The sequence below is a fragment of the Streptomyces sp. NPDC040410 genome, from assembly GCF_055595715.1.
Genome location: NZ_JBVIVK010000004.1, coordinates 1 through 57671 on the forward strand (window position 1 = coordinate 1; position 57671 = coordinate 57671).

The 57671-nt window shown below is 71.6% G+C and carries 44 protein-coding genes and 4 pseudogenes (1 of these 48 running past the window's edge); 21 read left to right on the forward strand and 27 right to left on the reverse strand.

The window, feature by feature from the left end; translation table 11 throughout:
• The first annotated feature begins 389 nt into the window (after positions 1-389).
• Together ACZ562_RS09665 and ptsP are read left to right on the forward strand one after the other, a co-directional pair.
• A complete protein-coding gene (locus tag ACZ562_RS09665) occupies positions 390-839 on the forward strand; it encodes a PTS sugar transporter subunit IIA (protein WP_471175705.1) in 450 nt (149 codons plus the stop codon).
• Positions 840-918: 79 nt separating this feature from the next.
• Complete coding sequence (gene ptsP, locus ACZ562_RS09670) at positions 919-2589, forward strand: phosphoenolpyruvate--protein phosphotransferase (protein ID WP_471175707.1); 1671 nt, start codon at positions 919-921, stop codon at positions 2587-2589.
• A gap of 73 nt (positions 2590-2662) precedes the next feature.
• Here the strand turns inward: ptsP and ACZ562_RS09675 are convergent, their stop codons facing one another.
• Positions 2663-3553, reverse strand: a complete 891-nt coding sequence (locus tag ACZ562_RS09675) for a hypothetical protein (RefSeq protein WP_471175709.1) — start codon at positions 3551-3553, stop codon at positions 2663-2665.
• Positions 3554-3728: 175 nt separating this feature from the next.
• Entirely contained in the window at positions 3729-5696 is a 1968-nt protein-coding gene (locus ACZ562_RS09680; protein WP_471175711.1) for an acetoacetate--CoA ligase, read from the reverse strand.
• 212 nt (positions 5697-5908) lie between these two features.
• On the opposite strand from ACZ562_RS09680, the gene ACZ562_RS09685 reads away from it, so the two are divergent.
• Positions 5909-8275 (forward strand): glycoside hydrolase family 31 protein, encoded by a 2367-nt coding sequence (locus tag ACZ562_RS09685; protein WP_471175713.1) that lies wholly within the window; start codon positions 5909-5911, stop codon positions 8273-8275.
• 2 nt (positions 8276-8277) lie between these two features.
• Here ACZ562_RS09685 and ACZ562_RS09690 read toward each other — a convergent pair whose 3' ends face one another.
• Both ACZ562_RS09690 and ACZ562_RS09695 read right to left on the reverse strand, forming a co-directional pair.
• Entirely contained in the window at positions 8278-8820 is a 543-nt protein-coding gene (locus ACZ562_RS09690; RefSeq protein ID WP_471175715.1) for an NUDIX domain-containing protein, read from the reverse strand.
• A gap of 47 nt (positions 8821-8867) precedes the next feature.
• Positions 8868-9429 (reverse strand): annotated as a pseudogene (locus tag ACZ562_RS09695) (M15 family metallopeptidase domain-containing protein).
• Between the two features lie 14 nt (positions 9430-9443).
• Here ACZ562_RS09695 and ACZ562_RS09700 point away from each other — a divergent pair.
• The 5 genes and pseudogenes from ACZ562_RS09700 (at position 9444) to glpK (ending at position 15443) form a co-directional block, all read left to right on the forward strand.
• Entirely contained in the window at positions 9444-9869 is a 426-nt protein-coding gene (locus ACZ562_RS09700) for a Zn-ribbon domain-containing OB-fold protein (protein ID WP_471176855.1), read from the forward strand.
• Positions 9866-11053 (forward strand): annotated as a pseudogene (locus tag ACZ562_RS09705) (lipid-transfer protein). The gene ACZ562_RS09700 and the pseudogene ACZ562_RS09705 overlap by 4 nt, the downstream one beginning before the upstream one ends.
• Positions 11054-11200: 147 nt before the next feature.
• Positions 11201-12847: an EAL domain-containing protein gene (locus tag ACZ562_RS09710; protein ID WP_471176857.1), complete on the forward strand. Its 1647-nt coding sequence runs from the start codon at positions 11201-11203 to the stop codon at positions 12845-12847.
• 324 nt (positions 12848-13171) lie between these two features.
• Entirely contained in the window at positions 13172-13912 is a 741-nt protein-coding gene (locus ACZ562_RS09715) for an MIP/aquaporin family protein (protein WP_471175717.1), read from the forward strand.
• 22 nt (positions 13913-13934) lie between these two features.
• Positions 13935-15443: a glycerol kinase GlpK gene (glpK, locus tag ACZ562_RS09720; RefSeq protein WP_471175719.1), complete on the forward strand. Its 1509-nt coding sequence runs from the start codon at positions 13935-13937 to the stop codon at positions 15441-15443.
• A gap of 73 nt (positions 15444-15516) precedes the next feature.
• On the opposite strand, the gene ACZ562_RS09725 is transcribed toward glpK, so the two are convergent.
• Genes ACZ562_RS09725 through ACZ562_RS09745 form a run of 5 tightly spaced genes read right to left on the reverse strand, consistent with a single transcriptional unit; the run spans position 15517 to position 23484 of the window.
• The gene (locus tag ACZ562_RS09725; RefSeq protein ID WP_471175721.1) at positions 15517-16122 is read right to left on the reverse strand and encodes a GTP-binding protein; all 606 of its coding nucleotides are present in this window, start codon (positions 16120-16122) and stop codon (positions 15517-15519) included.
• Complete coding sequence (locus ACZ562_RS09730) at positions 16103-19753, reverse strand: hydantoinase B/oxoprolinase family protein (protein WP_471175723.1); 3651 nt, start codon at positions 19751-19753, stop codon at positions 16103-16105. Before ACZ562_RS09730 ends, ACZ562_RS09725 begins: the two co-directional genes overlap by 20 nt.
• 24 nt (positions 19754-19777) lie before the next feature.
• On the reverse strand, positions 19778-20173 hold the full coding sequence (locus tag ACZ562_RS09735; RefSeq protein ID WP_471175725.1) for a DUF742 domain-containing protein: 396 nt from the start codon (positions 20171-20173) through the stop codon (positions 19778-19780).
• Between the two features lie 9 nt (positions 20174-20182).
• Positions 20183-20617, reverse strand: a complete 435-nt coding sequence (locus tag ACZ562_RS09740; protein WP_471175727.1) for a roadblock/LC7 domain-containing protein — start codon at positions 20615-20617, stop codon at positions 20183-20185.
• Entirely contained in the window at positions 20614-23484 is a 2871-nt protein-coding gene (locus ACZ562_RS09745; protein ID WP_471175729.1) for a sensor histidine kinase, read from the reverse strand. The genes ACZ562_RS09740 and ACZ562_RS09745 overlap by 4 nt, the downstream gene beginning before the upstream one ends.
• 420 nt (positions 23485-23904) lie before the next feature.
• Here ACZ562_RS09745 and ACZ562_RS09750 point away from each other — a divergent pair, with 420 nt between their 5' ends.
• Entirely contained in the window at positions 23905-24459 is a 555-nt protein-coding gene (locus ACZ562_RS09750; protein ID WP_471175731.1) for a hypothetical protein, read from the forward strand.
• A 28-nt stretch (positions 24460-24487) separates the two neighbouring features.
• Here the strand turns inward: ACZ562_RS09750 and ACZ562_RS09755 are convergent, their stop codons facing one another.
• From ACZ562_RS09755 to ACZ562_RS09765, 3 genes are all read right to left on the reverse strand, one after another.
• A complete protein-coding gene (locus tag ACZ562_RS09755) occupies positions 24488-29152 on the reverse strand; it encodes a hypothetical protein (RefSeq protein WP_471175733.1) in 4665 nt (1554 codons plus the stop codon).
• Positions 29153-29212: 60 nt separating this feature from the next.
• A complete protein-coding gene (locus ACZ562_RS09760) occupies positions 29213-30094 on the reverse strand; it encodes a hypothetical protein (RefSeq protein ID WP_471175735.1) in 882 nt (293 codons plus the stop codon).
• A gap of 133 nt (positions 30095-30227) precedes the next feature.
• Complete coding sequence (locus ACZ562_RS09765; protein ID WP_471175737.1) at positions 30228-31754, reverse strand: hypothetical protein; 1527 nt, start codon at positions 31752-31754, stop codon at positions 30228-30230.
• 265 nt (positions 31755-32019) lie between these two features.
• On the opposite strand from ACZ562_RS09765, the pseudogene ACZ562_RS09770 reads away from it, so the two are divergent.
• From ACZ562_RS09770 to ACZ562_RS09780, 3 genes and pseudogenes are all read left to right on the forward strand, one after another.
• A pseudogene (locus ACZ562_RS09770) lies at positions 32020-32373 on the forward strand (D-glutamate cyclase family protein); the annotation flags it as partial.
• A gap of 20 nt (positions 32374-32393) precedes the next feature.
• The gene (locus ACZ562_RS09775; protein ID WP_471175739.1) at positions 32394-33152 is read left to right on the forward strand and encodes a LamB/YcsF family protein; all 759 of its coding nucleotides are present in this window, start codon (positions 32394-32396) and stop codon (positions 33150-33152) included.
• A 106-nt stretch (positions 33153-33258) separates the two neighbouring features.
• Positions 33259-33462, forward strand: a pseudogene (locus tag ACZ562_RS09780) (allophanate hydrolase subunit 2 family protein); the annotation flags it as partial.
• Between the two features lie 44 nt (positions 33463-33506).
• Here ACZ562_RS09780 and ACZ562_RS09785 read toward each other — a convergent pair.
• The 5 genes from ACZ562_RS09785 to ACZ562_RS09805 all read right to left on the reverse strand — a co-directional run bounded on the left by ACZ562_RS09785 (position 33507) and on the right by ACZ562_RS09805 (position 38890).
• Positions 33507-34361, reverse strand: a complete 855-nt coding sequence (locus ACZ562_RS09785; protein ID WP_471175741.1) for an SGNH/GDSL hydrolase family protein — start codon at positions 34359-34361, stop codon at positions 33507-33509.
• On the reverse strand, positions 34358-35515 hold the full coding sequence (locus tag ACZ562_RS09790) for a glycosyltransferase (protein WP_471175743.1): 1158 nt from the start codon (positions 35513-35515) through the stop codon (positions 34358-34360). Before ACZ562_RS09790 ends, ACZ562_RS09785 begins: the two co-directional genes overlap by 4 nt.
• Positions 35512-36639 (reverse strand): glycosyltransferase family 4 protein, encoded by a 1128-nt coding sequence (locus tag ACZ562_RS09795; protein ID WP_471175745.1) that lies wholly within the window; start codon positions 36637-36639, stop codon positions 35512-35514. Before ACZ562_RS09795 ends, ACZ562_RS09790 begins: the two co-directional genes overlap by 4 nt.
• Positions 36640-36778: 139 nt before the next feature.
• The gene (locus ACZ562_RS09800; RefSeq protein ID WP_471175747.1) at positions 36779-38197 is read right to left on the reverse strand and encodes a HEAT repeat domain-containing protein; all 1419 of its coding nucleotides are present in this window, start codon (positions 38195-38197) and stop codon (positions 36779-36781) included.
• A gap of 300 nt (positions 38198-38497) precedes the next feature.
• Positions 38498-38890, reverse strand: a complete 393-nt coding sequence (locus ACZ562_RS09805; protein WP_471175749.1) for an ankyrin repeat domain-containing protein — start codon at positions 38888-38890, stop codon at positions 38498-38500.
• 261 nt (positions 38891-39151) lie between these two features.
• On the opposite strand from ACZ562_RS09805, the gene ACZ562_RS09810 reads away from it, so the two are divergent.
• A complete protein-coding gene (locus tag ACZ562_RS09810; protein ID WP_150943828.1) occupies positions 39152-39346 on the forward strand; it encodes a hypothetical protein in 195 nt (64 codons plus the stop codon).
• Positions 39347-39383: 37 nt separating this feature from the next.
• Entirely contained in the window at positions 39384-40958 is a 1575-nt protein-coding gene (locus ACZ562_RS09815) for a hypothetical protein (RefSeq protein WP_471175752.1), read from the forward strand.
• A gap of 116 nt (positions 40959-41074) precedes the next feature.
• On the opposite strand, the gene ACZ562_RS09820 is transcribed toward ACZ562_RS09815, so the two are convergent.
• Positions 41075-42574: an SCO1417 family PLP biosynthesis transcription factor gene (locus ACZ562_RS09820; protein ID WP_471175754.1), complete on the reverse strand. Its 1500-nt coding sequence runs from the start codon at positions 42572-42574 to the stop codon at positions 41075-41077.
• Between the two features lie 30 nt (positions 42575-42604).
• Between ACZ562_RS09820 and yczE the strand changes: the two genes are divergently transcribed.
• From yczE to ACZ562_RS09840, 4 genes are all read left to right on the forward strand, one after another.
• Complete coding sequence (yczE, locus tag ACZ562_RS09825; RefSeq protein WP_471175756.1) at positions 42605-43354, forward strand: membrane protein YczE; 750 nt, start codon at positions 42605-42607, stop codon at positions 43352-43354.
• Complete coding sequence (locus ACZ562_RS09830) at positions 43351-44118, forward strand: glycerophosphodiester phosphodiesterase (RefSeq protein ID WP_471175758.1); 768 nt, start codon at positions 43351-43353, stop codon at positions 44116-44118. Before yczE ends, ACZ562_RS09830 begins: the two co-directional genes overlap by 4 nt.
• A 53-nt stretch (positions 44119-44171) precedes the next feature.
• On the forward strand, positions 44172-45527 hold the full coding sequence (locus ACZ562_RS09835; protein ID WP_471175760.1) for an MFS transporter: 1356 nt from the start codon (positions 44172-44174) through the stop codon (positions 45525-45527).
• A gap of 255 nt (positions 45528-45782) precedes the next feature.
• Positions 45783-46157 carry an RNA polymerase-binding protein RbpA gene (locus ACZ562_RS09840; protein WP_009187548.1) on the forward strand — a complete coding sequence of 125 codons (375 nt, stop codon included), beginning with the start codon at positions 45783-45785 and terminating at the stop codon, positions 46155-46157.
• Positions 46158-46245: 88 nt separating this feature from the next.
• Here the strand turns inward: ACZ562_RS09840 and fxsA are convergent, their stop codons facing one another.
• From fxsA to ACZ562_RS09860, 4 genes are all read right to left on the reverse strand, one after another.
• On the reverse strand, positions 46246-46806 hold the full coding sequence (gene fxsA, locus ACZ562_RS09845; RefSeq protein WP_471175763.1) for an FxsA family membrane protein: 561 nt from the start codon (positions 46804-46806) through the stop codon (positions 46246-46248).
• Positions 46807-46899: 93 nt separating this feature from the next.
• Positions 46900-47703, reverse strand: coding sequence for a polyprenol monophosphomannose synthase (locus tag ACZ562_RS09850; RefSeq protein ID WP_471175765.1), 804 nt, complete (start codon positions 47701-47703; stop codon positions 46900-46902).
• Positions 47704-48240: 537 nt separating this feature from the next.
• Positions 48241-49845, reverse strand: coding sequence for an amidohydrolase (locus tag ACZ562_RS09855; protein WP_471175767.1), 1605 nt, complete (start codon positions 49843-49845; stop codon positions 48241-48243).
• A 47-nt stretch (positions 49846-49892) separates the two neighbouring features.
• A complete protein-coding gene (locus ACZ562_RS09860) occupies positions 49893-50333 on the reverse strand; it encodes an Lrp/AsnC family transcriptional regulator (protein WP_150943808.1) in 441 nt (146 codons plus the stop codon).
• A 268-nt stretch (positions 50334-50601) separates the two neighbouring features.
• Between ACZ562_RS09860 and ACZ562_RS09865 the strand changes: the two genes are divergently transcribed.
• Positions 50602-51036 (forward strand): hypothetical protein, encoded by a 435-nt coding sequence (locus ACZ562_RS09865; RefSeq protein WP_471175769.1) that lies wholly within the window; start codon positions 50602-50604, stop codon positions 51034-51036.
• Between the two features lie 478 nt (positions 51037-51514).
• On the forward strand, positions 51515-51763 hold the full coding sequence (locus tag ACZ562_RS09870) for a hypothetical protein (protein ID WP_471175771.1): 249 nt from the start codon (positions 51515-51517) through the stop codon (positions 51761-51763).
• On the opposite strand, the gene ACZ562_RS09875 is transcribed toward ACZ562_RS09870, so the two are convergent.
• Positions 51726-52898 carry an acyl-CoA dehydrogenase family protein gene (locus tag ACZ562_RS09875; RefSeq protein ID WP_471175773.1) on the reverse strand — a complete coding sequence of 391 codons (1173 nt, stop codon included), beginning with the start codon at positions 52896-52898 and terminating at the stop codon, positions 51726-51728. The two genes, ACZ562_RS09870 and ACZ562_RS09875, sit on opposite strands and share 38 nt — an antisense overlap.
• 333 nt (positions 52899-53231) lie before the next feature.
• Between ACZ562_RS09875 and ACZ562_RS09880 the strand changes: the two genes are divergently transcribed.
• The gene (locus ACZ562_RS09880; RefSeq protein WP_471175775.1) at positions 53232-54473 is read left to right on the forward strand and encodes a glycoside hydrolase family 18 protein; all 1242 of its coding nucleotides are present in this window, start codon (positions 53232-53234) and stop codon (positions 54471-54473) included.
• 53 nt (positions 54474-54526) lie between these two features.
• Here ACZ562_RS09880 and ACZ562_RS09885 read toward each other — a convergent pair whose 3' ends face one another.
• From ACZ562_RS09885 to ACZ562_RS09900, 4 genes are all read right to left on the reverse strand, one after another.
• Positions 54527-55216, reverse strand: a complete 690-nt coding sequence (locus ACZ562_RS09885) for a TetR/AcrR family transcriptional regulator (protein WP_471175777.1) — start codon at positions 55214-55216, stop codon at positions 54527-54529.
• Between the two features lie 62 nt (positions 55217-55278).
• Entirely contained in the window at positions 55279-55419 is a 141-nt protein-coding gene (locus tag ACZ562_RS09890) for an SCO1431 family membrane protein (RefSeq protein ID WP_471175779.1), read from the reverse strand.
• A 134-nt stretch (positions 55420-55553) separates the two neighbouring features.
• Complete coding sequence (locus tag ACZ562_RS09895) at positions 55554-56963, reverse strand: peptidase C39 family protein (RefSeq protein ID WP_471175781.1); 1410 nt, start codon at positions 56961-56963, stop codon at positions 55554-55556.
• A gap of 216 nt (positions 56964-57179) precedes the next feature.
• Positions 57180-57671, reverse strand: the 3' end of a protein-coding gene (locus tag ACZ562_RS09900; protein WP_471175783.1) for an amino acid permease. 1050 nt of this gene lie beyond the right edge of the window; only the last 492 of its 1542 coding nucleotides appear in the window; the start codon falls outside the window, past its right edge — the gene reads right to left on this strand; the stop codon is at positions 57180-57182.

A 57671-nucleotide genomic window follows, 5' to 3' on the forward strand; every position in this document is an offset into this window, starting at 1 on the left:
TCCGGCAGACGGGGTATCAACATATCTGGCGTTGATTTTTGGCACGCTGTTGAGTTCTCAAGGAACGGACGCTTCCTTTGTACTCACCCGAGAGAATCTCTCAGGCTTTCCTCCGGGCGCTTCCCTTCGGTGTTCCAGACTCTATCAGTGTTTTTCCGGCTCTCTGACCATCGTTCTGCAGGCATGCAGAAAGTGACCCCGAGATAGGATCTGACAAGTTTGGGTACTGCTGAGCAAGGACGCTCGGTCGCGCCTCTCGGCCTCAAGCAGGAGTACGACTGTACATGGGGCTGCGAAGCGCGCGCAAATCCATTATGCTAGTGGTCTAGACCACCAAGTGGATCTTTCAGTGACAGCCCATACGAATCTCCACCCCTGGGAGGCTTCCCATGACCACCGTGACGTCCCCGCTTGCCGGACGCGCCATCGGACTGGCCGCCGTGCCGGATCCGGTCTTCTCCGGGGCCATGGTCGGCCCGGGTACGGCGATCGACCCCGTGCGTGAGCCTTCCGAGGCCGTCGCGCCCGTGGACGGAGTGATCGTCTCTCTTCACCCGCACGCTTTCGTCGTCGTCGACGAGAAGGGTCACGGCGTGCTCACTCACCTGGGCATCGACACCGTGCAGCTCAACGGCGAGGGTTTCGAGGTCCTCGTGAACAAGGGCGACACCGTGACGCGCGGCCAGGGCGTCGTGCGCTGGAACCCGGCCGCCGTCGAGGCCGCGGGCAAGTCCGCGGTGTGCCCGGTCGTGGCGCTCGAGGCCACGGCCGATGTGCTCTCCGATCTCCGTGACGACGGCGATGTGAAGGCCGGTGACAGTCTCTTCCTCTGGAAGTGACGCCGGCGCCGTCGTATGGCGGCACGTAGGGACAACCACCGCGGCGGCGGGACCCGCCGCACTATCGGAGACGGGTGCAATGGAGACAACGCTGCGAGGCGTCGGCGTAAGCCACGGTGTGGCGATCGGCGAGGTTCGGCACATGGGAACGGCGGTGCTCGAACCGCCTGCCAAGCAGATTCCGGCCGAGGAAGCGGAGCGTGAACAGGGGCGCGCTCGCAAGGCCGTGGAAGCTGTGGCGGCCGACCTGATTGCGCGCGGCAATCTGGCGGGGGGCGAAGCCCAGGCGGTGCTCGAGGCGCAGGCCATGATGGCCCAGGACCCCGAGCTGATGGCGGACGTGGAACGCCGGGTCGCCGTGGGCAGCACGGCCGAGCGGGCCGTGTACGACGCCTTCGCCGCGTATCGCGCCCTGCTGGCCGCAGCCGGTGAGTACCTCGCCGGCCGTGTGGCCGATCTCGACGACGTGCGGAATCGTATCGTCGCCCGGTTGCTCGGGGTGCCGATGCCGGGTGTCCCGGACAGCGACGAACCATATGTCCTTATCGCGCGTGACCTTGCGCCCGCCGACACGGCGCTGCTGGACCCGACTCTGGTCCTCGGTTTCGTGACCGAGGAGGGCGGTCCGACCAGCCACAGCGCGATTCTGGCGCGGGCGCTCGGCGTGCCGGCCGTGGTGGCGCTGCCCGGAGCCGGTGAGCTCGCAGAGGGCACGGTGATCGCTGTGGACGGGAGCACGGGCGAGATCTTCGTGAACCCCAGCGAGGAGAAGAAGGCGCAGCTGGAGTCCGCGGCCGCCGAGCGCAAGTCCGCGCTGGCCGCGTCGACCGGGCCGGGTGCCACCTCGGACGGGCACAAGGTGCCGCTGCTGGCCAACGTCGGCGGTCCGGCGGACGTGCCGGCCGCGGTCGAGGCCGGCGCTGAAGGTGTCGGTCTGTTCCGTACCGAGTTCCTCTTTCTCGACGACAGCAGGAACGCACCCTCGGAGGAGAAGCAGGTCGAGGCCTACCGGCAGGTGCTCGAGGCGTTCCCGGAGGGCCGTGTCGTCGTCCGCGTGCTGGACGCGGGTGCGGACAAGCCGCTGGACTTCCTGACTCCGGCCGACGAACCGAACCCGGCCCTGGGCGTGCGCGGGCTGCGGACGCTGCTCGACCACCCTGAGGTGCTGCGCACCCAGCTGACGGCGCTGGCCAAGGCGTCGGAGGGGCTGCCGGTCCATCTCGAGGTCATGGCCCCGATGGTTGCGGACCGGGCCGATGCCAAAGCGTTCGCCGACGCGTGCCGTGAGGCCGGGCTGCATGCGAAGTTCGGGGCGATGGTCGAGATTCCGTCGGCCGCGCTGCGGGCGCGCTCGATTCTGCGGGAGGTCGAGTTCCTGTCCCTGGGGACCAACGACCTCGCGCAGTACACGTTTGCCGCCGACCGTCAGGTGGGTGCCGTGTCCCGGCTGCAGGATCCGTGGCAGCCCGCGCTGCTCGACCTGGTCGCGCTGTCCGCGGAGGCGGCGAAGGCCGAGGGCAAGAGCTGTGGAGTCTGCGGTGAGGCCGCGTCCGACCCGCTGCTCGCGTGTGTACTGACCGGTCTTGGTGTCACCTCTCTTTCCATGGGCGCGGCGTCCATTCCTTATGTACGGGCGATGCTGGCGAAGTACACGCTGGCGCAGTGTGAGCGGGCGGCGGCTGCCGCGCGAGCGGCGGACAGTGCCGCAGATGCGCGTAACGAGGCGCAGGCGGTGCTGTCCGGCGAGTAGCCGGACGGGGCCGGACAGCGGCGGGTTCCGAGGGGCGCTCCACCTGTGTGTGGGCGCCCCTCCCGCGTTCGGTTCAGTGGTGGTGCGGCGTGGGTCCCGCCTCCCCGAGGTCCGGCGGCGCGCAGTAGTCGACATCCGATTCCGGAGAGATGAGGTCCCCGGAGTCCACGTCGGTGCAGTACGCGTCGAAGACCTCTCCGGCGGTGAGGGGTTCGAGGGTGTCGCCGCGCAGGCGCCAGCCGTAGACACGGTCGGTGCTGCCGGGGGCGCTGGTTCGCATGACGAGTCCGCCCGGGCTCCGGGTGCCCAGGCCTACGGCCAGGACGGTGGTGAATTCCAGGGCTTCGGCTTCGTCGAGTTGTGTGACCCCGCTGGGGTCGTCGTCGGCTCGGAGGACGGACGCGAGTGGCTCCGGGGTGCCCGAGACGCTGCAGACGAGGTGTCGGTTGCCGGGCGAAGCCGTGTCGAGGATGCGGACGAGGAGGTCCGAGGCCCGGGAGAAGGCGGCGCGGCCGATGTCCTCGCCGCAGGAGGCACAGGTACCGAGCCGGGTCAGGAGTGTGGACGCGTACTCCCGGATGGCCTGGCGGACTCCTTCGTCGACGAGGGCCGGAACGAGGTCGGCGAAGGGCTGGCCCTCGTAGGTGACAGTGGGCCCGTTGGTGGCGAGCTCGGCGGTGAAGCGGGTACGGCTCGACGGGATGTCGGGGTCGATGCCCGCGGCGGCGCAGTACTCCGCGTATTCCTGCGGGTCGAAGAGGGCCACTTTCGTGTGGCTGCCCTGGACGGCCCGTGTTTTGAGGAGGGACTCCACCTGTTGCAGATAGATGGTGTGGTCGTCGAAGGAGAAGCTGCGGTAGCGCCGCATGGCGAGGAAATCGTGCTCGTCGGTCAGCAGGCCGATGGTGCCGGCGATTTCGCGGCGCAGGACGCGTCGCATGGTCTGGTGGTCGTTGTGCGCCATGTTTCCCCCTGTACGCAGTCGATCAATGCTCACTCACAGTAACCGGCAGCACTGACAACGGCGTCGGGGTGCGGCGGGCCGCCGTCCCGGAGAATGGCGAATCGTGCAGGTCAGGGGGGGTGCGGGGCGCCGGATGGCCGGCCGCCGTGGGCCGGCCGACTGTTCTGCGGGGAGCTCAGGCTCGCTTGCGGGCCAGGTCCTCGTAGAAGTGGAGCAGGTCGAGGTTGTCGATGGAGCCCACGTTGACCGCTTTGTCCAGGGGAGTGCCCTGGAGAAGACGCTTCACCGGAACCTCGATGCGCTTGCCGGTGAGGGTGTGCGGAATGCCGGGCACCTCGATGATCTCGTCGGGGATGTGGCGCGGTGAGAGCTGTTCGCGGATGGTCTGCCTGATGCGGTTGAGGAGGGCTTCGTCGAGGACGGCACCGGGAGCAAGGTGCACGAAAAGGGGCATCCAGTAGCCGCCGTCGGGCTGCTCGATGCCGACGACGAGGGATTCCTTGATCTCGGGAAGGCGCTCCACGGCTTCGTAGATGTCGGCGGAGCCCATGCGGACACCCTGGCGGTTGAGCGTCGAGTCGGAGCGGCCGTGGATGACGACGGAGCCGCGGGAGGTGACGGTGATCCAGTCGCCGTGGCGCCACACTCCGGGGTACGTGTTGAAGTAGCTGTCGTGGTAGCGGCTTCCGTCGGGGTCGTTCCAGAAGTGGATGGGCATGGAAGGCATGGGGTTGGTGACCACGAGTTCGCCGACCTCGTCCACCAGAGGGCGACCGCTCGGGTCCCAGGACTGCAGGTCGGTGCCCAGCCCGGGGGCCTGTAGTTCTCCGATGTGCACGGGGAGTGTCGGTACGGCTCCGGCGAAACAGGAGCACACGTCCGTGCCGCCGCTGACGGAGGCGATCCACAGGTCGTCGCGGACCTCGTCGTGGAGCCAGCTGAATCCGTCGGGCGGCAGCGGTGATCCGGTCGTGGCGACGCACCTCACCTTGGAGAGGTCGAAATCGCGCGCCGGATGCACACCCGCCTTGCGGCAGGCCATGACGTACGCGGCCGAGGTGCCGTAGAGGGTGGCTTCCGTGCGTTCGGCGATCCGCCACTGCGCGGCCGTGTCCGGGTGGCCGGGGCTGCCGTCGTAAAGGACGATCGTCGTTCCGGTGAGAAGGCCGGAGACGAGGAAGTTCCACATCATCCAGCCGGTCGAGGTGTACCAGAAGAAACGGTCCTCGGGGCCGAGGTCGCAGTGCAGGCCGAGCTGCTTGAGGTGCTCGACGAGGATGCCGCCCTGGGACTGGACGATGGCCTTGGGGAGGCCGGTGGTGCCCGAGGAGTAGAGCACCCAGAGGGGGTGGTCGAAGGGCACCTGCTCGAAGACGGGCGCCACGTCCGCCGCTGTCAGGTCCGACCATTCGACGGCTCCTTCGGGAGCCTCGGTGCCCAGGAGGGGGATGTGGACGACCGCGCGCAGGGTGGGCAGTTCATGGCGGAGTTCGGCGACGACCTCTCGGCGGTCGTGCTCCTTTCCGCCGTAGCGGTAGCCGTCGACGGTGAAAAGGACGACCGGTTCGACCTGCTGGAAGCGGTCGAGGACGCTGCGGGCGCCGAAGTCGGGGGCGCAGGACGTCCAGACGCCGCCCACGGCGGCCGTGGCGAGGAGGGCGACGACGGCCTGGGGGATGTTCGGGAGATAGCCGCTGACGCGGTCTCCGGGGGTTACTCCGAGCGCACGCAGTTCGGCGGCCAGGGAGCCGACCTGGCGGCGCAGCTCGGACCAGGTCACCGGGCGGGGCTCATGGGTCTCGTCGACGTAGAGGAGGGCGGGTTCGTCCGCGCGGGTCGCGGCCGCGCGGAGCGCATGCTCGGCGTAGTTGAGGGTCGCCCCGGGAAACCACTGGGCGCCGGGCATCGAGCGGTCGCCCAGCACGCGCGCGTAGGGGGTGGAAAAGCGTACGTCGAACCACTCGGTGACGGCCTTCCAGAACACGTCCAGCTGGTCGACGGACCAGCGGTGCAGAGCCTCGTATCCGCCCTCGGACGGCGCGCCGTGGTGCTCGGCGGCCCAGGCCTGGAACCTGGTGACCTGCGCCTGCGCGATGCGTTCCGGATCTGGCTGCCAGAGCGGCTGGGGGTTCACGGTCGACATGGGGCGGCTCCCGGACTGTGCGCGTCGTGTGCGTCGGTCGCGCACGTGCTGGGTGTGCGCGTGACGCGGCTGACACGGACGATGCCATGTGATCGACTTCTGCACCAGGGCGAACCACACATACTCCGTGTCGTGAAGATGTGGTCTGGGCACGGGTGAACGGAAGTTGAACGACACACGCGCGTGGGGGTGTCAATGGCAGGGTGAGCAGCATGGACGGTCGTGACCTGGTGCGTTCGGTGAAGGCGGTCGGTTCCGCGGGGGTGAGTCAGGGGTTGCGTACCGTACGGGCCGCGTGGAGAAGGAGACGTGCCGACGCCGCCGCGCTGCCGTCGCGAGGGGCCGAGCGCGCTCGGGTGCCCGGGCAGATGCGGGAGGTCGAGGCCGGGCTCGGTGGGGGCATCGTCCGCTTCAGCCGCTCCGAGCTGCGGATCCTAGTCGCGGTGAACGGCGCCGTCTTCTGGGGCTGGGACGGGGCGGGTCCCGAGCCGTCTTACGGGCTCGCGGACCGTTGCCCGGAGCCGGATCCCCGCGCGGTGCTGGAGCCGGACAAGGACGGCGGCTGGCGGGTCGTGGCGGAGCGGGTCACGGTCGTGGTCTCGCGGCACGGCGCGGTGGAGGTGCGTACGCCCGGAGGCGTGACGCTGCGCCGTGATCTGCCGCCGCGATGGTGGGAGCCGGTCGATGGCGGTGAGGCGCGCTGGATGCAGCGGTCGGAGGTGGCCGCGGACGCCCGGTTCTTCGGGCTCGGGGGGCGAGCCGCGGGCCCGCGGCTCCGGGACGGAACGTACCGGCTGTGGAACACCGACCCGGGCGGCGCGTTCGGCCCCGGCGACGATCCGCTGTACCTCACGATGCCGGTGCAACTGGTGGTGGCCGACGCGGCCGCTCATCTGGTGTTCCACGACACCTCGTGGGACGGCAGGGTGACACTGCGGGAGGGCGAGGAGGGCGCCGGCTCCGGGCACGACCGGGCGGGAACGTGCGAGCTGCGGATGGACGGCGGTCCACTGCGCTGCTGGGTGATCGTGGGCACCCCCGCGCGCGTGCTGCACGCCTGGTCTTCGCTCACCGGTGCGCCCGCGCTGCCGCCTGCCTGGGCCCTCGGCCATCATCATGCGCGGTGGGGCTTCGGCACCGAGCAGGAGGTGCGGCGGATCGTTTCGGGATACCAGGAGCGTGGCCTGCCGCTGGACGCTGTCCATCTGGACATCGACCACTTTGACGCCCATCAGGTGTTCACCGTGGACCATGAGCGTTTCCCGAAGCTGCCGCAGCTTGCCGAGGATCTGCGGCGGGACGGGATCCGCCTGGTGTCGATCGTCGACCCGGCGGTCAAGGCGGCGCCGGGCAACGCCGTGTACGACAGCGGGGCCGCCGAGGACGCGTTCGTGCGGGACGCCTCCGGGCGTGTCGTGCGTGGAGTGGTGTGGCCCGGGGAGGCGGTCTTCCCGGACTTCACGCACCCGCGCGTGCGTGGGTGGTGGGGCGGCCTCTACGCGGAGCGGCTCGCGCAGGGGTTCTCGGGCTTCTGGCACGACATGAACGAACCCACCTCGTTCAACGCCTTCGGGGAGCCGACGCTGCCACGGTCGGCCCGGCACTTTCTGGAGGGCGGGCGCGGGGATCATCGCGAGGCGCACAACGTCTACGCGCTGTGCATGGCCCGAGCCGGCTACGAGGGGCTGCGTGAACTGGCGCCTGAGGAGCGGCCCTTCGTCTTCTCGCGCTCGGGATGGGCCGGCTCGCAGCGCTACGGCGGGACCTGGTCCGGTGACGTCACCACCGGCTGGCCCGGACTGCGGGCCTCGCTGTCCCTGGTCATGGGGCTGGGGCTGTGCGGGGTGCCGTATTCGGGGCCGGACGTGGGCGGCTTCGACGGGAGTCCGTCGCCCGAGCTGTATCTGCGCTGGTTCCAGCTCGGCTCGTATCTGCCGCTGTTCCGCACGCACTCGAGTCTGCGGGCGGGCCGCCGGGAGCCGTGGGAGTTCGGAGCCGATGTGCTGGAGCACGCGCGCGTGGCACTCGTCGAGCGCAGGCGTTTGCTCCCGTATTTCATGACTCTGGCGCACCTGGCCCGGCGCACGGGAGCTCCCTATGTGCGCCCGTTGTGGTGGTCGGCACCGGAGGACCGTGCGCTGCGGGACTGCGAGGACGCCTTCCTGCTGGGCGAGTGCCTGTTGGTGGCGCCGGTGCTCGACCCTGGGGCGGACAGGCGCGCGGTGCAGTTGCCGCGCGGCCAGTGGTACGACACGGCGACGGGGCAGGTGTACGAGGGGCCGGCACAGGTTCTCGTCGACGCCCCGTTGTCGCGGATTCCGGTGCTTGCGCGCGCGGGCGCCGTCATACCCGTGCGCGGGGACGACGGTGGTCTGGAACTGGAGGCGTGGGCGCCCGCCCGGGGACGGACCGGGGGCGGGCTGGTGGTGCCGGACGCGGGCGACGGGTGGGAGGAGCCGGAGATCGAGCGCTACGTGGCCCGCTGGGAGGGCCGGCGGGTGGTCGTCGAGCGGGAGGGTGAGGACGGTGTGAGCGAGCCGCTCCACCCGGTGCGGGTCCGGGGGCACGGAAAGTGCTGACCTCAGAGGTACCGGCCCTCGAACCATGATCGCACCGCCAGCGTGTGCAGGGGGAAGGCGAGCTCCTCCGGCCTGCGCAGGAGGTGCCAGCCTTCCGTCTCGTCCGTGGCGGCGGACTGCGGGAGACCCTCGGCCGGACGCTCCGGCAGGAGCCCGAACAGCAGCAGGTGCCCGTCGGGCGAGCTCATCGCGTCGGCGAGCCGTACGGCTCTGCTCGCCGCGTCGATACCCGTCTCCTCTCTGAGCTCGCGGACGACGGCGTGCCGCCAGTCCTCGCGGTCGTCGATGTACCCGCCGGGCAGGGCGGTGCCCCCGCGCGCGGGGCCGACGGTTCGTGTGATGACGACCAGGGCGGTGCCCTTCGTGTCGTACACGGGCTGGAGGGCCACCGCGACCGGGAGCGGATTGCGGTAGACCACGGTGTGGCAGGCCGGACAGGTGCGGGGCCAGCCGGAGTCGCCTTCTCCGTACGGCGCTCCGCAGCTCGAACAGTGGGAGTTCGGCCCGGAGTTGGCGGTGGAGGCGGAGTGATGAGTTTCGGACACGCGGCGGACTGTATCCGATCCCGGGGAGGCCGTCCTCCGGAGGCGTCTCAATGGCTGTTGACCAGCGCTCTCGGGGACACGGGGAAGTCGAAGTGGGTCTCGGGATACGGCTCGGGTCTGAATTGTCGACGGAGTTGTCGGGGAAGCGCCGGTCCTTGGGTGCGTAGCAGGGTACGAGCGGCTCTTGCGGGTGGTACGGCCCCTGGTGGGCTTCGCCGGGAGCTTCACGATGCTGAGGTCCATGGGGGAGCCGCGGCTGTGGCCGGATTTCGCCGTAGCGCCCGTCCTCCAACAAGCGGGTCTTGTCGACGTCGGAGTAGAACTCGCCCTTCATGGCCTGGTCATCGAGGACCTGGGCCGAGCGGACGAAGTGGTTCACGGCGCACTGCGGCCGGTAGCGGTCGTACGGTTGAGGAGGCACAAGGGGTTGCCGGTAGGGGCGATGCGCTCGCCGACGAAGTTGTGAGGGGTGAGGTAGCGCATCTCCCCCACATCTATCGGGAGGCCCATTCCGTCGGGGAAGCGATCGGACGCCCTGCCTCTTTCCGGTTGCCCGTGGCACACTTCTGACGTTCCGTCAGATCTGTTGCCGGGGAGGGGCTTTGTCACGGACTCGCACGCCTGTGGTCGCCGGGTGGTTCGCCGGCGACGGTGACCATTTCAGGCTCCTCGGCACACGCTGTGCCGTCTGCGCCTCGGTCTTCTTCCCACGGGAGGACGCCCACTGCCGCAACCCCGGGTGCCCCGGCGGTGACCTGGAGGAGGTCCCCCTCTCCCGCCGCGGGCGGGTGTGGTCGTACACGGACAGCCGGTACCGCCCGCCGTCACCGTATGTGACCGATCCGGAACTTCCGTGGGAGCCGTACGCGTTGACGGCTGTGGAGCTGGAGTCGGAGCGGATGGTGGTACTGGGACAGGCAGCACCCGGAGTCACCGTCGCCGATCTCGCGGTGGGCATGGAAGTGGAGGTCGTCTCCGGCGTGCTCCATGAGGACGCGGAGACGGTCTGGACGACCTGGAGCTGGCGGCCGACGGGGGTGCGGGCATGACGCAGGACGTGGCGGTGCTCGGCGCGGGCATGCACCCCTGGGGCAAGTGGGGGCGCAGCTTCGTCGAGTACGGAGCGGCCGCGGCCCGCACGGCGCTCGCCGACGCCGGGCTGGACTGGCGCGAAGTCGGCTCCGTCGTCGGAGCGGACACCGTGCGCGGCGGCTGTCCGGGGTATGTGGCGGGTGCGACCTTCGCGCAGGCGCTCGGCTGGCAGGGAGCCCGTGTCACGAGTGTGTACGCGGCGTGCGCGTCCGGGGCGCAGGCCGTCGGCGCCGCTCGGGCGCAGATCCTTTCGGGCCTCGCGGACGTGGTGCTCGTGGTGGGAGCCGATGCGGCGCCCAAGGGGTTCTTCCGGCCCGAGGGAGGAGACCGGCCCGACGATCCGGACTGGCTGCGCTTCCGGGTTCTCGGGGCCACCAATCCCACGTACTTCGGGCTGTACGCCCGTCGGCGGATGGCCGTGCACGGGGACACCCGGGAGGACTTCGCACAGGTCAAGGTGAAGAACGCGGCACTGGGGGCGCTGAATCCGAACGCGCGCTACCGCAAGCGGGTCACGGCGGAGGAGGTGGCCACCTCAGCCGTGGTCGCCGACCCGCTCCGGCTGCTCGACATCTGCGCGACCTCGGACGGCGGGGCGGCACTGGTGCTGTCCAGCATGGAGTTCGCCCACCGGCACGGGGCGGCGGAGCCGGTGCGGATCCGGGCGGTGTCCACCGTGACGCCGCGCTACCCCAGCACGGTGCTGGACTTGCCGGTCGCGACGGACTCCGCGGCGACCGTAGGGCCCGCCGCGGAGACCTTCCGGGCGTCGATCGCGCGGGCGGCCTACGAGGAGGCGGGCATCGGGCCCGAGGACCTCTCGCTAGCCGAGGTCTACGACCTGTCCACCGCCCTGGAGCTGCAGTGGTACGAAGATCTGGGGCTGTGCAGAGAGGGCGAGGCGGCGAAGATGCTGCGGGAGGGTGCGACCGCCCTGGGCGGGCGTATACCCGTCAATACGAGCGGCGGGCTCGCCTCGTTCGGGTAGGCCGTTCCGGCCCAGGCGATCGCCCAGGTCTGCGAACTGACGTGGCAGCTGAGAGGGGACGCGGGCGGGCGACAGGTCGCCGGCGCGCACGTGGGGATCACGGCGAACCAGGGGCTGTTCGGACATGGATCAGCGGTGATCGCCGTGCGCTGATGCCAGGGCCCCTTCCAGGATCGGCGATGCTGGGCTCGTAGCCTGGCGCAAGCCCTTTCGCACACGCTGCGTGATCGACCCAAAATGCTGCGTGAACGTCTCATGAACTGCGCCTGGGCGTGGTCCGGCAGCGCCATCATGCTCCACGTGCACTCCTGGACGGATACTCTCCGCTTCGCCTTCCAGCCGGTGGTAAACCTGACGACCGGAGGGGTCGCAGGGCTGGAGATACTCGCCCGGCCGGAGACCGGCGACATCCTGGCCGAGGCTCGCCGAGACCCCGAGCGTGACGGCCGACTTGCCGTGCTGGCGGTCCTGGCGGCGGCTCGCAAGGAGACTCTGCTGCCGCTGCACGTCAACGTCTTCGCCGGTACCCTCGCCGATCTTGGCGGGCTGACCCCCCTGTACGAAGCCGTGCGCGAGGCGGGGCGGCTGCCCTGGGAGGTCACGATCGACGTCGGCCCGCCCTACACGCACGTCCCCCAGCAGGCCCTGCTGGACGCGGTGGCCGGGCTGCGCGGGCAGGGCTTCAGGATCAGTGCGGACGGCGTCGGCGACGGGGACGTACCCCTGCGACTGCTCACCGACATGGCTCCCGACCTGGTCAAACTCGATGCGTCGGTGCTGACTCGGCCGGCGGCGGTACGGGCCATGCGGACGCTGTGCGATCAGTTGGGAGCCCTGCTCTGCGTCGAGGGCGTGGAGACCGAACTGCAGTGCGCGGCCGTGCGGTCGGCCGGCGCGCAGCTCGCGCAAGGCGTGCTTTTCGCGCCGCCGGCCAGGCTGCCGGCCGCGGACGTATACGTTCCGCCCCGCTCCCCCGGTGTCGCGGCTGTGCCGCGCTTGGGCCCGTCGGTGCGGGAGTTCGTGCGGCCCGCCGCGCTGTTGCCCGTCACCGCTTCGGCCGGCCAGGTGCGGGCGCTGCTGACCGGGTCGCCCGAGGTGTCCGGGGTGCTGCTCGTGGACCGGGACGGCGTACCGGTCCGGTCTGTGCACCGGTCCCGTTTTCTGCTGTCGATGTCGGGGCGCTACGGGCACGCCCTGTACGCCGACCGGCCCGCCGCAAAGCTCGGGGACCCGCCGCGGACGGTGGGCTCCGACGCCACGGCGTGGGAGGTCCTGGACGTGGTGGCGGTCGGTGGCAGGGGCCGCACGTCGGACGACGTGGCCGTAGTCGACCGGTACGGGCGGTGTGTGGGCGTCGTACGGCTCGCGGATCTCGTACGGGCGCTGACGGAGTCGCGCGTCGAGGAGGCGGCCGGGCTCAATCCGCTGACCCGGCTGCCGGGGTCGGACGCGATCACCGGTGAGGTGGACCGGCGGATCGCGGACGGGCGGACGTTCGCGCTGAGCTGGCTGGACGTCGACCACTTCAAGCAGGTCAACGACGGGGCCGGGTTCGCGGCGGGCGACGAGCTGATCCGGTCCGTGGGGCGGGCACTGCAACGCGCCGCGTCCGGCAGCACACACGTCGGCCACATCGGCGGCGACGACTTCCTGGTACTCACGGATCCGGAGGGCCTGGAACCGCTTGCTGCCTCGGCGCTGGACGCGCCCTGGTCCGCGGGCGGGCGACCCGTGACTCTGTCCTTGGCGACGGTACTGTGCGGGCCGGGGAGCGTGACGGACCACCGGGAAGCGGCTGCCTGTCTTGCGCCGCTGAAGAAGGCCGCGAAGGAGCTGAGCGGGGCAAGTTGGGTACTGGGCCACGCGGGGCTGCCCGGTCACGAGGTCCGTCGCGGCCCGGCGGCGGCAACCGCCCAGCCGGGTTACGCTGTGATGGAACCGGGCTGAGCGCCTCTTCACGTCAGCCAGGGGCTCGGCCTCGTCGCCCTCAACCGTTGTCGTCGACGACCTTGACGCTCTCGGGACGCCGGTGAACACTTCCGGTGTTGGCCGACATCGCCGCACATTCTCAGCGTATCCAGGCACTGCGCAGCGCGGGCCCCGCCTGAGCCACGGGCCGTTCCCCAACGGGCGACTCGGCTGCTACGGCACGCTCGTCATAGACGCCGGGCGGGGCGCGGGACCTCCCTGCCTTCGGCTGTTCGCCAAGGGAACCGCACCCTGCACGGAGGACCGGGGCCGACCGTCCCGGGCCAGGGCCTAGGAGCCGCTATGAGCAACGGAGACATATTTCTCGGCGAGTTGATCGGCACCGCCATACTGATTCTGTTCGGCGCGGGCGTGGTAGCCGGAGTCATCCTCAACAAGTCGAAGGCACAGAATTCCGGCTGGATCGTCATCACCTTCGGATGGGGCTTCGGCGTCCTCGCAGGGGCGTACACCGCGGCACCACTGTCCGGCGGGCAGATCAACCCGGCCGTGACGATCGGCTTCGCGATCGAGGGCACGACGAAATGGGAGGACGTGCCCTTCTACCTTCTCGGGGAGTTCGCCGGAGCCATGCTCGGAGCCGTCCTCTGCTGGCTGGTCTATCTCGGGCACTTCAACCTCAACGCCGACAGGGACAACGCCATCGAGACGCTGGGGATCTTCTCGACCCGGCCGGCGATCTACAACCCCGTCCAGAACCTGATCACAGAGATCATCGCCACGGTCAGCCTGATGCTGCCCATCCTGGCGCTGGTCGGCGGGGACCGTCACGTGGCGGGCATCGGGGACGCAGGCCTGCCCGTCCTGCTCATTTCCTTCCTCGTCGTGGGCATCGGCCTCTCGCTCGGCGGCCCCACCGGGTACGCCATCAACCCGGCCCGCGACCTGGGACCACGCATCATCCACGCGCTGCTGCCGATTCCCAACAAGGGCACCTCGGAGTGGAGCTACTCCTGGATTCCGGTGGTCGGGCCGCTCGCAGGCGCCGCCATCGGAGCCGTGATCTACAACGCAGCCTTCTGAAGGAACCCACGAAGGGGACGTCATGACGGACAAGTTCGTCGCGGCTATCGACCAGGGCACCACCTCCAGCCGCTGCATCATCTTCAACCAGGACGGCGCGATCGTCGCCGTCGACCAGCGCGAGCACCGGCAGATCTTCCCCAAGCCCGGCTGGGTGGAGCACGACGCCACCGAGATCTGGTCCAAGGTGCAGGCGGTGGTCGCCGGCGCGATCGCCAAGGCCGGACTTCGTACCGACCAGATCAGCGCGCTCGGCATCACCAACCAGCGCGAGACCACCGTCCTGTGGGACCGAGCCACGGGCAAGCCCGTGCACAACGCCATCGTGTGGCAGGACACGCGCACCGCGGCACTGTGCAACCAGCTGGGTAGCTCGGACGGGCAGGACCGTTTCCGCGAACAGACCGGCCTGCCGTTGGCCACCTACTTCTCCGGCCCGAAGGCGGCCTGGCTGCTCGACAACGTGCCCGGCCTCAGGTCCCGCGCCGAGAACGGTGAGATCGCTTTCGGCACCATCGACTCCTGGCTCATCTGGAACCTCACCGGCGGCACCGACGGCGGCCGGCACGTCACCGACGTGACCAACGCCGGGCGCACCATGCTGATGAACCTGGAGACCCTCCAGTGGGACCAGTCCATCCTCTCCGCGATGAACATCCCCGAGGCGGTCCTTCCCGACATCAGGTCCTCGGCCGAGGAGTACGGCCCCGCCGTCGGCCAGCTCGCCGGGGTGCCCGTCGCGTCGGCCCTCGGCGACCAGCAGGCGGCCGTTTTCGGACAGGCCTGCTACGACGTGGGCACCGCGAAGAACACGTACGGCACGGGCAGCTTCCTGCTGCTCAACACGGGCAACCGGCCGGTGCCGTCGAAGAGCGGTCTGCTGACGACGATGGGCTACAAGATCGGCAGCGAAGCGCCGGTCTACTGCCTGGAGGGCGCGATCGCCATCACCGGCGCGCTGGTGCAGTGGTTCCGCGACCAGCTCGGCATCATCCGAACCGCCGACGAGATCGAGCCCCTGGCGGCCAGCGCGGAGGACAACGGTGGCGCGTACATCGTGCCCGCCTTCTCCGGTCTGTTCGCACCGTACTGGCGCTCCGACGCTCGCGGCGTGATCACCGGGCTCACCCGGTACGTCACCAAGGCGCATCTCGCGCGCGCGGTGCTCGAAGCGACCAGCTGGCAGACGCGCGAGGTCGTGGACGCCATGTACCAGGACTCCGGGGTGCACATCACCACCCTGAAGGTCGACGGCGGCATGACCAAGAACAATCTGCTCATGCAGCACCAGGCGGACGTGCTCGACGTTCCGGTGGTCCGTCCGAAGGTCTCCGAGACGACCTGCCTCGGAGCCGCCTACGCGGCCGGGCTCGCCACCGGCGTGTGGAGCGACCTCGACGAGCTGAAGGCGCACTGGCAGAAGGACGTCGAGTGGACGCCCGCCATGGAGCCCTCGGTACGCGACCGCGAGTACCACAACTGGCACAAGGCCGTGGAGAGGACGTTCGGCTGGCTGGAGGACGACGAGTAGGCGCCACGCACGCGTACCTGGCGCCACGGGCCTCGGCCCGTGCCCCGGTCGGCGGGGGTACGGGCCGTGCGCTTCAGGTGGTGACGGTCTGACGGCGCTTCGCCGCGTACGCCATCGCATGCCGCACGACGCCGACGAGGACCTCCTTGACGGACTCCCGGTCGCGGGCGTCACACAGCAGGAGGGGTACGTCGTCGTCGAGGTCGAGGGCCTGACGGACGTCTTGAGCCGGGTAGTGGGCGGCTCCCTCGAAGCAGTTCACACCGACCAGGAAGGGTATGGAGCGCCGCTCGAAGTAGTCCACGGCGGCGAAGCAGTCCTCGAGCCTCCGGGTGTCTGCGAGCACGACGGCACCGAGCGCACCCTCGGAGAGTTCGTCCCACATGAACCAGAACCGTTCCTGTCCGGGCGTGCCGAAGAGGTAGAGCACCAGGTCCTCGCGGAGCGTGATACGGCCGAAGTCCATGGCCACGGTGGTCGTGTGCTTGGCCTCCACCCCGCTCGTGTCGTCGACCGGGCGACCGGCCTCGGTGAGGAGCTCCTCGGTGCGCAGCGGCCTGATCTCGCTGACCGCGCCGACGAGCGTGGTCTTGCCCACTCCGAAGCCGCCGGCCACGAGGATCTTGAGCGTGACGGGCTCGACCGGGGGCTTGCCGCGCTCAGAACGCCCGAAGATCATCGATCTCTTCTCCTGCTTGATGGGGGTCGGGCGACGGCGGGCCGTAGCCTCCGCCGCCGGGGGTTTCGACTACGAGTACGTCGCCGGGGCCGACGTCCGCGGAGTCGCTACCGCCGAGTGGGGTGACCGTCCCGTCGGCGCGCTCCACTCGGTTGGCGCCCAGTGCGCCGGGTTCGCCGCCGGCCATGCCGTACGGAGGGACCCTGCGGTGCTGGGACAGCGTGGAGACGGTCATGGGTTCGTGGAACCGGATGCGGCGCACGGCTCCGTCCCCGCCGCGCCACCGTCCGGTGCCGCCACTGCCCCGCCGGACGGCGAACTGATCGAGCTGGACCGGCAGCCGCCATTCCAGGACCTCGGGGTCGGTGAGCCGCGAGTTGGTCATGTGGGTCTGTACGACGGGTGCGCCGGGGAAGCCGTCGCCCGCGCCGGAGCCGGAGGCCACGGTCTCGTAGTACTGGTGGCGGTCGTTGCCGAAGGTGACGTTGTTCATCGTGCCGGATCCCTCGGCCTGGACGCCGAGCGCCGCGTAGAGAGCGCCGGTGATGGCCTGGGAGGTCTCGACGTTGCCTGCCACGACGGCCGCCGGGGGCTCGGGCGCGAGCATCGAGCCCGGCGGTACGACGATGTCGAGCGGGCGCAGACAGCCGTCGTTGAGCGGGATGTCGTCGGCGACAAGGGTGCGGAAGACGTACAGGACCGCCGCGTTGACGACCGCGAAGGGTGCGTTGAAGTTGGTCGTCAGCTGGGGGGACGTGCCCGTGAAGTCGACGGTCGCGGAGCGGTTGGCGCGGTCCACGCGCACGCGTACCCGGATGACGGCGCCCGAGTCGGTCTCATAGGCGTACTCGCCGTCGTCCAGGGCGTCGATGACTCGGCGGACGGCCTCCTCGGCGTTGTCCTGAACGTGCCGCATGTACGCCTGGACGACGTCCCGGCCGAAGTTGTCGATCATTCGGGCGACTTCGTCGACGCCCTTCTGATTGGCCGCGATCTGTGCGCGCAGATCGGCGAGGTTCGTCTTCGGATTGCGCGAGGGATACGGCGCCTCGGTGAGCAGGCGGAGGGTCTCCTCCTCGCGGAAGCGGCCGTTCTCGGCGAGCAGCCAGTTGTCGAAGAGGACGCCTTCCTCCTCGATCGTGCGGCTCTCGGCGGGCATGGAACCGGGGGCGATCCCGCCGATCTCGGCGTGGTGGCCGCGGGAGGCGACGTAGAAGAGAATCTCCCCGTCACCCTCCGTGTTTTCGGCGGCCGTGGTTTCGAAGACCGGAGTGATCACGGTGACGTCGGGGAGATGCGTGCCGCCGTGGTACGGGTCGTTGACCGCGTACGTGTCCCCCGACCGCATCCGGGACCCGCGACGCCGGATGACCTCTTTGACGCTCGTGCCCATCGAGCCCAGGTGGACGGGGATGTGCGGGGCGTTGGCCACCAGGTTTCCGTCCGGGTCGAATAGGGCGCAGGAGAAGTCGAGGCGCTCTTTGATGTTGACGGACTGGGCCGTGGACTCCAGGCGGGCGCCCATCTGTTCGGCGATCGACATGAAGAGGTTGTTGAAGACCTCAAGCAGAACCGGGTCGGCTTTTGTGTCGAGATCGGAACTCTGCGTAATCGTCGCGCGTTCCATGACCAGATGCCCGCCGTCGGTCGCCGCGGCCCGCCAGCCGTCGTCGACGACGGTCGTCGCACTGGCCTCGGTGATGATCGCGGGGCCGGTCACGGTCTCGCCGGGAGGCAGGTCCTCGCGGCGGTGGAGGGGTACGTCGCGCCAGGTGCCCTCCGTGTGGAGGCGGACGGTCTCCGGCGCGGGGACGCCGCCTCGGCGGGCGGTTTCGTAAGGGGTGAGAGCGGAGAGATCGGGGGGGTCGGTGATGCCGGTGGCTTCCACGGAGAGGGCTTCGACCACGATCGGGCGGTCGAGGACGAAGGAGTACGTGGCGCGATGACGTTCTTCGAAGGAATGCCTCATCCTGCCGGGCTCGGTCAGCTCGACGGTGAGGGTGGTGTCGGTGCCGTCGTAACGGAGCTGGGCACGCCGGGCCACCCGGATGTGGTCCTCGGGGACGTCCTCGGCGAGGAGTTCGGCGCGGGCCGCTGCTTCCAGGTCGTCGGCCGTCTTGAGGACGCCGGGCATGGAGGCGGGCTCCAGGGGTGCCTCCACGGACTGCTCGCGCATGGCCGTCGTGTCGGCGAGACCGATACCGAGGGCGGACAGGACTCCGGCCATGGGCGGCACGAGAACGGTGCGGATGCCGAGCGAGTCGGCGACCATGCATGCGTGCTGTCCGCCCGCACCACCGAAGGTGGTGAGGGCGTAGCGGGTGACGTCGTGGCCCTTCTGGACGGAGATCCGCTTCACGGCGTTGGCGATGTTGGCGACGGCGATCTGCAGGTAGCCCTCGGCGACCTGCTCCGGCGTGCGGTCGTCTCCGGTCTTCTCGCGGATCTCGCGCGCGAGGGCGGCGAAGCGGACGCGGACGAGCGCGTCGTCGAGGGGCTGGTCGCCGTCGGGTCCGAACACCTGGGGGAAGTGTGCGGGCTGGATGCGGCCCAGCATGACGTTGGCGTCGGTGACGGCGAGCGGTCCGCCGCCGCGGTAGCAGGCGGGTCCCGGCTCGGCGCCCGCCGAGTCCGGTCCCACGCGGTAGCGGGAGCCGTCGAAGTGCAGCACCGAGCCGCCGCCGGCCGCGACGGTGTGGATGTCGAGCATCGGCGCGCGCAGCCGGACGCCCGCGATCTGCGTGGTGAAGACGCGTTCGTACTCTCCGGCGAAGTGCGACACGTCGGTGGAGGTGCCGCCCATGTCGAAGCCGATGACGCGGTCGAAGCCGGCGAGCTGCGACATGCGGGCCATGCCGACGATGCCGCCCGCTGGGCCGGACAGGATGGCGTCCTTGCCGCGGAACTGTCCGGCTTCGGCGAGGCCGCCGTTGGACTGCATGAACATCAGCCGTACGCCGGCGAGTTCGTCGGCGACGTGCTGGACGTAGCGGCGCAGGACGGGCGAGAGGTAGGCGTCGACGACGGCTGTGTCCCCGCGCGGGACGAGTTTCATCAGCGGGCTGACCTCGCTGGACAGCGAGATCTGCGGGAAGCCGGTGCGCGCGGCCAGTTCCCCGACGGCCTGTTCGTGGGCGGGGTGGAGGTGGCTGTGCATACAGACCACGGCGACGGCCCGGATCCCGTCGTCGTACGCCTCCTGGAGGGGGCCGGCGAGTGCCTGAAGGTCGGGGGCGCGCAGGACGGTGCCGTCGGCGGCGATGCGCTCGTCGACCTCCACCACGCGTTCGTACAGCAGCTCCGGCAGTTCGATGCGGCGGGCGAAGATGTGAGGGCGGTTCTGGTAGGCGATGCGCAGGGCGTCACGGAAGCCGCGGGTGACGATCAGCAGAGTGCGCTCGCCCTTGCGCTCCAGGAGGGCGTTGGTGGCAACCGTCGTTCCCATGCGGACGGCCTCCACCGGCTGCTGGGAGTCCTCCAGCAGCCGGCGTACTCCGGCGACCGCCGCGTCGGCGTACCGCGCGGGGTTGTCCGACAGCAGCTTGTGCGTCAGCAGACGGCCGTCCGGGCACCGCGCGACGATGTCGGTGAACGTGCCGCCTCGGTCGACCCAGAACTGCCAGCCTGTCACGTCAGTACCCCGCTTCCGCGCCGCTCACAGCGCCCGGAGGCCGTTGATCACGTCGCGCAGAATACTCTCGTCCGGGAGCTCGGCCGGGGGTACGGGCCGGTTCACATGGACGAATTCCCCGTTCACCAGGTCTCCGACGAGGACCCGGACCACTCCGATGGGCAGATCGAGTTCTGCGGCGAGCTCGGCAACCGACTGCGGGGCGTCACGGCACAGCTCGACGATGTCGACGTGTTCCGGAGACAGCGTGTGGTCCGCCTCCGGATCGTCCGCCTGGGCTTCCGTGACCACCACCGCGATCACGTCCAGGCGGTGCTGGCCCGCACTGGTGGTGCGGCCCCGCGTCATGGCGTACGGACGGACGACCGGCCCGGCTTCGTCGTCGAACCAGTGGCTTCTTCCCTGACCGTCTGCGCTCATGTCATCCCACTACCCGCCCGAGGGCAGATGGGTGCGTGGAGCGGCACCCAGATGCACGCCGACCCGCTTGACGAGGAGCGTCATCTCGTAGGCGACCTGTCCGACGTCCGAGTCGGCGTCCGAGAGGACGGCGAGGCAGCTGCCGTCGCCCGCGGCGGTCACGAACAGGAAGGCGTCGTCCAGCTCAACGACCGTCTGGCGGACGCTGCCCGCCTCGAAGTGGCGGCCGACGCCCTTGGCGAGGCTGTGGAACCCGGAGGCGACGGCGGCCAGGTGCTCGCCGTCCTCCCGGGTCAAGTCCTTGGACACCCCGGTGGCCAGTCCGTCGCCGGAGAGGACGACGGCCTTGCGAATGCTCGCGACGCGGTCCACCAGGTCGTCGAGGAGCCAGTTGAGCTCACCGGACCTGGTCGTGGTCTGGCCGGTCGGCTTCGGTGCGGTCATCGACCGTCCCCCTTAGTCGTTCCTTGTGGTGCTGTGCCGCTGTCGTCGTCGCCCGCGGCGTTCTCCTCGCGGCCGCGCTGCCAGCCGCGCTGGAGCGAGGCCATGCGGCTGCGTACCTCGCCGGCGTCCCGCTCGGCGGGTTCCGTGGCCCTCTCCTGTGGGCGCTGCTCGGTGTTGTCCCGCCTCAGCTGCGGGGCCAGGCTGGCCTGGCGTACGCGCCGGGGCAGGGGTGCCGTGCCGGAGCCGGCGTCCTGGGGCGCGAGGCCGGGAAGCCGGGCGCGGTCGCCGGAGCTGCTCGACGCGATCTCGGCGCGCCGGGTACGCCTGGGGAGTGCGGGGGCCTCTCTGCTGCCGCCGAGGTCACGGTCCGGGGATGCCGGGGATGCGGCGAGCTCGTCGGTGGGGTCGGCCACGCCGGCGCCCCGGCGGAGCGGAGCGGCGCCGCGGCGGCGGGACGGCAGCGGGGGCGTCGCCCGCGCCCGGGCAGGGTCCGTCGAGGGCTCCTCTTCCGTCTCCTCGCGTCGCGGACCCGGCTCGGTGACCGGGTGCCCGTGTGAGCTGACCAGCTTGGGTGTCCGGCGGCCGGGCAGCGGGACCGGGGGGCCGAAGGCGGCGTCCGGGTCCGCCAGATCCGGTCCGACGTGGGTGTCGTGGACCTCGCGGAGCTGCTCGCCGGGGTGGCTGTGGGTCTGGTCGTCCACGCGGACGAGGGAGCGGCGCGGGCGGAAGAGCCCGCCGCGTTCGCTGTCCTCGTCGCAGAGCGCACCAGGGAAGCCCTCAAGGGCATCCAGATCGACGGGTGCCTCCAGTTCGACCGGTCCGTCCAGGAGGGTGGCGGGAAGGCCGGGCCGCTGTGCGGGCATCTGGGACAGCGACGCCCAGCGTGCCTCCTCCAGCTCAGCCTCCTCCAGCTCCGCCTCCTTCGAGGGCTGGGGGCGGTCGAGGCGGAAGCCGATGCCGTTGGTGTCCGGCACGTCGTCCGTCAGCAGCGCGTCGGGGATGAAGACGACGGCCGTCGTACCGCCGTACGGGGACGGCTGCAGCGAGACACGGACGTTCTGGCGCTGGGCGAGCCGGCTCACGACGAACAGACCGAGCCGGTCGGTGTCGGACAGCTCGAATTCCGGTGTCTCGGCGAGCCGGAGGTTGGCGTCCAGCAGCGCGTCGGCCGCCATGCCGAGGCCGCGGTCGTGAATCTCCAGGGTGAAGCCGTTGGCGACCCGTTCGCCGAGGACCTGGACGGCGGTGTGCGGAGGGGAGAACACGGTGGCGTTCTCCAGGAGTTCGGCCACCAGGTGGGTGAGGTCGGCGACCGCCGGCCCCGTGACGGCGACCCTCGGCAGCCGGCGGACCTCGATGCGTTCGTAGTCCTCCACCTCAGCCACGGCGGCGCGTACGACGTCCATGAGCTGGACGGGCTTGCGCCACTGCCGCGAGGGGGCGGCGCCGGAGAGGATCACCAGACCCTCGGCGTGGCGGCGCATACGGGTGGTCAGGTGGTCGAGGCGGAACAGGTCGGCGAGTTCGTCGGCGTCGTCGGTCCTGCGCTCCATGGTGTCGAGCAGGGTGAGCTGCTTGTGAAGGAGGACCTGGCTGCGGCGGGCGAGGTTCACGAAGACCTCGGAGACGCCGGCGCGGAGCTCGGCCTGTTTGACGGCGGCTTCGACGGCGGCGCGCTGCAGGGTGTTGAGGGCCTGGCCGACGTCGCCCATCTCGTTCTTGTCGTACTCCAGACGCGGCACCTCGGTCTCCACGTCGACCTCTTCGCCCGTGGAGAGGCGGCGTATCACGCTGGGGAGGCGCACGCCGGACGCCTCGTGGGCCTCCAGGCGCAGCTGTCGCAGGTCACGGATGAGGCCGCGGCCGACGCGCACGGAAAGGAAGAGCGAGAACAGGATGGCGATCAGACCGAGCACGCCGACGACGGCCGCTTTGACGATGACGTCCATCGCGGCCGGGCGGACCCGGTCCTGATAGCGGTCGCTCGCCTGGTCGTCGATTGTGGCGAGCTCGTCGAGCACGCTGTCGGCGGCGGCGTCCCAGCTCTTGGCGCTCACCGCGCCGCCGGCGGTGCCGGGCTGGGAGGAGATGACGGCGTGCTCGGCCGACCGCAGAGGCGCGGTGGAGGCGTTCTTCCAGAAACGCTCGTAGCGTTCGCGCTCCGTGGGCGGAAGGACCGGCAGGCTGATGTCGTACATCAGGGTGCGCTGGGCGACGAGGTCGGAGACGTCCCGGATCTCGTCACGGGAGAGTTTCCCGACCACGAGGGCGGAACCGAGCAGGGCGTCCTCGCGGGAGAGCAGTTCGCGGGCGCGGATGACGTTGACCAGCGCGCGGGCCTGCTTGTCCATCTCCACGGTGTCGACGCCGTCGAGCGAGGCCAGCAGGGCGTAGCAGGGGTCGACGAGGCGGTTGTAGAGATCGAGGGCCTGTGCCCGGCTCACCGTGCCCTCCTCGACGCTGCGGCGCAGCGAGTCGATCCCCTCGAAGGCGTCGAGGACGGTGATGATGCGATCGGTGTCGTCCCCGTCGAGTCCGTCACGGACGTCGGAATTCCGCGCGTTCTCCCGGAACTTGGCGATGACCTGGTCGGTGGCGCTCCGGGTGGAGCGGAGGGCGGAAAGCGCGTCCGACGCCCGGGGATCGGCGAGGTAGACGAGGGTCTGGCGGCGTTCCTGCTGCAGGCTGCGGACGGTGTCCTCGGCGGGGTAGCCGATCTCCTCCACGACGGACGACACGTGGAACAGCTGGGCGACCTCCCGGCCTGTGAGTACCGTGGCGAAGCCCCAGACCGCGACCAGGGACACCAGCGGCACGAGAAGCAGCGCCACGATCTTCCGGCGGATCGACTTCCCGCGAAAGCGCATGGCCTCCCCCAGCTTGACCCCCCGCGTCAGGGGGTTCACATGTACGTCAACAAACGGCGTGAGCCTACTACCGACGCACAGTTAACTCGAAGACCCGTCCGGAAGCCGAACCTCCGCACCGGCGGCGAGACATGGGGAGTTGTCCGTTCATTGGGGGCGATTACCTCCCTCGATCCCACGACGTCACGCGGAACCGATCGGACCGGCCCGCATTGTCAGTTGGCTGAAATTTTTCGATTCTTGGGAATCTTGAGGACGTTTCGTTCGTCCTTCTCCAAGGGAGTTGGGGGCGGAATCGGCCACACGAGCCGTATTCCGCAACCGGGCGGCGTAAAACAGCGCAAGCCGGGCAGCCACTGGGGGACCAGGTCTACGGAGACCGGGGCGACGGGTCTGCCGGCGGTGGGGAGTGACACGTTGATGGGCACGGCGGAGCGGAGCGAGGCGCCCGAAGGCGGCGTGACGGCGCAGTTGACCGCGGAGCGCGGCCCCGAGGCAGCGGATCGCGACAATCAGGCGAGCGGGAGCGCGGCGACGGGCGGACACGAGGAATACGGCCCGGGGGGTGAGGAGCAGCCGTCGTACCGGCCGCAGTTGTGGGTCGAGGAGCCTGCGCGGCGCCGTCGGATGCCCGATCCGGTGCGTACGGCGGCGGTGCGGGCGGTGCTCATCATCGCCGTGACGCTGATCCAGGCGATGGTGGCGTTCCTGTGCACCATCGCCGGTTCCTGGCTGGCGTTCCCGATGGTGCTGAGCAGCGTGACCAGCACAGTGGTGGCCACATGGGGGGCGCTGGACGTCTGGGTGACGCGTCAGGTCTGGAATCAGCGCAACGGCGTGGTGTCGACGCCGAGCAGCACCGCGCGGTCCCTGCGCCGCGAGCGGCGCAGGGTTCGGCGGCAGACTCGGGCGGCCGAGCGGGCGCAGGAGCGGATACGCCGACGGCGCGGGACAGGACAGCTGTCGCACTCCTGACCCGGCCGACGGCGCCAGGGCGTCACGTCTACGGGGCGCCCGGCGCAGGCCGCTTGAACATCCGCGTCGCCGTGATCTCGCTGTGTACCGCTTCCCCGGCGGGAGCCTCACGCGGCAGTCCCGGGCGGAGGTGCTCCTCCACGCTGATGTACTTCAGGCCGGCCCGTAGGTCGGCGTCGTTGCGCAGCCGGATGACGAGGGGGAACTCGGCGAGCGCGGTCGTATCGAACAGGCCGGTGGTGTAGAGCAGTTGGACGCCGAGGGCGTCGGACACGGCTCGCTGGAGCTCCAGCAGGTAAGTGGCGTTCGCGCGCCCGATGGGGTTGTCGAGGAACAGGGTGCCGGCGTGCCGGCGCTTGTCGCGTCCCCGGTCGTTGCTTCTGAGGGCTGCCATGGTGCAGTAGAGGGCGATGGCCGCGGTGAGCAGCTGTCCGCCGGAGAACACGTCGCCCATCTGCCCGACAGGGACGCGCTCGGCACGCAGCACGGCGTCCGGCTTGAGGATCTCGACGGCGACGCCCTTGGGCTGGAGCGCCGCGCCGACCCCGCGCAGCAGCAGGGACATGCCGTCGCGCCGTAGGTCGGAGTTCTTCTTGACGGCCGCTCGGGTGGCGTCGTCGATGACCTCGCCGAGCCGCTCGGTGAGCGTGGCCTGGTCGGGCTCCTCGAAGCGGATGCGCAGAAACTCCTGTCCGGACCACTCACCGAGGCCCTCTGGCAGCCGGGACAGCCGCTGCGCGGACCGCAGGGTCGCCAGGGCCGACTCGACGAGGCCGCGCAGCCGGTCCACGATCGAGTCCCGGTTCCGCTCCAGCTGCGCCAGTTCGTCGGTCAGGACGCGGAGTCGGGGTGCGAAGGCCTGGGCCCACTTCTGGGCGTGCTCGGGCAGCGCTGACCCGGGCAGCTCGCGGATCTGCTGCCGGGCGGGGGTGCGGACCTGCTCGTAGCGCGTGGAGTTGGCGTGCCGGACAAGCACGTCGCTCGCCTCGCGAGCGGCGGCCTCGGCCGCGGACAGGTCGGCGGCACAGCCCCGCAGGGAGCGGCGGGCCTCCGCGGCGGACTGCCGGGCCTCGTCCGGGCTGCCGGGGTACGGCTCCGGCTCCTCCTGCTCCTCCTCCGAGGCGTGCTCGCGCAACAGGTCGCGGAGCATCGCGGCGATCTCGTCGAAGCCGCCGGCCGCGTCCTCTGCGGCTCGGTGGGCGTCGAGAAGCTCGGCGTGTGCCTCCCGTGCCTGGCTCAACGCCTCGGTACGCGAGGCGAGTTCGGCCGTCGCCGTGCGCAGCAGCGCCTGTGCGTGCTCGGCGTCGCGCGGGAGAAGCTCTTCGGGCAGCTCGGTGTGCGCCTCGCCGTCCTCGGGCGCGTGCCGCTCGGCCTCGCCGCGCAGTCGGCCGAGCTGCTCGCTGGCGCTCGACATCCGCGTCTCGAGGAGCTGCACGAGTTCCTCGGCGCGGGCGGCGGCGGCCTGGCGGGAGGGGCCGTCGGAGCCGTCGGGCGACTGAAGCAGCTGCTCCGCGCGCGTACGGACCTTGTTGCTCAGCCGGTCCAGCTCCGCGCGTGCCGCGCTCTCGTCGCTCTCCGCACGAGCCTGTTCGGCACGCAGATCGGCACCGACACCGACCTTCTCGTACACCTGGGAGGCGGCCCGGTACGCCTCACGGAGGGCGGGCAGGGACGCCTCAGGGGCTACCGCGCCGTCCTCCGGTACATCGTCGGGGGCACCCGCGATCTCCGAGCGCTCGGCGCGCAGCGCACGGGCCGTACGGCGGGCGTCGTCGGCGGCGCGCTGAGCGGCCCGCCGGTCCTCGTCGGCGGCCCGGGCGCGCTCCAGGCAGCTTTGGGCGCGGGCCTCCGACTCCGCCGCCTCATCGGCGAGTTCACGCAGCTTGACCTGCCAGCCGGCTCGCTCCCGCAGCCGGAAGGCCAGCCCGGCGAGGGCGTCGGCGGCCCTCCGGGCCTTCTGCGCGGTCTCCTGCCGTGCGTCCCGCACCTGGGCGGCCTCGGCGGCAGCCTCGTCGGCCTCGGCCCGCACGGTCCGCACCTCGGCCAGCTCGGCCTCGGCCTCCTCGGTGAACGCGCGCGCGTCCCAGGCGGCCTGGGCCAGCTCGACTAGCCGCCCCGCGGGGCAGCCGGTGCGCCAGGAGGCGAGCCGTGCCGCCAGCTCCCGGTCCTTGCCCAGCCGGGCCGCGAGCGCCCGGATCTCCTCGTCCCGCTCGCCCGCCCGCGCGCGCAGCGCCTGCCGCTCCTCGTCGGCGGCGTGTTCGTCGTGCATGGCGGGGTTCGGCGGTACGAGGAAGACGGCAGCGCTCTGGGCATCGGGAGCCGGGGTCGGCGCGAGCAGGGCGGCAGCCGTGCCGACCGCCACGGCGGACCGCGGCAGCAGCGCCGCGTCGCTCAGCGCCTCGCGGGCACGCGCGTGGGTGTCAGGGTCGGTGATGATCACACCGTCGACCAGTTCCGGCCTCGCGGCCAGCACGCGCGCGTGATCGGCAGGGTCGACGGCCTGCGCGAGATAGCGCCAGCCGGGCAGTGCGGGGATACCGTGCTCTCCGAGGAACTCCACGGTGGCCAGCACGTCAGGGCCGGGTGGCAACAGCCCGCCGTCACCGAGCGCGCCGAGGATCCGGGAGTCGTCGGCGGCTGCGGTGCGCAGCTCGAAGAGCTGCCGTTCGGCGGAGGAGACGGCGTCGTCGAACAGTTCGCGCAGTTCGTCCGCGAAGCCGTCCAGTTCCTCGGGGGTGAGGAGGCCGCCTTGGGCACCGGTGGGCCTGGCCTCGACCGCACTGCCGTCGCCTGCGGCGTCCGCGCCCGCCCGGGGCAGCGGCACCCCGACACGTCCACTGCGCGCCACACCGGGCAGGCTGAGCAGCTCGGCGAGCCGCTCCTGCGCCGCGAGACCCTCGGCAAGGCGGCGTTCCGCCTCGTAGGACCGTTCGGCGGCGGCGGCCGCGTCGGCCGCGCGGGCCGCCGTCAGCTCCGCGCGGGACTCGGCCGATGCCGCTTCGCGGGCGTGCTCGGACGCCCTGCGCGATGCCTCACGGGCCGTGTCCCAGGCGGCGACGGCCGTCTTCTCGGCGTCGCTGGCCGCCAGCGCGGCCCGCGCGGGATCGGCGTCAGGCGCGCTGTCGTCGAGCCAGCCCGCGCGCACCGCCTCGGCGGTCTCCTGCTCGACCTCGGTGAGGCGCTGGCGCAGGTGTCCGGCCTCACTGCGGGCGCGCTGCGCTTCCGTGGCGGCGGAGGTGGAGTCCCGGTGCGCGGCCTCGCTCACCTCCTGCAGCGCTGCGGACCGCTCCTCCCCCTCGTTGGCGAGGGTCTCGGCGCTCTCCACGGCCGCGTGCAGGGCCCGTACGAGCTCGACCGCGGCCTTGGCGCGGGCGGCGAGCGCCGGGGCGGCGTCCCGTTCGGCTTCTTGGATCGCGGCGGCCACGCGCGCGACGCGGTCGGCGGCGGCGCGGTGGCGCAGCACGGCCTCGGCGGCCTGCCAGGCGGAGTGCAGCGTTCGCGCGTCGGCGAGCCCGCGCTTCTGCACGGCTGCCGTCTTCTCGGCCGCGGCCAGAGCCAACGAGGCGTGTCGGTAGGCGAGTTCGGCGGCGATCAGGGCGCTGCGCTCGCGGCCGCCCTCGGCGTGCGTGACGGCGTACGCGGCGGCGGTGACCCGCTGGGCGAGGTCGGCGGCCCGGACGCGTTCCTGCACGCCTCGCGCGGAGAGCCTGCGTGCCAGTGTCCTCGTACGCCGCTCGGCTGCCGTGTGGATGTCACGCGCGCGGGAGCGTGCCTCGGCGGCGTCGACGATCCGGCCGAGCAGGTCGACCGATCCGGCGGTGAAGTCCCGTTCGGCGATCAGCTCGGCGCGGCGGCCCAGCTTGTTGCCGAACCCGCTGACCAGGTCGGCGAGGCCGTCGGTGTCCCGTGTGTCGGTCACGGCGCGCAGCAGCAGGTCGGTGAAGTCGGAGTCCTTCTTGACCGCGAAGAGGCCGGCGGCCTCACCCTCGTCGGCGTTCATCTCCCGCTGGTAGCGGAAGAGTTCGGGGTCGAGGCCGAGGTCGCCGAGGTGCTCGATCCACCGGTCGTGGATCTCCTCCCAGTGCACTTCCAGGTGCGGATACGCCTTGCCCGCCTCGGTGATGGCGTCCCGGAAGCCCTTCATGGTGCGCCGACGCCCCTGGGCGCCGGACTGGCCCTCGACGGGCGGCCGTACGGCGGTGGACTCGGCGACGGGGAGGTTGTCCAGGCTCAGCCCGGGGCCGGGCCGGAAGGAGTACCAGGCCTCGGCGAACTTCCTCGGGTCATTGGAGACCTGGCGGCCCCGCCACTCACTCACCTTGCCGACCACGACACACTCGCCGGTGTGCACGTGCTGCCATTCCAGGGCGACGTGCCCGCAGTCGTCGGCGAGCAGGAACTTGCGCAGCACACCGGAGCTGGCACCGCCCAGCGTGTTGCGGTGGCCGGGCAGCATCACGGAGAAGATCAGCTTGAGCAGGACGGACTTGCCGCCGCCGTTCTCCAGGAAGAGCACGCCGGCGGGCGCGGGCCGCAGGGGTGGGCCCACGGGCTCCTCCTGGAAGAACTCCGCCTGGGTGGGCGCGGGGTCGGGCACGGGCTCGCCCACGCCCCGCAGGTCCAGCACGGTGTCGGCGTAGCGCGCACCGGCGGGACCGATGGAGTAGAGGCGGACCCGGGACAGCTCGTACATGGCGGACTCTCGTAAGTCTTCGTCAGATCGGGGGAAGTTCAGGAGCAGCTCGGGAGGAGCTCAGAGGGAGTGGAACGGCAGTCCGGCGTCGGCCACCAGTTCCAGGTCGTCTCTCTCCTCGGCCGGCAACAGGGTCGGTGTCCCGTCCGTCACCGGGACGACGCCCAGTTCGAGGAGCTCGGCCATGGCGGCACTGCCCGCCATGTCGCGGACCTGGAGCTGGTAGCGGGCCGTGGTGCGGTAGGTGCCGCCGTTGTCGTCGCCGGTGCGCTGCAGGAACCCGGAGTCGGTGAGGAACGCGACCGCCTTGCCGACGATGCCTGTCGTGGAACCGGCGAGACGGCGCGCGTCCTTGGTGGCGCCGGTGGCGCTGCGTCTCGCCCAGATCCGCCAGGCGGCCTCGAGGCCGGGTGCGTCGGTCGCCGGGTCGGTGTTCTCTCCCAGTTCGTCGGCGCGCTCCTCGAGCCGGCGGCAGGCCTGGCGCACGAAGGCGTCGACGCCGTTGACCGTCACCCGCCCGATGTACCCGTCGTCGGCGAGGTCCTCGGGCCGCGGGAACGCCATGGCGGCGACGGCGAGATGGGCGAGCCCGTGCAGGAAACGGTCTGCGGAGTCGGCGGACGTCCGACGCGCGTAGTCGCCCATCCGGACGGCGAACACCGAGTCCTCGGCGGCGGTCACGGCCATTCCCGCGCGCGGGGAGACCTCCAGCACCACGAGACCGAGCCCGGCGGCCACGGCGTCGGCGAGCCGCGCGAACGGCGCCTCTTCACGGTAGCGCCGCAGCAGGTCCTGGTACTCCTGGTCACGCGCGGGCTGCAGCTTGGGCTGCAGCCCGAAGGCGACGAGCCGCGCCGCGTCGGCGGCGTCGGCGGGGGTGACGGGGGCGGCCACGGGTACGGCGACGGCCTCCGGCTCACTCCGATCGACGTGCTCGCTCACGGCTGGAACTCCTTGATGTGAGAAGCGAGGGGCAGGGCAACTCCGTAAGGGGCGCGGGGCTTTGACATATGCGGCTCCGCCGCGCGGGCGCGACCAGCCACGAAGGACCCGCAGTCGCGCACCGGCCGAACCATCACGCCGCCTCCGTCCGATCCGCAGCCATCCCCGCCGCATCCAGCAGCGCCGTGCCCACGATCAGGTCGGCTCCACCGAACTCCGGGTCGTCCAACTCGGTCCCGTCGTCCACCGCGAACAGCAACTTCTCCTCACCCTGGCGATAGGCGGTCCCCACCGGCGGACTGGCCGCATGCACGGCCAACAGGGCCACGAGATACGGCAGGTCGGGATCCTGGCGGCGAGCCTCAACCAGCAGCCCCGACAATCGCCGCGGCGCGTCCGCCGGCAGATCCAGCAGCTCCGTCGCCGCGGCCAGCTGCTCCTCGCTGAACCGGCTGTCGTCCGGTGTGGCGATGAGGTCCGGCTCGGGCATCTCCGCACCGAGGTGCTCCCGCTCCACCGGCGGCGTCAGCAGGATGCCGACGAGATCGCCGACACGGGCGGACACCGGGGTGCGCAGTCCGGTCCCGCACGCGAAGAACGCGTCCGTTACGCGGACCGCCTGTTCAAGGGGCAGCGGGAGGACGGGGGCGAGGACGTGGCCGTACAGGTCGGTCCCCGACGTCGTCATGGGCGTGGCGAAGGCCTGCCGGTCCTGCTCTGCGCGGAACAGGGGCCCCGCCTCCAGCAGTCGGGACTGAAGCTGCGTGTGGCGCCGGATGCAGTCCTTCACGATGTCGACGAGCTCGGCCGCGCGCCGCTTCTGCTCCGGGTCCTCGGACTCGTCGCGCGCCTTGCGGATGTTGGTGAGGATCGCGTTCTCGTGGCGGTAGCGGTCGGCGACGTGGTCGAGGGCCTCGGCGATCATGTCGGGCACGGTGTTGAGCCAGTCGACGGCCCGGACGTTGCGCCGGGTGGCGTCCAGGGCCCTGCGCAGGGTTTCCGAGTACTGGACCGTCCGGTACCGGGCCTGCTCCGCGGCGAGCTGGGCGTCGGCGAGGCGGCCGCGGCTGATCAGAACCTCCAGCTTGACCTCGGCGGCGATCTGCGCGCTGGTGACATCGGTGTCGAGGGCGCCGACCAGGACGTTGACCGCCTCGTCTGTCGTACGGAGATAGACGGTGCCGCCGGGGCCGGGCACCTCCTCGATCAGCTTGAAGTCGTAGTCACGGCGCACATAGGTGCCGTCCGCCGCGAACGTGCCGTACACGGCCCGGAAGCCGCGGTCGACGCTGCCGACGTTGATCAGGTTCTCCAGGACCCAGCGGGCCACGCGCTCGTGCTCGGCGACGGGTCGCTGCGGGGCCTGCGCGGCGATGCGGGGGATGAGCCGGGCGACTATCTGGTCGTGGTCGGCGCCGGTGTCGAAGTCCATGTTCAGCGTGACGAGGTCGATGGCGGCGAGCGCCACCTCCGCCATGCCGTACACCGAGTACTCGCCTGCGAGGTTCGCCTTGCGTGCGTCGAGGTCGTGCAGCGGCGCGGTGCAGGCGAGCGCACGCAGCCGCCGCGCCAGCCCCTCGTCGGCGGCCGGTCCCGGTGCGGGGCGCGGCCCCGCGCTGAGCTGGGGCGGAACACTGTCCGTCGATGCAGGCGAAGTCACGGTGCACAGACTAGGTCCTCGGTCTGACAACGACCCAAACGACGCAGATGCGCCCCCCGTCACGGTTGTCACACCGATCCGGCGAGGCCGTTGTCCCTCGTCGCCGACCACCCGCCGCCGGTAGACCTCCACGACACCCTCGAGCGAGTCCTCGAGATAGACCTCGAGCAGCTTTTCGGCGCCGGCCCGGTCTCCGGCCCGCAGGGCCTGGAGGATCTGCCGGTTGCGGGCGAGATACGGCTCGTGCAGTTGTTTCGGGTCGTCCACGATGTGGAAGTGCCGGCCGGCGGGACGGCTGCACGGCCCACTGGTGGTGTCCATGCGCCCGGTGCCGCCGGGGCACCTCGCCACCGCGATCCGGGAGAGCAGCCTGTTCCCGGCGGTGCACGGCAGCCCCGTACACTGCGGCGATCCGTCGGCGCTCGGCATCGATGACCTGGGCCGCCCCGACTTCGGCGACCCGGTGGACGCCGGGCCCGACGACATCCCGGTGTTCTGGGCCTGCGGAGTGACCCCGCAGGCCGCGGTGACGGCCTCGCGCCCGCCGTTCGCCATCACCCACGCACCGGGGCAGATGTTCCTCACCGACGCCCGCGACGAGCAGTACCGCGTGGCCTGATCAGGAGACACGAAGGATCCATGACCTCGATCGATCTCAACGCCGACCTGGGCGAGGGCTTCGGCCGCTGGCGGCTGACCGACGACGAGCGGCTGCTGTCCGTCGTCACCAGCGCCAACGTGGCCTGCGGCTTCCACGCCGGGGACGCGGCCACCATGCGGCGGGTGTGCGAGCTGGCGGCCGAGCGGGGGGTACGGATCGGAGCCCAGGTCTCCTACCGGGACCTCGCGGGGTTCGGCCGGCGCGCGATGGACGTGCCGCCCGCCGAGCTGACGGCCGAAGTCGCGTACCAGATCGGCGCCCTGGAGGTCTTCGCGCGCGCGGCGGGCACACGCGTGTCGTACGTCAAGCCGCACGGCGCGCTCTACAACCGCGTCGTGCACGACGAGGAGCAGGCCGGTGCCGTCGTCGACGGCGTCCTCCTCGCGGACGCGACGCTGCCGGTACTCGGCCTGCCCGGCTCGCGCCTGCTGGAGCTGGCCGGCAAGGCGGGCCTGCCGGCCGTCGAGGAGGCGTTCGCGGACCGCGCGTACACCGAGGCGGGCACACTCGTGCCGCGCGGCGAGGACGGCGCCGTGGTCACCGACCCGGAGGCCGTCGTGGCGCGCTCGGTGAGCCTGGCCCGCCACGGCACGGTCACCGCGCACTCCGGCGCGAGAATCGAGGTACGCGCGCGTTCCCTGTGCCTGCACGGGGACACACCCGGTGCGGTGGAGCTGGCGCGCCGGGTCCGGGAGCGGCTCCAGGAGTCGGGCGTCCGGGTGGAGGCCTTCGCATGAGGGCGCCGACCGTAGGCGATTCCGCCCTGCTCGTCGAGGTGTCCTCGGACGACGAGGCCCAGGCTCTGCACACGGAGCTGCAGGCCCGCCGCATGGCGGGCCTGCCCGGTCCGGCGAACTCCCCAGTGAGGGCGTGTTGCTGGGCGTGGTCCAGGTGCCGCGGGCCGGCAGGCCGGTCGTCTTCCTGGCCGACCACCCGACCACCCGGGGCTGCCCGGTAATCGCGGTGGTCCGCGCCGCCGACCTCCCGGCCGCCGCCCAGGCCGTGCCGGGCATCCCCGTGCGCTTCGTGACGGTACGCCGCCGCTGAAGCCGGGCCGGACGCCGCGGCCGCAAGACCCCGTCTGACGAGCCTCATGCGGCGTCCGGCCGCTGTTCCGCCACCGACAGGGCAGCCAGTGCCGCGGACACCGCGGCGGACGCCCGCAGGTCGAGCCGGGCGCTCGTCCCGCGCGCGCGGTGGCGCAGTTCGTCGGCGGCGAGTGTCACGAGCTGGGGCAGCAGGTCGGTGCACCGCCGGGCCACCCAGCCGGTGCCCGCGGTGGCCAGCCACCACAGGCTCGCCGACTTGGTGGGCGCGGGGAACTCGGGCTCGGGCGAGGGCGCGGCGCCCGTCGCGATGCCCTCCTGCGCCAGCAGGGCGTGGAAGCGTACGGCGAGCTGCCGGTGCCCCCGCTCACCGGGGTGCAGGCGATCTGCGCTCCACATCGCCCGGTCGGCGAGCCACACGCCCTCACAGGCGTGCAGATGCACGGCCCCGTGGCGGTCGGACAGGGCGTGGACCACGGCGTTGACCGCCCGCTGCCGCCGGGCCAGCGGGCGGGCCAGGGCGCCCGGCAGGCCGAGCATCGCACCCGGGTCGGGCAGGCACGCCGTGAGCAGGACCGCTCCGCCCTGCCCGGTGCAGGCCGCGTACACCGTGTCGAGCCGGGCGGCGACTGCATGGATGTCGAAGGTGCAGCGCAGGGTGTCGTTTACGCCGATGACGACCGACACGACGTCCGGGCGCAGGGCCAGCGCGGCGGGCAGCTGCCGTTCCAGCACATCGCGCGTCTGGGAGCCGCTCACCGCGAGGTTGGTGAAATCGGCAGGCTCCTCGCCGAGTCCCGCCGCGAGGAGCGCGGCCCAGCCGCGCCACCCTTCGCCTACGGGATCGCCCACGCCCTCGGTCAACGAGTCGCCGAGGGCGACGAAACGCACGGGTCTCATGCGATGCCCCCCGGCACGAAACGGCGTGGGGCGGGCACCGCGTCGTGCGCGGCGAGGAACGCGTCGACCGCCGTAGGCCACCCGAAGCACTCCGCACGCGCGCGTGCGGCCTCGCGCCGCTCCCCCGCCGGGCGGTCGAGCAGCATCTCCACGGCGTCCGCGAAGGCGTCCCCGTGGTCCGCGGCCGTGGCCCCGGCGGAGCCGATCACCTCGGGCAGCGCGGACGACGCGCTCGCCACCACGGGTGTGCCGCATGCCATCGCCTCCAGCGCGGCGAGCCCGAACGTCTCGGCGGGCCCCGGCGCCAGACACACGTCGGCGGTCGCCTGCAGCGCGCCGAGCGCACCGGGGTCGCCGACGTGTCCGAGGAAGGCGACCGGCAACCCGCGCTCGCGCGCCCGCGGTTCGAGCCGCCCGCGCAGCGGCCCGTCCCCGGCGACCACCAGCACCGCTCGCCGGCCGCGCCGAACCAGCGCCTCCAGGGCGTCCAGCGCCGTTCCGGGCCGCTTCTCCACCGACAGCCGGGAACACATCACCAGGAGCGCCTCGTCCACGCGCGCGTGCCGGGCGCGCAGACGGGGGTCGCACAGGGCGGGGTGCCGCTCCACCAGATCGACGCCCAGCGGGGCCCGTACGACGTTGCGCGCCCCGATCCGCACGAACTCCCGCTCGGCGAACTCCGTGGTGCACACCACGCGCGCGTACGTGTGTGCCGTACGGATGTTGAGGGCGTCGGCCGCCCGCCGGGACAGGTGGTCCGGCAGACCCCAGGTGCGCAGGACGCCGTCGGCGGTCTCGTGGGAGACCATCACGGCCGGGACGCGCGCCCGCCGCGCCCACTTGCCGGTCCACCTGAGGGTCGTACGGTCGCAGACCTCCAGACGGTCGGGGGCCAGCTCCTCCAGAAGCCGGGCCACTCGCCGCTTGTCGGCGAGAACGCGGTAGCCGCCTGTGCCGGGCAGCAGCGGACCCGGCAGTGTGATCACCCGCCCCTGCTCGGTCTCGCGGTCGCCGGCCCGCTCGCCGGGCACGATGAGAACCGGCTCGTGTCCCGCCGCCTTGAAGCCCTTGCCCAGCTCGCGCAGCGCGGTGCGCAGCCCACCGGACGCGGGCGCGACGAAGTTCGCCAGCCGGACGATCCGCAGCGAGCTCATGCGGCCACCGCCGTCCGGCGCGTGCTGAGCACGCCCGCGTAGTGCCCGATCAGCTGGTCTCCGACGGCCGCCCAGGTACGCCCCTCGACGGTCGCGCGCGCGGTGGCGCCGTAGGCGGCCCGCACGGCGGGGTCGGCCGCCAGGGACCACACCGCGTCCCGTACGGCGGCCGCGTCGCGCGCCGGGACCAGCAGCCCGGTGCGCCCGTGTGCGACCAGGTCCAGCGGGCCGCCCGCGGCGGGCGCGACTACCGGCACGCCACTCGCCATGGCCTCCTGCACGGTCTGGCAGAAGGTCTCGAAGGGACCGGTGTGCACGAAGACGTCCAGGGAGGCGAAGACCCGGGCGAGTTCGTCGCCGGTGCGCCTGCCCAGGAAGACCGCGCCGGGCAGCGCCTGGTCGAGGCTCGGCCGGCTCGGCCCGTCGCCGACGATCACGACGCGGACGCCCGGCAGACCGCACGCTCCGGCCAGGAGCTCGATCTGCTTCTCCGGGGCGAGGCGCCCCACGTAGCCGACGATCAGTTCGCCCTCTGGCGCGAGTTCGCGGCGCAGCGCCTCGTCGCGGAGGTCGGGGCGGAAGCGGACGGTGTCCACGCCCCGCGGCCACAGCCGTACGCGCGGCACGCCGTGCGCCTCGAGGTCGTGCAGGGCCGCGCTGGACGGGGCGAGGGTGAGGTCCGCGGCCGAGTGGACGGAGCGGATGCGGCGCCAGGCCGCTGCCTCACCGGCGCCCATGTAGGTGCGGGCGTATCCGGCGAGGTCGGTCTGGTAGACGGCCACGGCGGGGATGTCCAGCCTGGCGGCGGCGGCCATGCCGCGGACGCCGAGGACGAAGGGGCTGGCCAGGTGGACGATGTCGGCGCGGTGCTCGCTGATCGCCGCGGCGACGCGTCGGCTGGGGAGCGCGACGCGGACCTGGGGGTAGCCCGGGAGCGGAAGGGAGGGGACACGGAGGACGGGGCACGGCGCGAGGGCGTCGGGCCCGTTCCCGGCGGCGGTGGCCGGGGCGACGACGACGGGGGCATGACCACGAGCGACGAGGTGTCGGGCGGTCTGGAGCGCGCAGTGGGCCACGCCGTTCACGTCGGGGGGAAAGGATTCGGTCACGATGACGACACGCATACCGGTGTTGTCGCCGTGCCGGACGTGGCCGCGTCAACGTGGATCTTTCCGGACAAGGAACGGTCCGTGAGCGTTGCGCTGCGCACCCGAGCAGGTCAGGCGGCGTCCATACGCGCCTGACCCACGGGTCACGCCTCGTTCACACGGCGGGCGCGTCGGGCCCGATCCGGCTGCGTACGGCTGTCTGGACTTCGGCCTCCTCGGCCGGATCGGCCGCGAGCCTGCGCAGGCGCTCCACGACCCGGGCGTCACCGGTCTCGGCGTGCCGGGCGGCGATCTCGCGGGTGGACTCCTCGCAGTCCCAGAGGCACTCGACGGCGAATCCGGTGGCGAAGGAGGGGTCAGTGGCGGCGAGCGCGCGTGCGGCCCGGCCGCGCAGGTGGGACGAGGCGGTCTCGCGGTAGACATGGCGGAGCACGGGTGCGGCGCAGGCGATGCCGAGCCGTCCGGCCCCGTCGACAAGAGTCCACAGGGTCGGCGCGTCGGGTCCTTCGCCCCGTACGGCCTCGCGGAGTGCCGCGAGGACCAGTTCGCTGTCCTGGGCTCCGCCACGGCAGGCGAGCATCCGGCCGGCGGCGGCGCCCAGCGGGTCGGGCCGTCGGGCCCAGCCGCGCGCACGGTCGACCGCGGCGACACTGCGCATGCGCTCGAAGGCGTCGACGGCGGCCTCGACGACGGTCACCGAGCCGGTGGTCACGGCGCCCTCGATCAGGTCGAGGGCTTCGGGATCGTTGCTGTCGGCGAGGTAGCGCAAGGCGGTGCAGCGGGCACCGTCGCCGCCGTGCTCGGCGGCCCCCACGATCTCGGGCCGGTCCTCCGGTCCGGCGACGGCCGAGAGGCAGCGGGCGGCGGGGACGTGGAGGGCGGCGCCGCGTTCGACGCCCTGCTGGGCCCATTCGAAGACGGCCTGCACGCTCCATCCCGGACGGGGGCCGGCCGGTCGCATCTGGCGTTGCCAGCGGTCGAAGCAGCCGGTCTCCTGAGCGGCACGCACGCGCGTCGCGATGGATTCGCGCGGATCTTCGGCCCACAGCCGCCAGGGCCGGGGCTCGAATGCGTCGCGCACGGCGGCGGCCAGCTCGGCCTCGCCCTCGGTATCGGCCGCGAAGCGCGCCAGGACGGGGGCCGCGAGGGCCCGCAGACCGGCGTCGTCGTCACGCAGCGCCAGTTCGTCCAGTGCCCAGGCCCAGTTGGCGCCTGAGGCGGCGTACCTGCGCAGCAGTTCGAGCGCGTCGCGCCTGCCGTACGAGGCGAGGTGGCCCAGGACCGCGAGGGCGAGCCCGGTGCGTGACTCGTCGGTGTCGAACACGTCCTCGACGTCGAAGAGGTGGGCCTCGATCTCGTCGAGCTCGCCGTTCAGGTCGAGGTAGAGGCGGGCGTAGTACAGGCTGCGGTTCTCCACCTGCCAGTCGTGGCGGGGGTCGCGCAGCACACAGTGGTTCAGGGCCGCGAGCGCTTCGGCGCGCGGTGCGGTGAGCGCGTGCAGCGTGCCGTCGCCACGGCCCCGCTGAAGCAGGCCGAGCAGCGTACCGCTGGGCGCTATGACCGGATCGAACATGGGAAACAGCCTCACATCAAGCGTCGACGCAACCGGGGACGTGCATTACCTGGCCGCGTGACAACACGTCGGGGCGCCCGCCGTTTCCTGCTTGCTGTAGACCATCTTCCTCTGCCTCTCGTCGGTGGCCCATGCGGACCTCATCACGGTCCGCGCGGTGCGGCATCACCTGCCCAGCCATCGCGTCCGTGAATCACGACGTCATGATGACTCGGCAGTTCCATCTGCCGCGACCGAAATTTCGGCGGCCCGTTACCGCCTCCCCCGTTTTGTTTGTTTTCCCTGGTCAGGACAGTTGGATCAGCTTGCGCCGAACAGTTCGAGCAGGTCAGCCTTACCGAACATCCGGGCCGTGTCGACGGCCGACGGCGTGCCGGCGGCCGGGTCGGCGCCGGCCTCCAGGAGGACCTTGATGACTTCTCCCTCGCCCTTGAAGACGGCCCCGGCGAGCGGGGTCTGGCCACGGTCGTTGATCCGGTCGGCCTCGGCACCCCGGGCGAGCAGTCCGCGCACCGCTTCGGCGTGGCCGTGGTAGGCGGCGAGCATCACCAGCGAGTCACCGCGGTCGTTGGTGAGGTTGGCCGGAACGCCCGCGTCGACGTACGCCACGAGCGCCTCGGTCTGCCCTCGCCGGGCCAGATCGAAGATCTTGGTCGCCAGCTCCACGACCTCGGGGTCGGGGGCTTCAGTCATCGGCCGGACCGCCTCTCGTTACAACCGTTCGAGTGAATCGCCAGGGTACTGGCTTCCGGAGCACATCACCGGACGCGTCCTCGGCAAAGATCACCACGGGTGCCCTTCGCGGCAGGAGCCCTCCCCGGAGGGTCCAAGGCAGTTCAGTCACCCGGGTGGAATCTATAGAAATTCACCCAGTTGCACCTTTTATCGTATGGATACATCCTGTGATCCTGGAAGTACTCATGGTGACTGTCCCCGCGAACCAGGAGAGCTCAAATGATCCTGTCCATCTCAGGCGTGGTCCTGCTCGGCATCATCGTCTTCCTCTTCTTCCGCAAGGACGGACTGAAGGCGTCGCACGCCACGGTCTCGGTCCTGTTCGGCTTCTACCTGGCGAGCACGGCCATCGCCCCGAGCATCAAGGCCGGCGGCGAGAGCCTGGCGAGCCTCCTCGGCGGAATCAACTTCTGACGCCCCACCCGACCGTACGCACCTTCAGGAGACAGCTGTGGCCCGGCGCCCCCTCCCCCGCATCCTGAGCACAGGCAGCGCGCAGATCGCCCGGAGCCGGGAGCTGGCCCGGACGGCCGCCGACAGCGCCACCGACGTCCTCCATCCGCTGCTCACGATCACCCGCGGGCTGCGCCGGCTGGCGTCGGCCGCGCGCCGCAAGTGGGCCGACACACCCAAGGACAAGCGCGGGCCGCTGCTGTTCCTGGTGGCGTCGGTGGTTCTGGTCGTGGCACTCGTGCCGTACGGCCCGCTGCTCGCCGTCATCACGCTGATGGCGGCGGCGGCCTGGCAGGGCCGGGAGCGCAAGCCGCAGGCTGCGGCGGGACCCGACGAGCCGCAGACACAGCGCCTCCGGTCACTGTACGAGGCCCTCGTCCCCTACTTCTCGACCGCCGAGGACCCGGCTCCGCTGTACGCCCACGGCGGTGAGTGGGAGAAGGCCTTCCCCGCCTACGAGTTCGACGGCTCGGGACGCGTCACTCACCTCGTGATCCGCTACCCGGCCTACTTCACCGACGGCGAGGCGGAGTCCCGCGCGCGGATCGAGCAACTGCTGCACGCCAAGTCGGGCCGCGGCCGCGAATACCACTTCGCCTGGGAGGAGGAGGGCAACCAGCTCACCGTCACGGTCCTCGCGCCGCTGCCCACCGACATCGCCGCCCAGCGCTTCGTCACGGCGCCCGGCGAGACGGTCCTCGGTTTCACCGACCCCAGCCAGGTCCAGCGCACGCTCCCCCTCACCCATGGTGAGGAGCAGCGCGACGTCCCCCCGGTCGTCTGGCGCACGGGCATCCGCTCCACCGAACCCCATCTGCTGGTGCTGGGCCAGCCCGGCAGCGGCACCTCGACCCTGCTGCGTTCGGTCGCCCTCCAGGCGCTGCAGCACGGCGACGTGGTGATCGTCGAGGGCGGCAGCACCGGCGAGTACGCCTGTCTGACCGGCCGGGACGGCGTCCTGGCCGTCGAGTGCGGGCTGGCCGGCGCCCTGGCGAGTCTGGAGTGGGCGGCCCACGAGACCGAGCGCCGTCTCATCGCGGCCAACCAGGCCCGCCAGGCGGGCCACCCGCCGCCGGACGACACCAGGCGGCCGCTGTGGATCCTCGTGGACCGCCCGAGTGCCTTCGCCCACCTGGCCGCCGCCGACGGCCGCAAGGACCCGCAGTCCCTGCTCCAGGTCCCGCTCCGGCACGGCCGCGCGGCGAACGTGACGGTGGTCGTGGCCGACCAGTCCGACAGCACGGACGTCCTGAGCGACGCCGTACGGCAGCACACGCGCGCGCGTGTCGTCCTCGGTCCCGCCACGGCCGAGCAGCTGGAGGCGGTCCTCGGCGCGCCCCCGCCCACGACCCCCCTCGCGCAGGTGCCGCCCGGCCGCGGCTACGCCCGCCTGGGCACGGGCCCGGTCCACCGTCTCCAGGTCCCGGCGACGCCGGACCCGTACGACGACGCCACGAGCGAGGCGGACCGTCAGGCGGTGCTGGCGCTGCTGCCGCCGCGCACGAAACCGGCGGACGAGGAGCAGCTGCCGGAGCCGGTGCCCACGGAAGCTGTCGTCGCGGAGACTTCCTAGAGCCGCGCCAGCCAGGGTTTGCCCGTCAAGGAGCGGCGTCCGTCGCGACGGGGCGAACCCTGGCTGACGCGGCACCAGGTCCCGCGGACAGCGGCGGGACGTCTCGCGACACGAGGTCACGCCACGAACGTACGCGGCGTCTCCCCGCCCCCGGACCCCCCGCTCTCCACCAACCGCGCCGCCGAAGCCAGCCGCACCGCCGCCTCCTCCGCCACCGCGCCCCCCACGGTGAACGGCAACCGCACATATCCTTCGAACGCCCCGTCCACCCCGAACCGCGGCCCGGACGGCACCCGCACCCCGACCCGCTCACCCATCTCGGCGAGCCGCGACCCGGACAGGCCCCCCGTCCGCACCCACAGCGTGAGGCCCCCCTTCGGCACCTCGAACTCCCACTCGGGCAGCTCCCGCCGTACGGCGGCCACCAGTGCCTCCCTGTTCTCCCGGGCCTGAGCCCGCCGCACGTCCACGGCCTGCGCCCAGCCCCCGGTGCTGAACAGCCAGTTCACGGCCAGCTGCTCCAGCACGGGCGTGCCCAGATCGGCGTACGCGCGCGCGGCGACCAGGCTGCGGATCACGTCGGGGGCCGCACGCACCCACCCGATGCGCATTCCCGCCCAGAAGGCCTTGCTCGCCGACCCGACGGTGATGACGGTCGACCCTGCCGCGTCGAAGGAGCACACGGGCCGCGGCATATCGACGTCAGGGTCCAGCCACAGCTCGCTCATCGTCTCGTCGGCGACCAGCACGGTCCCCGCCGACCGGGCAGCCTCCACCAGCCGGCGCCGCTGGTCGCCGTCGGCGAGCGCACCTGTGGGGTTGTGGAAGTCGGCGACGACATACGCCATCCGGGGCGCGGAATCCCGGAGCACCTGCCGCCAGCGGTCCATGTCCCAGCCCGCCAGCCCCTCGGCCATCGCGACCGGCACGAGCCGGGCACCGGCCTCCCGCATCAGCTGGAGGATGTTGGCGTACGAGGGCGACTCGACCGCGATGCGCTCGCCACGTCCCGCGAACAGATGACAGATGGCGTCGATCGCGCCCATCGCCCCGGTCGTCACCATGATCTGCTCGGGCATGGTCGGGATCCCGCGCGCGGAGTACCGCTCGGCGATCATCGAACGCAGCGCGGGCAGCCCGGCGGGATAGTCGCCGTGCGTGTGGGCGTACGGCGGCAGCTCCTCGAGGGCCCCCTGGACGGCGCGGGTCAGCCACGGCTCGGGAGCGGGCAGGGCCGCACAGCCGAGGTCGATCATCGAGCCGAGGGCCTCGGGCGGCAGCGGCTCCAGCCCGCGCGCGGGCAGGGGATTGCCGGCCGGCACGGCGGTCCAGCTGCCCGCGCCGCGCCGCGACTCCAGGAAGCCCTCGGTACGCAGCGCCTCGTAGGCGGCGGCGACGGTGGTGCGGCTGACGGACAGGGACAGCGCCAGCTCACGTTCGGCGGGCAGCCGGGCGGCCACCGGGACGCGTCCTTCCAGCACCAGCAGCCGGATGCCGTCGGCCAGCGCGCGGTAGGCGGGCGGACGGCGCGTGCCGGGACCCGCCGGACGGTCCTGCTGGGAGTTGAGCAGCCGGGCAAGTTGTGCCGCCCCCACCGCCGAGGTCCACTGCCCCATGGAAATCAGTCCACCTTCCCCGAATTGGCCATGGATGACGCTTCCCATCAAGCCACAGGGTGTCATGCATCAGGCCACTACCACCACAGGGGGGACCTCTTGTCCGCGTTGCCTGCATTGTCGGCCTTCCCGGCGAAGCGTCGTCTGGGGCGACGGTTGATCCAGTTGTACGTCGGTCTCGCGATCTACGGGGCGAGCTCGGCGCTGCTCGTCGAAGCGGGGCTGGGCCTCGAGCCCTGGAACGTGCTGCACCAGGGACTGGCCGAACTCACGGGCTGGACGATCGGCGTCGTGTCGATCGTCGTGGGGGCGGCGGTGCTGCTCCTGTGGATTCCGCTCCGCCAGCGGCCGGGCCTGGGCACGGTCTCCAACGTCTTCGTCATCGGGATCGCCATGGACGGCACCCTCGCAGCCGTCCCCGAGGCGCACACACTGGCCGTACGGATTCCGCTTCTCCTCTCCGGCATCCTGCTCAACGGCGTGGCCACCGGCCTCTACATCGCCGCCCGCTTCGGTCCGGGCCCGCGGGACGGGCTGATGACCGGACTCCACCGGCGCACCGGCCGCTCGATCCGGCTGCTGCGGACGGCCGTCGAGGCCGCCGTCGTGGCGACCGGCTTCGCCCTGGGCGGCACCATCGGCGTCGGCACCGTCCTGTACGCGGTGTCGATCGGCCCGCTCGCCCAGCTCTTCCTGCGGCTGTTCGCCGTCCCCCCGGCATCCGGCGGCAGCACGGTCGTTGCCACGGGGCAACCGGGGCGAGCGATACTTCGACGGTGACCTCGCGGATTCGCCACCCCTATCTCGACCATCCCGGTCCGATCCCCTTCGCCCACCGCGGCGGGGCGGCGGACGGCCTGGAGAACACCGTGCTGCAGTTCCGGCGCGCGGTCGAAGCGGGGTACCGGTACATCGAGACCGACGTCCACGCCACCGCCGACGGGAAGCTGGTCGCCTTCCACGACTCGACGCTGGACCGGGTCACGGACGGAGCGGGCCGGATAGCGGACCTGCCCTGGCGGGACGTGCGGCACGCGCGCGTGGCGGGCAAGGAGCCGGTGCCCCTCTTCGAAGAGCTCCTGGAGACCCTCCCCGACGTGCGGTGGAACATCGACGTCAAGGCGGAGCAGGCACTCCACCCCCTGCTCGACCTGATCGAGCGCACGAACGCCTGGGACCGGATCTGCGTCGGCTCGTTCGCCGAGGCGCGCGTGGTGCGCGCCCAGCACTTGGCCGGGCCGCGCCTGGCGACGTCGTACGGCACCCGGGGTGTGCTCAACCTGCGGCTGCGCTCGTGGGGCGTGCCTGCCGCCCTGCGCCGCTCGGCGGTCGCCGCCCAGGTGCCCGAGTCCCAGTCCGGTATCCAGGTGGTGGACCACCGCTTCATCCGCACCGCCCACGCGCACGGGCTCCAGGTGCACGTGTGGACCATCAACGAACCCGATCGCATGCACCGGCTCCTGGACCTGGGAGTCGATGGCATCATGACCGATCACATCGACACGCTGCGCAAGGTCATGGAAGATCGGGGCGTCTGGGTCTGACCCCGTGAGCGAACGCCTTCGCGCGGCACCTTCACGGGGAAGCGAGGGCACGGGTGGGCACCGACACCGTGCGGGCGGGTTCGGCCGACGAGGCCGGCGAGACCGCCCAGCGGCGGCGCGAACAGCGCGGCTGGTACTTCTACGACTGGGCGTGCTCCGTCTACTCGACGAGCGTGCTCACGGTGTTCCTGGGGCCCTATCTGACGTCGGTCGCCAAGTCGGCGGCGGACGCGGACGGGTTTGTGCATCCGCTGGGGATCCCGGTGCGCGCCGGGTCGTTCTTCGCGTACACGGTGTCACTGTCGGTGATCGTGGCCGTGGTGGTGATGCCCTTGGTGGGCGCGGCCGCGGACCGCACCGGCCGCAAGAAGCCCCTCCTGGCGGCCGCGGCCTACACGGGGGCCGCGGCGACCGCCGGCATGTTCTTCCTCGACGGCGACCGCTATCTGCTCGGGGGCGTGCTGCTGGTCGTCGCGAACGCGGCACAGTCCGTCGGGACGATGCTCTACAACTCCTATCTGCCGCAGATCGCCCCGCCGGAGGAGCGCGACGCGGTCTCCTCCCGGGGCTGGGCCTTCGGCTATGCGGCGGGGTCGCTGGTCCTGGTCGTGAATCTGGTCCTCTACACCGCCCACGACAGCTTCGGCCTCTCGGAGGGAGCGGCGGTCCGCATCTGTCTGGCGTCGGCCGGCCTGTGGTGGGGTGCCTTCACCGTGGTTCCGCTGCGCCGGCTGCGCGACCGCCGCACCGGGACGAGGGAGGCTTCCGTACCCGGGGTCAGGCAGCTCGCCGCGACCGTCCGCGACATGCGCCGCCACCCGCTGACGCTCGCCTTCCTCCTGTCGTACCTGATCTACAACGACGGCATCCAGACGGTGATCTCCCAGGCCTCGGTCTACGGTTCCGAGGAACTCGGCCTCGGACAGTCGACCCTCATCGGTGCCGTACTGCTGGTCCAGGTCCTGGCGGTGGCGGGGGCCCTGGGGATGGGCCGGCTGGCCCGGGTGTACGGCGCGAAGCGCACGATCCTGGGCTCGCTGATCGCCTGGACCGTGACGCTGGGGGCCGGATACTTCCTGCCCGCCGGGGCGCCCGTCTGGTTCTTCGTCCTGGCCGCCGGGATCGGGCTCGTCCTCGGCGGCAGCCAGGCCCTGTCCCGCTCCTTGTTCTCGCATCTCGTTCCGCCCGGCAAGGAGGCCGAGTACTTCTCCGCGTACGAGATGAGCGACCGCGGCATGAGCTGGCTCGGCCCGCTTCTGTTCGGCCTCACCTACCAGCTGACGGGAAGTTACCGGGACGCGATCATCTCGCTGGTGGCCTTCTTCGTCATCGGGTTCGTGCTGCTCGCGCGGGTTCCGGTGCGGCGTGCGATCGGCGCCGCGGGCAATCCGGTTCCCGAGAGGATTTAGCGTTCAACACGAAAGGGCTGTAGTGTACGCGTTTGGCCTGCCAGGCGTACCGTTACTGCGCGTCAAAGATGCCGAAACGCTGGGTGACATCTGCTAGCAGATGTGACAAACCGGGCGCCGGTGGGTACAACAAGGGGCGGCTACGACGGCGACGCATCACCCGGAACGGGAATCTTTACCGCCGACCGGACGTTGACCGGATGACGACGACAGCGACACCTGTCCTGTGGGCGACAAGCCCGGGAGGCACGATTCATGAGTGAGCGAGCTCTTCGCGGCACGCGCCTCGTGGTGACCAGCTACGAGACGGACCGCGGCATCGACCTGGCCCCGCGCCAGGCCGTGGAGTACGCATGCGAGAAGGGGCACCGCTTCGAGATGCCCTTCTCGGTCGAGGCGGAGATCCCGCCGGAGTGGGAGTGCAAGGTCTGCGGGGCCCCAGCACTCCTGGTGGACGGCGACGGCCCTGAAGAGAAGAAGGCCAAGCCCGCGCGTACGCATTGGGACATGCTGATGGAGCGGCGCACCCGCGAGGAACTCGAAGAGGTCCTCGAGGAGCGCCTGGCCGTTCTCCGCTCCGGTGCGATGAACATCGCGGTGCACCCGCGGGACAGCCGCAAGTCGGCGTAGTCCCTGCGCGGGTCGGGCGGAACACGACACAAGCACGAAGCCGCGGGCTCCGTACGTGAGTACGGAGCCCGCGGCTTCGCGCGTTCCGTCAGTGCGTCAGCGGCGGCCGCCGGTCCTGCGGGGCATCGCCCGGTTCGTCCCTGATGACCTCGCCCTGCACCACCTTCCCGTCGGGGCGGTGGATCCGGGCCTGCTGGAAGGCGTCACCCAGGGTGCCCGGGGCGGCCGCACGCAGCCTGCGGTCGAAGGTGCGCTCCGCATAGCGGCTGAGGGCCTTCTGGACCGGGGGGACGAGGAGGAGCAGGCCCACCGCGTCCGAGACCAGGCCCGGGAGCATGAGGAGCAGGCCGCCCAGCATCATCAGTCCGTTGCCCCCGCCGCGCGAGTTCGACGGGGCCTCGCCCCGCTGCAACGCCTCATTGAGGTTCCGGAAGGCGCGCCGGCCGGCGCGCTTGATCACCACCGCGCCGAGGACGAGGCCGGCGAGCAGCAGCAGGAACACCACGAATCCGTTCGACGCGCCCGCGACCACGGTCAGCAGCCAGATCTCCAGGACCAGCCAGGCCGCGACGCCGAGCGGCAGGAACGTCCGCAGCCGGGAGCGCCGGGGCCGGGCGGGAGGCGTGGGAGTGGAAGCGCCAGTCGTCATGCCTCAAGTGTGCCTGGGCCCGGCTCGGCGCGGGACGAGGGGGCGATCGACCGGGCCTGCGCGGCCCCGCGTTCCACCGCCGTCAGCTCGTTGTCACCGCGGCGACTGCTTGCCGCCGCGGCCGGCTATCTTGCCGAACCGCTCCCCCACGCCCCATGTCGTGACCCGCCACAGCGCTTCCACGAGGATGTCCCGGCTCATCTTGGAGTCGCCGAGTTCGCGCTCGACGAAGGTGATGGGCACCTCGACCACCTGGTAGCCGGCCTTGACCGCGCGGCGGGCGAGGTCGACCTGGAAGCAGTAGCCCTGGGAGGCGACGTCGTCGAGGCCGAGCCCTTCGAGGGTCTCGCGGCGGAAGGCGCGGTAGCCGCCGGTGATGTCGCGCAGCGGCAGGTCGAGGGCGAGGCGTGAGTAGAGGCTGCCGCCGCGGGAGATGAACTCGCGGGACTTCGGCCAGTTCACGACCCGGCCGCCGGGCACCCAGCGGGAGCCGAGGACGAGGTCGGCGCCCTTGAGGGCGGTCAGCAGACGGGGCAGTTCCTCGGGCTGGTGGGAGCCGTCGGCGTCCATCTCGATCAGGACGCCGTAGCCGTTCTCCATGCCCCAGCGGAAGCCCGCGAGGTAGGCGGCGCCGAGGCCCTCCTTGCCCTTGCGGTGCAGAACCTGGACCTGCTCGTCACCGACGGCGAGTTCGTCGGCGAGCTTGCCCGTGCCGTCGGGGCTGTTGTCGTCGGCCACGAGCACGTGCGCCTCGGGGACCGCCTTGCGCACCCGGCCGACGATCGACGTGATGTTCTCCGCCTCGTTGTAGGTCGGAATGATCACCAACGCCGTGCCGAGCGGGCCGAACCGCCTCCCTTTGGCCGCTGCCCCCAGGGTCCCGTCGCCGTCGTTCACTGCTGCCCCTTCGAGTCCGTACCCAGGGGTCCACCATAGTGGCCGCGGCCTGCGGCGACGCGACAGGACGTTCGTATGGTGGTGTCGTTTCCGCAAGCGCGGGGTAGTAATGCCTGTTTCGACCGCTGTGCGTTCTGCGGATGGGGGCCCGGCGCCCTTCGGGCCGACCTGGGACCCGCTGGCTGCGGGTCGACCGAAAGCCGTTGTCTACTGAGCGTCCGGGCCCCACCCGGGTCACACCTCCCCGACCGGCCGGAACGCTCCCTCGCCGCGGCGTGGGCGCTGAGCCTGGCTCCCAGTGGCGGTGCCCCGGTGCGGCACACCGTCCCTGACCCAGCGGCGCTGCGGTGAGTGGGCGGACGTTCCCCGGTCGGGCGTCCGGTGGTGGACTCGGCCGAACCTACCGGCCCCCTGCCGTCGCCTGTCAACAGACGTTTGACCTGCGCTTATTCGCCCAAAGCCCTGGTCAGCGCGGAGGATGCGCAGGTCGCGCGACGGGGCCGCGGCGGCGGATCTTCACCGCGCCACCCCGGGAGATCACTCGCCCGGCCGTACGAAAACCGTTCGTCCGCCCACCACCGTGCGCAGGCAGACCGGGAGGTCGCGGCCCGGGGTCAGATCGGGCAGGCCGGGGGTACCGGAGCGGGGGTCGGTCGACCAGCGGGCCACCCGGTCGTCCGGGGCCTGGACGACCAGTTCGTCGGTGCGCCACACGGCGTAGTCCGCGGGCGCGCCCGGCACGAGGACACCCGCGTCGTCCCGGCCGACGGCCCGCCAGCCGCCGCGCGTGTGCGCGGTGAACGCGGCGCGTACCGAGACGCGGTGCTCGGGCGTGCGGTGGAAGGCGGCCGCGCGGACCGTGCCCCACGGGTCGAGAGGGGTGACCGGGCTGTCGGAGCCGAAGGCGAGCGGGACACCGGCGCGCAGCAGGGCCGCGAAGGGGTTGAGGGTGCGGGCCCGCCCGGCACCCAGGCGCCTGGCGTACATGCCGTCCTCACCGCCCCACAGCGCGTCGAAGGCGGGCTGGACGGAGGCGGTCAGCCCGAGTTCCGCGAAGGCCGCGACGGTCTCGGGGGTGAGCATCTCGGCGTGCTCGACGCGATGTCGGGCGGCACGGACACGGGCCTGGCCGGCCTTCTCGGCAGCGGCGCGCACACCCTCGACCACGGCGGTCACGGCGGCGTCGCCGATCGCGTGGAAGCCCGCCTGAAGGCCCGCCTCGGTGCAGGCGACCACATGGGCGGCGACGGCGGCCGCGTCCAGGTAGGCGGTGCCCGCGTGGTCGGCGTCGGCGTACGGCTGGTGCAGGCAGGCGGTGTGGGAGCCGAGGGCACCGTCGACGAACAGGTCTCCTGCCGCGCCGGCCGCGCCGAGTTCCCGCGCCTTGTCGGCATCCTGTTCCGCCCAGTAGCCGACGACGCGCGGACCCGGTACTTCGGCCGCGAGCCGGAGCAGGCCGGTGAAGTCGTCCTCCGAGGAGATCTCCGGGCCGGCGCACTCGTGGACGGTGCCGATGCCGAGGGAGGCGGCGTGTGCGAGCGCCGTGCGCTGGGCCTCGGTGCGCTGCTCGGCCGTGACGGCGGCGAAGGCGGCGGCCCGTACGGCGTGGTGGGCGTCGCTGGTGAAGGGGGCGTCCTCGCGGGTGATGTCCCCGGGAACCATGTCCAGCAGGGCCGTGGTGACGACCGCCGAGTGGACGTCGATCCGGCTGAGGTAGAGGGGGCGGCCGCCGGTGGCCCGGTCGAGTTCGGCACGCGTCGGCGGGCGCCCGCCGGGCCAGCGCGAGGCGTCCCAGCCGTGGCCGAGCAGGACCCGGTCGGCAGGGCGGGCGGCGGCGAAGTCCCGTACGAGATCGAGGGCCGCGTCGAGGGAAGCGGCGCCGGACAGGTCGAGGCCGGTGAGGGCGAGACCGGTGGAGGTGGTGTGCACGTGTGCGTCGGTGAACGCGGGGGTGACGAGGGCTCCGTCGAGGTCGATCACCCCGTCGACGCCGTCCGCGAAGGCATCGGCTGCGCCCTCGGTGCCGACCCAGGCGACGTGTCCGCGCTCCACGACCATCGCTGTCGCGAACGGGTCGGCGGGACTGTGGACCTCGCCGCGGCGGAGCAGGACGGTCTTCGGCTCGGGGGTGCGCTCACTCATGGGGAACAGTCTCGCGCCTCGCGGGAGCCGCCCGGCACGCAGGTGGGTCAGATCCGCGGCGGCCGCGCCTCGTACGGCGTCGACAGCACCACAGTCGTGCGCGTGGACACCCCGGCCAGCGAGCGCAGCCGGGCGAGCAGTTCCTCCAGCTCGTGGGGGGTGGCAACCCGCACCTTGAGGATGTAGTTCTCGTCGCCCGCGACGCTGTGGCAGGCCTCGATCTCGGGGACGTCGGCGAGACGGTCCGCGATGTCGTCGGGGGCGCTCGGGTCGAACGGCTTCACCGAGATGAAGGCGGTCATGGGCAGCCCCACCGCCTCGGGGTCGACGACGGCGGCATAGCCGCGGATGACGCCGCGCTGCTCCAGCCGGCGCACCCGCTGGTGCACGGCCGACGTGGACAGTCCCGTGGCCTTGCCCAGGTCTGTGTAGCTCATCCGCCCGTCCTTGACGAGCAGCTGCACGATCTGTCGGTCGAGCTCCTCCATGACGCAAGAACCTACAGGGTGCATGATCTCCTCCGATACCTGAGCAGCCCAGGTCATACCCGGTTCGTGATGTGGTCGAGAGCGGGCTGTGAGCCGTCCCGGAGGGAAAAGGGCCGCCACAGGCACCTGCGGATGGCATGTGACGAACGCCACACACGACGGAGGGTCTACTGCATGGACTCGTGATTACCGCCGATACCGGGCGGGAAGTGCTTGCTGTGGTCGAGGCCGCAGCGCCTTCACGGCCCAGCCCGAGGGGGAGAATCCCATGCAGAGTCTTAAGCGCCCTGGTCGTACCGCGCCCAAGCGGCTCCACGCCGTCGCCGAGCCCGAGCCGGAGGGCGTCGAACCCGACGCACTCGACGACGAGCTCGACACGTACGACACCTTCGAGATGTACCGGGTGACCTGCCCGGACTGCGCGCAGCCCATCGCCCTGCTGGCGGACGAGGACGTCCTGCCGGAGCACGCGCTGTGCGCCTCGCCATGGAACCCGTTCGGCCTCACGGTCTGCGCCGGTACGGGCCGCCGGGCCGCCGACGCCCGGCCCGCGGACGAGTCGCTGAAGCTCCAGGAGCAGGACACCGCGCTGCTGTTGACGCTCCCTCAGGGGCTGGACTGGCGGACGCAGCCCTTCTCGCACGTCGGCGGCCCGGGCTCGCGCCCCATCAGGGTTCCCGACCAGCGGCGCCAGGCCGCCTGAGCGACTCCGCTCGGCACCGCGCCGCTCAGTCCCGGCAACTGCCCTGCACCATGGCCCGCAGGCTGCCGTGGTGCAGGATCGGTGTGTCCTGGTCCGACGGGAGGCGACCTCACCGAAACCCGCCGGGCGACGCGCAGCATGACGATCGCGCGCCGCGGCGCGGCGTACCACGTGTGGTAGCCGTGACATGACCGACCAGCGCGTCGCCCTGACCGGGAAGGGGAAGAAGTCGGTCTGCCGCTGCGGGACTTGGTGGGCACCTGCCGCACGGGGTACTCGTCGAGCCGTTGCGGCCGGCGTCCACGCCGCCCAGGACGGTACTGGGCGGTCGTCGGGCACGGCAGGCCTCCCTGCCGGCGATATGACCGCCGGTACGTCAGCCGACCGCCCCGGGCCGGACGGGAGGAGGGACGTTTGCGAACTCACGCCCGAATCCGGGGACCGGTGACCTGACCGCCCTCAGCTGCGTTGCCCTGGTATGACCCCCACCTACACAGCGACCGGGCGTCAGCGCCGAGTGTTCGTTCCCGCGCCCGCCGAATCGGTTCGGCCGGCGCCGCCGCAGCCCCAGGACCCGCCCATCTACAGCGCCTTGATGCGCACCTGGGCCGACCGGGGCCGGACGCTGCCGGGGCGCCACGATCCGGAGTGGGTCCGGCTCGCGGCACCCCAGGTCACGGTGGGCCAGTTCAGCGGGTCTCGGGACCCGCGAGGTGACGGGCGATGACCATCCGCTGGATCTGGTTGGTGCCCTCGACGATCTGCAGGACCTTGGCCTCGCGCATGTAGCGCTCGACCGGGAAGTCCGCGGTGTAGCCGTATCCGCCGAGGATCTGGACGGCGTCGGTCGTCACCTTCATCGCGGCATCGGTGCAGTGCAGCTTGGCCATGGCCGCCTGCTTGGCGAAGGGCCGGCCCGCGTCACGCAGCCGCGCGGCCGCCAGGTACAGCGCCCGGCCGGCCTCGACCTGGGTCGCCATGTCGGCGAGCATGAAGCGCAGCCCCTGGAAGTCGGCGATCGGCCGCCCGAACTGCCGCCGCCCGGTGGCATAGGCGACGGCCTCGTCGAGCGCCGCCTGGGCCAGGCCGATCGCGCAGGCCGCGATGCCGAGCCGCCCGGAGTCGAGCGCCGACAGCGCGATCGCGAAGCCCTGGCCCTCGTCGCCGATGCGCCGCTCGTCGAGGACGCGGACGCCGTCGAAGTGGACCTGCGCGGTGGGCGAGCCCTTCATGCCCATCTTCTTCTCGGGCACCGCACCGCTCAGGCCCGCCGCGTCACCGGGCACCAGGAAGGCGGTGATCCCGCGCGGTCCGTCCTCGCCGGTACGCGCCATGACGGTGTAGAAGTCGGCGATGCCGCCATGTGTGATCCAGGCCTTGGTGCCGGTGATCACCCAGTCGTCGCCCTCGCGCACGGCTTTCGTGCGCAGGGAGGCGGCGTCCGAGCCCGAAGACGGCTCCGAGAGGCAGTAGGCGCCGAGCAGGCCGCCGCCGAGCATCGCGGGCAGGTGCTCGACCTGCTGCTCCTTGGTGCCGTAGGCGGCGAGCGCGAAGGAGGCCAGGGTGTGCACGCTTACCCCGAGGCCGACGGTGAGACGGGCCGCGGCCAGCTCTTCGAGGACCTGGAGGTAGACCTCGTAGGGCTGGTCGCCGCCGCCGTACCCGGAGTCGTACGGCAGGCCGAGGAGTCCCGACTCGGAGAGCAGGGTGAAGACCTCGCGCGGGAAGCGTCCGGCGTCCTCCTCCTGGGCCGCCTTCGGGGCGATCTCGCGCTGCGCGATGTCGCGGACGAGCGAGATCAGATCCCGGGCCTCGTCCGTGGGCAGTTGACGGTCCACCGGCTGCGGGGCGCGGTCGGGCATGGCGACGCTCTCCTCCCTTTTCGGGCACGGGCGGACTGGCCCTTTGTGAGGCCGCTCCGCCGGTAGTACAGGTGCCGGCCGATGGTCGCACTCCCGGGTCTCGGAAGCTGCTGACCAGCGGCTCTGCGCTGTGAGTATGCCCGATCAGACGCATTGAGTCACCAGTTAACGACCGCTTACTTCAGGCGATTCCTCGGCTTGCCGATGCCTCGGGAAATTGGTCCGAACCATTGACCAAATGGTCTAGTCCTCCTACGGTTTCGATCCAGCGCCTCTCCGCGTTCATGCCAATCGGCGTGCGATCCCTCCCTGTCCTCTGCGAGGAGACACCCGATGCCCACCCCGCTCCGCCCCCGCACCCGGTTCCGGGCGCTCCTGTCCGCCGGCTGTTGCGCCGTCCTCGGTGCCGCCCTGCTCGCCGGCGCGAGCAGCGCGACCGCCACCGAGCCCGACTCCGCAGAAGCCGGGGCGACCGGCTCCAAGGTCGTGGGCTACTTCACCGACTGGGGCATCTACGGCCGCCAGTACTACGTCAAGAACATCGAGACGTCCGGCTCCGCGGACCGGCTCACCCACGTCAACTACGCCTTCGGCAACGTCATCGGCGGCAAGTGCGCCCTCGGCGACGCCTGGGCGGACACCGACAGGCCGTTCACCGCCGAGGAGTCCGTGGACGGCGTCGCCGACACCGCGGACCAGCCGCTCAGCGGCAACTTCAACCAGCTCCGCAAGCTGAAGAAGCTCCATCCGAACCTGAAGATCATCTGGTCGTTCGGCGGCTGGAGCTGGTCGGGCGGCTTCGGCGAGGCGGCCAAGGACCCCGCGGCCTTCGCCCGGTCCTGCCACGACCTGGTCGAGAACTCCGAGTGGGCGGATGTCTTCGACGGAATCGACATCGACTGGGAATACCCCGGCGCCTGCGGCCTCACCTGCGACACCAGCGGCCGGGAGGCGTTCCGGGACCTCATGTCGGCGCTGCGCGCCAAGTTCGGCAAGCGGGAGCTGATCACGGCGGCGATCACGGCCGACGCCTCCAGCGGCGGCAGGATCGACGCGGCGGACTACGCGGGCGCGGTCCGCTACGTGAACTGGTACAACCCGATGACGTACGACTACTTCGGCGCCTGGGCCGCCACCGGCCCAACGGCTCCGCACTCCCCGCTGACCTCCTACCCGGGCATCCCGGCGGAGGGCTACAACACCGCCGCCACCATCGCCAAGCTCAAGAGCCTGGGCATCCCGTCGTCGAAGCTGCTGCTCGGCATCGGCTTCTACGGACGCGGCTGGACCGGCGTCACCCGGTCGAAGCCGGGCGGCACGGCGACCGGCCCGGCGGCGGGGACGTACGAGGACGGCAACGAGGACTACAAGGTGCTGAAGACCAAGTGCCCGGCGACCGGCACCGTCGGCGGCACGGCATACGCCAAGTGCGGCAGCGACTGGTGGAGTTACGACACCCCGAAGACCATCAAGGGGAAGATGAAGTTCAAGGACGCGCAGCGCCTGGGCGGCACGTTCTTCTGGGAGCTGAGCGGGGACACCGCTGACGGCGAACTGATCAAGGCCATCGACTGACCGGCCCACGGGGCGACTTGGGGCGGAGGACCACGAGCCTCCGCCCCTCGTCGTCAGCTGTCGTCAGCTGTCGTCAGCTCTCGCCGGCCGTCCCGGCGGGCCGGCTGCGGGGCCGGGTAGGCGGGGTCCAGTTCCTCGATGGCGCGCATGGCGCCGCCGAGCGTCTTGACCAGCAGCTCGCGCATGGTCTCGCGGGACAGTTCAGGGCGGTCGATCCAGTCGAGGGCGGCACCCTCGACACTGCACACCCAGGCGAGCAGGCCCATACGGGCCAGCGGCGCGATGTCGCGGCGGCCGTACGCTCCTTCCGCGATGGTCGAGACGATCGCCTCGCGCACCCCGTCCCGCACGGCGTGCACCTCGGTGTCGAAGCCGACTCCCCCGCTGACGATCGTGCGGTACGCGGCCTGATTGTGCTCGGCGTAGCGCAGATAGCTGTCGATGGTGCGGTGGACGCGGTCCACCGGGGCCAGTTCGAGTCCGCTCGCCGCGTAGGTGACCAGGCCGGCGACGGAATCCTGGATTATCGCCAGGTAGTAGCCGCGCTTGGACTGGAAGTAGTAGTAGATCAGCCCCTTGGCGACATGGGCCTGCCGGGCGATGTCGTCCATCGAGAGCGCGTCGTACGAAGTGTCGGCGAACAACGTCCGTCCGATGGCGATGAGTTCGGCGCGCCGTGCGGCCGAACGCTCGGTGCCGCGCACCCGGGGGCGGACGGCTTCGCGCTGTTGGCTGATATTCAATTTCGACCCTGGTCTCCAGCGGGCGGGACATCCGCAGTATGGCAGGTCGAGTACGGGTCAGTTCACAACAGGCCGAGCTGGGTCACGAGCATCGCGAGCACCGCGACCAGGGTCCATCCCATGACGTGCTCGAGGATCTTCGGGCCGTCGTCGCCGGGGCCGCCGGTGCGGGTGCGGGAGGCGGTAGCTGAGTGTGCGGTCATGGCGTCTCGCTGGTCTCGGATGTACGTGGCCCCCCACAGACATGTCCACCTTGCCACCGGAAACGGCTTTTGCAACGGAGAGCTTGGTCACACCCGAAGGCCCCTGGGACACCGGAGGCCTTCCGCTCGTCGGCTCAGCACACACCCACCGCCGCGAGCGCCTTGCGCTGCCGCGAAGTCGGCCGTGCCGGGAAGTACAGATAGCAGACGCCGCCGGTGCCGGAGACGACCTTGCCCGAGGCGTTGTACCTCTTGGTCCTCAGCCAGATGTTCTCCCACTCGCGCCGCTTGTAGACGCGCCGCACGGCCTCGTCGGTCGGGGAGGCGGGATCGTTGGCGATCACGTCACCTTCGGCGGTGAAGCCGATCACCGTCATCAGATGGCCGGAGGTGCCGTAACCCGCCCCCGTGAGCTCCCCCTTGAGGAACGACTGGGACGTTATGGCCGGGATGCCGGCCGCGATCAGCGTCTCCAGGTCGGTGAGCGAGCCGAGCCGGGTGACCACGCCCTGGAGGTCTGTGAACGTGGCCGCGTAGGCGGCGTTGAACGGCCAGTTGCCGCAGCCGGCGTACTGGTGGTCGTAGGTGGACCGGGCCGCGTGGCACACCTGCGGGTCGGCGTAGGCGGGGTCGACCCACGCCAGCTGTTCGGGAGTGAGCCGGCCACCCCAGTACTCGATGATCATCTGCGAGGAGGTGGGGCTGCACCAGGCCTCGCCGCCGTTGTCGTACTCGGGGTACTGGCCCGCGTGGATCTCCTGCGAGTAGCGCGGAACGATCAGCTCCCGGGCGGGGCCCGGCGTGGAGGCGGGAACCGTGAAGCGGTCGGGGATGTCGGAGCCCATCGCGCCGAGCCGCCAGACGGTGGGTGTGAGTCTCGTGCCGGGCCTGCGGTAGAGGGTCAGCCGCAGTCGGTACGAGGTCAGGCGCAGGCCGGTGGTGGCGTCGTCGATGGCGAAGGTGTCCGTCCAGACGGTGCTCCTGCCGTCCGTCTGGTCGTCCACCGAGGTCCGCTTGATGTCCTGGTCACCGGCCGCCCAGCGGCCCATCACGTACCACGGGGTGTTCGTGGCGTCGGAGTACGTGCCGGTCAGCTCGACCTGGAGCCAGGTCCCGGCCGGCGTGTGCGCGTTCCAGGAGGCGATCGCCTCCGTGGAGGGGACGGCGAGTCGGTGGACGGGTGATGTCCAGGTCCCGTACTCCCAGGTGGCGGTCGTACCGGTGTGCGGGTCCGTGTAGTCGGCCGTGCCGGCGGGGGTGCCGAGCACGAGGCCGGGGCGGGCGCCCGCGACTGCCCGGGTGCCCCTCTCGGCGCCACTGCACCAGTCCGTGTACGTGGTCCAGGCGCGGTTGTCGACCAGGCGGGCGGGCGCCTGCGCGGAGTCAGCGGCGCCGGTCGCGGTGTCGGCGGCGGTGTCGGCGGCGGTGTCGGCGGCGGTGTCGGCGGCGGTGTCGGCGGCCGCGGGGGCCGCGCTGCCGGTCACCGCTGTGGCGACCGCGGCGGCCAGGACGGTTCTGCGGGACGGCTGTTCGGCTCTGTTCATGGGCGGAATGACTCCCAGGTGTCCGAGTCGGGGCAGGTCCAGTGCGAGCGGGTGCACCGGCTGGTGCGCGGTGGTGGGCCAACTATGGCCGCAGGCGGCAGGGTCCTGCCAGCACCGCGGGCCATGCCGCGCCCACCAATATGGGTCTGGACCACTGGCATGACCTGCTGCGAGTCGGCCCCGACGCGATCGGGCACGGCGCGCCGGGGCCGATCGTCAGATGAGATCCATCGCCGCAACCTCGTCCGGCCGGCCGTAGCTGACCGGCCCCCGGAAGCGGCGGCGGGCGGTGGCGAACCACCACACCGTGGCCACGAGCAGGACGACTCCCAGGGCGATCGGGGCGTAGTTGAAGGAGTCGGCGGTGATCGGCGAGGCCTGGGGCAGCATGAACAGGACGCTGCTGAGCAGGATCCAGGCCACCGCCACGGCCCCGACCGGCCGGCCCCAGCGGCCGAGGTGCCACGGCCCCGGCTGGAACTCGTCGCCGAGCCGCAGACGGAGGAGGATCGGCACGGCGTAGGCGAGGAAGAGTCCGACCACGTTGACGCTGACGATGGCGGTGAACGCCGTGTGCGACCACCAGCCGGGCAGGACGAGGGCCAGCGAACAGGCGACCGCCAGCCAGACGGCCTTGACGGGGGTGCGGGTGCGCGGGGAGACCGAATGCCACCAGCGGGAGCCGGGCATCGCCCCGTCCCGGGAGAA

What these genes read in the sequence shown, in the direction of transcription:
- ACZ562_RS09805 (WP_471175749.1), bottom strand. Translation starts at nt 38,890, where the DNA reads ATGACTGAAGCCCCCGACCCCGAGGTCGTGGAGCTGGCGACCAAGATC.
- ACZ562_RS09890 (WP_471175779.1), bottom strand. Translation starts at nt 55,419, where the DNA reads ATGACCGCACACTCAGCTACCGCCTCCCGCACCCGCACCGGCGGCCCC.
- ACZ562_RS09840 (WP_009187548.1), top strand. Translation starts at nt 45,783, where the DNA reads ATGAGTGAGCGAGCTCTTCGCGGCACGCGCCTCGTGGTGACCAGCTAC.
- ACZ562_RS09865 (WP_471175769.1), top strand. Translation starts at nt 50,602, where the DNA reads ATGCAGAGTCTTAAGCGCCCTGGTCGTACCGCGCCCAAGCGGCTCCAC.
- ACZ562_RS09790 (WP_471175743.1), bottom strand. Translation starts at nt 35,515, where the DNA reads ATGAGCTCGCTGCGGATCGTCCGGCTGGCGAACTTCGTCGCGCCCGCG.
- ACZ562_RS09870 (WP_471175771.1), top strand. Translation starts at nt 51,515, where the DNA reads ATGACCCCCACCTACACAGCGACCGGGCGTCAGCGCCGAGTGTTCGTT.
- ACZ562_RS09820 (WP_471175754.1), bottom strand. Translation starts at nt 42,574, where the DNA reads ATGGGGCAGTGGACCTCGGCGGTGGGGGCGGCACAACTTGCCCGGCTG.
- ACZ562_RS09675 (WP_471175709.1), bottom strand. Translation starts at nt 3,553, where the DNA reads ATGGCGCACAACGACCACCAGACCATGCGACGCGTCCTGCGCCGCGAA.
- glpK (WP_471175719.1), top strand. Translation starts at nt 13,935, where the DNA reads ATGACGGACAAGTTCGTCGCGGCTATCGACCAGGGCACCACCTCCAGC.
- ACZ562_RS09895 (WP_471175781.1), bottom strand. Translation starts at nt 56,963, where the DNA reads ATGAACAGAGCCGAACAGCCGTCCCGCAGAACCGTCCTGGCCGCCGCG.
- ACZ562_RS09800 (WP_471175747.1), bottom strand. Translation starts at nt 38,197, where the DNA reads ATGTTCGATCCGGTCATAGCGCCCAGCGGTACGCTGCTCGGCCTGCTT.
- yczE (WP_471175756.1), top strand. Translation starts at nt 42,605, where the DNA reads ATGGATGACGCTTCCCATCAAGCCACAGGGTGTCATGCATCAGGCCAC.
- ACZ562_RS09735 (WP_471175725.1), bottom strand. Translation starts at nt 20,173, where the DNA reads ATGAGCGCAGACGGTCAGGGAAGAAGCCACTGGTTCGACGACGAAGCC.
- fxsA (WP_471175763.1), bottom strand. Translation starts at nt 46,806, where the DNA reads ATGACGACTGGCGCTTCCACTCCCACGCCTCCCGCCCGGCCCCGGCGC.
- ACZ562_RS09880 (WP_471175775.1), top strand. Translation starts at nt 53,232, where the DNA reads ATGCCCACCCCGCTCCGCCCCCGCACCCGGTTCCGGGCGCTCCTGTCC.
- ACZ562_RS09685 (WP_471175713.1), top strand. Translation starts at nt 5,909, where the DNA reads ATGGACGGTCGTGACCTGGTGCGTTCGGTGAAGGCGGTCGGTTCCGCG.
- ACZ562_RS09725 (WP_471175721.1), bottom strand. Translation starts at nt 16,122, where the DNA reads ATGATCTTCGGGCGTTCTGAGCGCGGCAAGCCCCCGGTCGAGCCCGTC.
- ptsP (WP_471175707.1), top strand. Translation starts at nt 919, where the DNA reads ATGGAGACAACGCTGCGAGGCGTCGGCGTAAGCCACGGTGTGGCGATC.
- ACZ562_RS09775 (WP_471175739.1), top strand. Translation starts at nt 32,394, where the DNA reads ATGACCTCGATCGATCTCAACGCCGACCTGGGCGAGGGCTTCGGCCGC.
- ACZ562_RS09715 (WP_471175717.1), top strand. Translation starts at nt 13,172, where the DNA reads ATGAGCAACGGAGACATATTTCTCGGCGAGTTGATCGGCACCGCCATA.
- ACZ562_RS09750 (WP_471175731.1), top strand. Translation starts at nt 23,905, where the DNA reads ATGGGCACGGCGGAGCGGAGCGAGGCGCCCGAAGGCGGCGTGACGGCG.
- ACZ562_RS09795 (WP_471175745.1), bottom strand. Translation starts at nt 36,639, where the DNA reads ATGCGTGTCGTCATCGTGACCGAATCCTTTCCCCCCGACGTGAACGGC.
- ACZ562_RS09785 (WP_471175741.1), bottom strand. Translation starts at nt 34,361, where the DNA reads ATGAGACCCGTGCGTTTCGTCGCCCTCGGCGACTCGTTGACCGAGGGC.
- ACZ562_RS09740 (WP_471175727.1), bottom strand. Translation starts at nt 20,617, where the DNA reads ATGACCGCACCGAAGCCGACCGGCCAGACCACGACCAGGTCCGGTGAG.
- ACZ562_RS09860 (WP_150943808.1), bottom strand. Translation starts at nt 50,333, where the DNA reads ATGGAGGAGCTCGACCGACAGATCGTGCAGCTGCTCGTCAAGGACGGG.
- ACZ562_RS09680 (WP_471175711.1), bottom strand. Translation starts at nt 5,696, where the DNA reads ATGTCGACCGTGAACCCCCAGCCGCTCTGGCAGCCAGATCCGGAACGC.
- ACZ562_RS09665 (WP_471175705.1), top strand. Translation starts at nt 390, where the DNA reads ATGACCACCGTGACGTCCCCGCTTGCCGGACGCGCCATCGGACTGGCC.
- ACZ562_RS09875 (WP_471175773.1), bottom strand. Translation starts at nt 52,898, where the DNA reads ATGCCCGACCGCGCCCCGCAGCCGGTGGACCGTCAACTGCCCACGGAC.
- ACZ562_RS09810 (WP_150943828.1), top strand. Translation starts at nt 39,152, where the DNA reads ATGATCCTGTCCATCTCAGGCGTGGTCCTGCTCGGCATCATCGTCTTC.
- ACZ562_RS09855 (WP_471175767.1), bottom strand. Translation starts at nt 49,845, where the DNA reads ATGAGTGAGCGCACCCCCGAGCCGAAGACCGTCCTGCTCCGCCGCGGC.
- ACZ562_RS09745 (WP_471175729.1), bottom strand. Translation starts at nt 23,484, where the DNA reads ATGCGCTTTCGCGGGAAGTCGATCCGCCGGAAGATCGTGGCGCTGCTT.
- ACZ562_RS09755 (WP_471175733.1), bottom strand. Translation starts at nt 29,152, where the DNA reads ATGTACGAGCTGTCCCGGGTCCGCCTCTACTCCATCGGTCCCGCCGGT.